Origin of the sequence: Streptomyces albus subsp. chlorinus (assembly GCF_013302895.1) — a bacterium.
GTDB lineage: Bacteria > Actinomycetota > Actinomycetes > Streptomycetales > Streptomycetaceae > Streptomyces > Streptomyces chlorinus.
Genome location: NZ_VJOK01000001.1, coordinates 4,287,097 through 4,329,260, shown reverse-complemented (window position 1 = coordinate 4,329,260; position 42,164 = coordinate 4,287,097). Strand labels below are relative to the sequence as shown.

The following is a 42,164-nucleotide window of genomic DNA, read 5'->3' as shown; positions in this document are numbered from 1 at the left end:
CCGCCCCAGCCGGGTCGCGGTCGAGACCGCGAGATTCCAGTCGACCATCTCCACACCACCGAGCCTCGTCATTCCTTCACCGTACGTGCAGCACGCGCCCCGCGGGAGGCGACCGGAGGACCACGCGTCCCCTAGGGGCACCCGCCCGGGTACCCCGGCCGGCCGTCGTGACCCGGCGGCCGGTCAGCCGGTGGAGGGCGAGTCCCGGCAGCCGCAGTTGGCCAGGGCTGAGGCGAGGTCGTCGAGCGACTCCTGCGCCGCGTCCCGGCCCGGTGCCCCGCTCGTCATGAACGCGAAGGCGAGCATCCGTCCGTCGGCGTCCACGACCGTGCCCGCCAGCGTGTTCACCCCGGTGAGGGTGCCGGTCTTCGCCCGGACGAGGCCCGCACCCGGCTCGCCGCGCTCCCCGCCGTAGCGGGCGCCGAGGGTGCCGGTGAAGCCGGCGACGGGCAGCCCGGTCAGTACGGGGCGCAGCGCCGGCCTGTCCGGGTCGGCCGCGAGGGTGAGCAGCCGGGTGAGCAGCGCGGGCGAGACGCGGTCGGTGCGGTCCAGGCCGCTGCCGTCGTGGAACCGGGCGCCCTCGACCGGCAGCCCCAGCCCCCGCAGTGTCCGCTTCACGGCGCGGCCGGCGCCCGCGAAGCCGGCGGGTTCGCCCTCGGCCAGCGCGGTCTGGCGGGCGAGTGCCTCGGCGATGTCGTTGTCGCTGTGGGTGAGCATCCGCTCCACGAGGGCGCCCAGCGGCGCCGACCTGTGGACAGCCAGCTTCCGGGCGTCCTTGCCCGCCTTCCGACGCTCGGGGGCGCCCTTGGGGGAGACGCCCGCCTCGCGCAGCTCGTCCGCGAACCGCCGGGAGGCGTCCCGGGCGGGGTCGGCGGTACGCGGCGCCGGGCCGTGGTCGCTCTTGTCGGTGCGGCCCTCGTTCACCATCAGCGGGGTGACCCGCGCGATGTTCTCGTTGGGCCCTATGGGGTGCTGGTCCGTGCCCCGGTAGCGGGAGGTGTCGTAGCCGAGGGTCACCGTGCGCACGCCGCGCTTCCTCAGGGCCCGCGCGGTCCGCTCGGCCAGTCCGTCGAGGTCCTTCGCGCGGAGGGTGGGGTCCCCGCCCCCGACGAGCGTGACCCGCTCGCCCTCCACGACCACGCGGGTGGCGATGCGGTAGGTCTCACCCCGCGCGGACAGCGCGGCCACCGCGGTGGCCAGCTTGATCGTGGAGGCGGGTGCCGAGACCTCGGCCGCGTCCTGGGAGAACAGCTGCCGCCCGGTGACGGCGTCCACGACGGAGGCGTGGCGTACGGAGCCGAGCGAGCCGTCCTTCAGGAGGGGCTCCAGGGTGTCGGCCAGCGCCGAGGTGGTGGGCGGCGGCACCTGCTGGGGCCGGGTGCCGCCCTGCCCGCCGGCGCCGTCCTGGGGGCCGCCCTCTCCCCCGCCCCGCCGCCGCGCGGGGCCCGTCTCGGCGAGCACCTGGGGGGCGGTGAGCGGTGCGCGGTCCTCGCCGGGCGTGTGGTCCCCGCCACTTCCCGGCCCCGGGCGGGCCGCCCGTACCCGCTCGGCCGTACGCTGACCCGAGTCCCACGGCCCCGCGGCGGCCACCGTCGCGAGTGCGATCACCAGTCCGAGCGTGGCGGAGGCGGCGGTCAGCCGTGCCGTCTGCCGCTGGTGCGGGGCTGCGGCCCGCCAGCGCCGTCGGGCCGCGGCGCGGACCCGCGCCGCCGCGCGGGCCGCCCGGTTCGCGGTGTCACGCATCCGGGATGCGGTGTCACGCACCCAGGATCTCGCGGTGTCACGCACCCGGGATGCGGCGTCACGCACCTCGACCAGCCCCTTTCGCGAGCACACATGTGCGTGGGGGACACTTAATCACCAGACTGGAGTTCTTCTGGGGGACGGCCCCCAGGGCACACGAGTGCTGATCTCATCATGATCTATACGGAGGAGCCTCCCTTGGAGTTCGACGTCACCATCGAGATCCCGAAGGGCTCGCGGAACAAGTACGAGGTGGACCACGAGACGGGCCGCATCCGCCTCGACCGTCACCTGTTCACCTCCACCGTGTACCCGGCGGACTACGGCTTCGTCGACGGCACCCTGGGCGAGGACGGCGACCCGCTCGACGCGCTGGTGCTGCTGGAGGAGCCCACCTTCCCGGGCTGCATCATCAAGTGCCGCGCCATCGGCATGTTCCGTATGACCGATGAGGCCGGCGGCGACGACAAGCTGCTGTGCGTGCCCGCCTCGGACCCGCGGATGGAGCACCTGCGCGACATCCACCACGTGAGCGAGTTCGACCGGCTGGAGATCCAGCACTTCTTCGAGGTCTACAAGGACCTGGAGCCCGGCAAGTCGGTCGAGGGTGCCAACTGGGTCGGCCGCGCCGAGGCGGAGGCCGAGGTCGAGGCCTCCATCAAGCGCCTCGCCGCCGAAGGTCACTGAGACCTCCCTCTCGTGGCTCCGGCCCCTCTCCACGCGGCCCCGCCGGGGGCGTGCGGAGAGGGGCCGGAGCCACGCGGGCCGGAAGTCGCGAGGGCCGGAGCCACGCGGGCCGGAAGTCGCGAGGGCCGGAGTCGCGAGGGGCACAGCCCGCGCGGGACGGAGCCGCGCGGGGGCTCGGGGCCGCGCGGGGCGGGGCCGTGAGCCGTCAGAAGCCGCGTGTGCGCTTGGCCGCGCGCCGCCCCGGCAGGGGGGTCTCCTGGCCGGGTGTCTTGATGAACAGCCGGGCCAGCTCGCCCCCGAGGTTGACCCCGATCGCGATGGCCAGCGCCACCGCCCCCGCGGTCGCCAGGTGCTCGAAGCCCCTGTTCACGTCCTCCTGGGCGATGTTCAGCAGCCCGAAGTAGGTGTTGCTGCCGGGCAGCAGCGGCCCGATCGCTGCGGTGATGTACGGCAGCGAGGACGAGAACTGGTACCGGGACATCAGCTGGCCGAAGAGGCCGACGAGCCCGGCCGCCATCACGGTGGCGGGCACCGGCTTGACGGCGGCCGTGGTCAGCGCCCCGTAGATCAGCCAGGCGACGCCCCCGTTCAGCGTGGCCAGCAGGATGGTGTGCCGTTCCTGCTGGAGCAGGACGCAGAAGGCGAGCGCCAGCAGCATCGAGGCGAACAGCTGGATGACGGGCCGCCCGTCGCCGTGGTGGACGACGTCCGGGGCGAGCTGGACGTGCAGCCTGTCGCCGACGTAGAGCACCAGCAGCACGCCGCACACGATGCCGACGATCAGGTAGACGACCTCCAGCAGCCGGGCCGCCGCGGTGATGTAGAAGCCGGTGAGGCCGTCCTGCACCGCCGCCACCAGCGCCCGCCCGGGGATCAGGGCGAAGAGGCCACCGGTGATGACCGCGGACGCCTGGATGCGCATGTCGGTGTGCTGGGAGAGCAGCGCGACGCTCACCCCTATCGCCGCGGGCGGCATCGCCGCGGCGGCGAACTGGTAGAACTCCGGCAGACCGCGCCCCGCGCACAGCCAGGCGAGGCGGTCGCCGAGGACGGCGCCGAGGGCTGCCAGGAAGAAGACCAGCGCGTCGCCGCCGACCAGCAGCGAGGCGGCACCGGAGAGGGCGCCGCTGGCCACGCTCAGCGCCCACTTGGAGTAGGGGTGCCGGTTGCGGCGCATCTCCGCGAGACGCCGGTATGCCTCCTCCAGGGTCACCTCGCCCTGGGTGATGTCGGCGACGAGGCCGAAGACGGAGGCGAGGCGCGTGTAGTCGGTGCCGCGCCGCCGCACCGTCCTGCTGAGCGTCACCGGGTCGTCCACCAGCGAGGGCTGGTGTGTGATGGACAGCAGGGTGAAGGTGACCTCGGGCTCGGTGCGGTCGAGCCCGTAGGCGTGGGCGACGCCGAACATGGCGGCCTCGACGTCCTCGGCACCCTCGCCGCCGGCCAGCAGCAGCTCCCCGATCCGGAGCGTCAGGTCGAGGACGCGGGGCACCGGCGGGGTGCTCTCGGACTCCTCGACGCGTGCCGGGCGCTCGGGCACCGGCCGTTCGGCGAGCGGCATCCGCACCAGGGAGCGCATCCGGTCCTGCCAGGGTGAACCGGGCCTGGCGAGGGGGCCGACGACGGGAATGCCCTCGGGCGGGGTGAAGGCGTTGCTGTAGTCGGTCTGCTGGGGGGCCTTGAGCCCCTCGGGCAGGGTGAACTCGGAGGTGGGGTGCTCCTCCTCCGGCACGGGGGGAAGCGGCACGCCGAGGGGAGGGGTGAACGCGCTGCGCGCGTCGTCGGAGGACGGCCTGGCGTCCTCCGGCTCACCGGCCTGTTCTGCGGCGTCGCCGCTTCCCTGGGGCTGCCCCACCACGTTCGTTCTGCTCCTTACCTTCTCGCGCTCTACGCGCGGTACGCCTCACGCCTCCAGCAGTGCCACACGACGGACGTGGTGTCCAAGTGTGCCGGTTGCATGTGCCGGAAGCGCGATACCTCACAGTGGAGCATGCGGTGTGACCCTCCCCCCAAAGGTCCCCCTGTCCAGGGGAATTAAAAGGAACGCGGCGGCCACGGCCGGTGTGACATGCGGGACCCGACCCGTCAGATGCAGCCGTGCGGCGCAACGGGGGGCACGGCGAGGCGGCGCGGAGGAAGGCGCGGACGGGGCCGGACGGGTCCCGGCGGCCCGGACAGCGGGGAAGCCGGACCGCCGGGAAAGGCATGGAAGGCAGGAAAGGCTGGGAATCGGAACAGCCGGAACGACCGGAACAGCCGGGGCGCCTGCGCCCCGGCTGTTCCGGTCGTTCCGCTCGGCCCGTCGTGCGGGCCGCCGCTCAGGCCTCGGCGCGGGCCGCGTTCGCGACGATCGCGTCGCGCAGGTAGGCCGCGAGGCCCGGGCGGATCGCCTCGTAGGTGGCGGTGAAGCGCTCGTCCTGGACGTACATCTCGCCGAGCCGTGTGTGCATCTGGTGGTCGCACTCGTAGCTGGTCCGGGAGAGGAAACGGCGGTGCTCCTCGGCGAGGTCGAGCACCTCGGGGGCGTCGGCCGGCTCGCCGGCCGCCAGCCGGTCGGCGAGCGCGCGGTGGATGCCGTCCATCTCCCGCATCAGCCCCTTCCACTCCTCCTTGGTGTACGACGCCGCGCGGCGCTGGGACTCCTGCCAGGCGGCCGTGCCGCCCCAGCGGCGTTCCGCCTCCTCCCTGTACTCGTCGGGGTCGAAGTCGCCGAAGACCTCGAACTTCTCTTCCGGGGTGAGATCGATGCCCATCTTGCGTGCCTCCATGGCGCGTTCCACGGCGGCGGCCATCTGCGTCAGCCGGTCGATCCGTGCCGTCAGCAGACCGTGCTGACGGCGCAGATGCCCGACCGGGTCGGCGTCGGGATCGTCCAGCAGCACGGCGATCTCCTCCAGCGGGAAGCCCAGCTCCCGGTAGAAGAGGATCTGCTGCAGCCGGTCCAGATCGGCGTCGGTGTAGCGCCGGTGTCCGGCCGCCGTGCGTTCGCCTGGTACCAGCAGTCCGATCTCGTCGTAGTGGTGCAGTGTGCGCACCGTGACACCGGCGAAGCCGGCGACCTGCCCGACGGCGTGGCCCACGTCCGCCTCCTTGCTCGCTTATGGGAGTCCACGGTGCGTCCTCACGCCGCGTGAGGTGCAAGCCCCGTCTCCGCGTCGGTGTCCCGTTTCCGCGTCGGTGTCCCGTTTCTGCGTCCGTGTCCCGGTGCGGAGGGCGCCTTGTTTCCTCCAGGTCTCACCGCCCCATGTTCACGTACCGGCGCACCGCCAGCGGGAAGAAGACGGCGAGCAGCAGCAGGGGCCAGGCCAGGGCCAGCAGCCAGGCGTGCTCGGCGGCCCAGGTGCCGCCGCCCCACACGGGGTTGCCGAACAGTTCGCGCACGGCCCGCGCGGTCGCCGACATCGGGTTCCAGTCGGCGATCGCGCCCATCCAGCCGGGCATGGTGGAGGGGGAGGTGAAGACGTTGGAGAAGAAGGCGACGGGCCACACCAGGATCTGCACCGCCTGCACCATCTCCGGCCGGCCCGCGACCAGTCCCAGGTAGACGCCCACCCACAGCATGGCCAGGCGCAGCCACAGCAGCAGTCCGAGCGCCGCGGCCACCTCCAGGGGGCTGCCGTGCCAGCGCCAGCCGACCAGCAGTCCGGACAGGACGAGCACCACGAGTCCGAGGGCCGACTGGAGCATGTCGTGCGCACTGCGTCCCACGAGCACCGCGGACCGCGCCATGGGGATGGAGCGGAAGCGGTCGATGACGCCCTTGTTCAGGTCCTGGGTGAGCGCCACCATCGTGGATTCGAGGCCGAACGCCATGGTCAGCGCGAACATGCCCGGCACCAGGTAGTCCTCGTAGCCGTCGATGCTCATCCCGCCGCCGATGAAGTAGACGAACATCACCAGCATCATCAGCGGGAACGTCAGATTCATGACGACCTGGACGGGGCGCCGCCGCCAGTGGACCAGTTCGCGGCGGGTCATCGTCCAGCAGTCGGCCAGAACGGTGCCCGGGTTCGGGAGCGGGGCGGGGGCCGGGACGGGAGCCGGGGGCCGGGTCCGGGTCGTGCTCATGCGGTGCCCTCCTTGGTGGCCGGTGCGGTGGCCGTCGCGGCGGTCGGTGCGGTGGTGGCTGTCGTGTGCAGGAAGACCTCGTCCAGGGTGGGGCGGCGCAGGGCGATGTCCTCCGCCTCGATCCCGGCCGCCTCCAGTGCCCGTACGGTCTCGGCGAGGGCCGCCATCCGGTCGGTGACCGGGGCGCTGAGCAGCCGCCGGTCCGTGTCACGGGACACCTCGGCGGCGCGCGCCGCCATGCCGACGAGCGAGGCCGCCGCCTCCAGCCGGGCGGGGTCGCGGACGACGACGTCGATCCGGTCGGCGCCCAGCCGCGTCTTCAGCGCGTCCGGACTGCCCTGGGCCACGACGCGGCCCGCGTCGAGGACGGCGATGTCGTCGGCCAGTTGGTCGGCCTCCTCCAGGTACTGCGTCGTCAGCAGCACCGTGGTGCCCCCCTCCACCAGGGAGCGCACGGCGCTCCACACCTCGCCCCGGCCGCGCGGGTCGAGGCCCGTGGTCGGCTCGTCGAGGAACAGCACCCTCGGGCCGCCCCTGTGTTCGCTGCCGATGAGGCACGCCGCCAGGTCGAGGCGGCGGCGCATGCCGCCGCTGTAGGCGCTCACCGGCTTGCGCCCGGCGGCGGCCAGGTCGAAGCGCTCCAGCAGGTCACCGGCGCGGGCCGCCGCCCGGCGGGCGCCCAGGTGGTAGAGGCGCCCGAACATCTCCAGGTTCTCCCTGCCGCTCAGCTCCTCGTCCAGGGCCGCGTGCTGGCCCAGCAGTCCGATCCGGTGGCGCACCTGGTCGGGCTCCGCCGCCACGTCGAACCCGGCCACCCGTGCCCGGCCCCCGCTGGGCCGCAGCAGCGTGGACAGGATGCGCACCGCTGTCGTCTTGCCCGCCCCGTTGGGGCCGAGCAGACCCTGGACGGTGCCGTTCGGCACGGTCAGGTCCAGTCCGGACAGTGCCTGCTTGGTCCCGTACTCCTTCCGCAGCCCCTCGACGAGGATCGCGTCGCCGTCGGTCATGCGTCTCCTCCCGCCCCTTCTGTGCGGCTAGTCAAAATTGACTAGCCGCACAGAAGGTAGCGCGGAAGAGCGAGGTGGTCAAACTTGATTAATGGCGCCTCAGAGCGGCGGCCGGTCCGTCAGGACGCTGAGGTCGCGCTCCCCCTCGCCGGCCATGACGAACGCGCCCTTCTCCAGGCGGGCGATCAGCTCCCGGGCCCAGGCCGCGTCGCTGTCGGCGGTGTGGACCCACAGCTTCATGATCTCGCCGATGTGGCCCCACTCCTCAGGCGTGCTGTCCTGGAGGCTCCAGCTCGCCGTCACCTCGTTGCGCCAGCCCTCCAGCGCGGCCACCCGCCGCCGCAGCAGCTCGACCGCCTCGTCACGCGACAGGTCCACCAGGAAGCCGACGGCCGAGGTCAGCAGCTCCTGCTTCTCATGGGTGGCGGTCAGGGCGTGCCGCAGGAGGCGGAAGAACTCCGCCTCGCCCGCCTCGGTGATCTCGTACTCGGTCCGGGGCGGGCCCCCCGCCGTGCTGGGGGCGATGTCGTGCGCGAGCAGCAGGCCCTGCTTGGCGAGTTGCTTGAGCGCGTGGTAGATCGATCCCGGCTTGGCCGTGGACCACTGGTGCGCACCCCAGAACTCCAGGTCGTTGCGGACCTGGTAGCCGTGCGCACGCCCCCGCAGGCGCACATCGCCCAGCACCAGCAGCCGGATCGCCGACATCGCTTCCCCTGCTCCGTTGAGTCGTCCGTCCTGTTCCCGGCTCTGGTCAAGTTTGACCAGAGCCGGGAACAGGAGGCTACTCCTGGCCGCCCCAGGCCGACCAGTCGGGCTCGGGCATCGCGCCGGTCTCGAAGACCAGGTCGAAGGCGCCCTTACCGTCGATCGCCTCCCGGATGATGTCCGCGTGCCCGGCGTGCCGCGCGACCTCCTCGATCAGGTGCAGCAGCCCCCAGCGCCAGGAGAAGTCGCCACCCTCGTGCCACGGGGCGGGCGGAATGACGAACGTGTCGTCGAGCGAGGGCACGGCACGGACCGCCTCCTCGGTCTCGGCCGCCACCCGCTCGCTGTCCGCGAGCAGCTTCTCGATCGTCTCCTTCGGGGCGGGGGAGAAGTGGGTCTCCCACTCCTTCTTCTTCTCCGCCTCGTCGATCTCGATGCCCTGGAAGGTGCGCAGCCAGCCCCGTTCCACGAGGGTGATGTGCTTGAGCAGGGCCAGCAGCGACAGTTCGCTGGTCGTCGGCGTGCTGCGCGCCTGCTCCTCGGTCAGCCCGTGCAGGGCGCGGCGGATTCCACCGCGCTGGGCCTCCAGATAGGCCAGAAGAGCACCGCGCTCGTCCCCGCGCGACTCGGCCTCCACCACTACCGGCATGCTGCTCGCCACCTCTCTGACGCACACCTTCGGGTCTCCCCGCTGCTGACCTCACGGTAGGCGGCCTTGCGGTCAGCTCCTGTCCTCGACCGTCGGCGTCCGGCGCCCGGCACCCGGCACCCGGCACCCGGCGAAACGGAAAGCCCCGGCCCCGCTCGGGGGCCGGGGCTTCCGGAAGAGCCGTTCCCGTCCTCAGAACGGGAACGCGCTGCGGCCTCGCTGGATGGAGAGCCAGCGGGTGGTGGTGAAGGCGTCCACGACCTGGGGTCCGTTGAGGCGGCCGAGACCGGAGAGCTTCTCACCCCCGTAGGGGACGGTCGGCTCGTCGGCGACGGTCGAGTCGTTGACGTGCACCATGCCGGCGTCGATCCGGCGGGCCACCGCGACACCCCGTTCGATGTCGGCGCTGTGCACGGCGCCGGCCAGGCCGTAGGGGGTGTCGTTGGCGACGTGGACGGCCTCCTCGTCCCCGTCCACCGGCAGCACCAGGGCGACGGGGCCGAAGATCTCCTCGTGCCGCAGCGGGGAGTCACCCGGCAGGTTCGTCAGCACGCTGGGCGAGACGAGGTTGCCCCGGGCGGAGCCGTGCAGCAGCGCGGTGGCGCCGTCGGTGAGGGCCTGCTCGACGATGGCGGTCACCCGCTCGGCCTGGCGGGAGTTGATGAGGGGGCCGATGTGCGTGGCCGGGTCCTCGGGGTCGCCGACGACGAGCCCGCGGACCCGCTCGACGAACTTGGCGGTGAACTCCGGCTCCACGCGGCGGTCCACGATCAGCCGGTTGGCCGCCATGCACAACTGCCCCTGGTTGACGAAGCGGCTGTAGACGGCGGCGTCCACCGCGTAGTCCACGTCCGCGTCGTCCAGCACGATCAGGCCGCTGTTGGAGCCGAGTTGGAGGATCACCCGCTTGAAGTTCCGCCCGGCGACGGTGGCCACGTGCCGGCCGACGCGGTCGGACCCCGTGAACGAGATCACCTTCGGCACCGGGTGCTCGATGAGGGCGTCGCCGATCTCCGCGCTGTCGGTGATGACGACGTTCACCAGTCCCGGCGGCAGCCCCGCGTCCTGGAGGACCTTGGCGACCAGGGTGCCGCCGCAGACCGGGGTGGACTGGTGCGGTTTGAGCACCACGGCGTTGCCCAGCGCGAGCGCGGGCGCCGCGGACTTCACGGCCAGCAGGAAGGGGTAGTTGAACGGGGAGATGATCCCCACGACCCCGACCGGGTCCCGGTAGACGCGGTTCTCCTTGCCCTGCACCGAGGAAGGCAGTATTTCGGCGAGCGGCGTGAGGGCGAGTTGCAGCGCTTCCCGGAAGAACTCCTTGACCATGTGGATCTCGAAGGCCGCCTTGAGCCGGGTGCCGCCCAGCTCCGCGATGATGGCCTCGGTGATCGCGGTCTCGTTCTCCTCTATGACCCGGATCGCCCGCTCGAAGACACGTCTGCGGGTGTAGGGGTTGGTGGCTGCCCATTCACGCTGGGCCCGTTCGGCGGCACGGTAGGCCTCGTCCACCTCGTCGCGGGTGGCGACGGTGATGGAGGCGAGCTTCTCCCCGTTGTACGGGTTGAAGTCGATGATGTCCCAAGAGCCGTTGCCGGGACGCCACTCACCGTTTATGCACTGGAGTGCCAGATCCGTGAAATAGGACATGCCATTCCTTCTGGGGGTTGAAGGAGATGCTGCTGGCTGGTCATCGTACCGGCCGGTCACAGGAGTTGGCGGATCCGAGACAGGTGATCCCGGGTGTGTTCCGGAGAAAGGCTGATATCCACCAGCCGCCGCAGCACATGGTCGTACTGTGCCACCTCGTCCCGCTTGTCCAGGTACAGCGCACTGGTGAGCTGTTCGAGGTAGACGATGTCGTTGAGGTCGGACTCGGGAAAACGCAAAAGAGTGAACGCACCGCTTTCCGCCGGGTGACCGCCCAGCTCGAACGGAACGAGGTGCAAAGACACGTTGGGCCGCTCGGAAATTTCCGCGAGATGCCTCAACTGGGCGTCCATGACCGCTCTTCCCCCGTAGGGGCGGTGGAGCGCGGCCTCGTCGAGCAGGCAGATCACCTCCGGGGCGCTCTCCCCCAGCAGCAGCTTCTGCCGCTCCAGGCGGAGGGCGACCCGGCGCTCGATCTCCTCCTCGGCCAGCGGGCGGTGGCCGGCCGTGACGACGGCGTGCGCGTACTCCTCGGTCTGCAGGAGTCCGTGCACGAACTGCACCTCGTAGGAGCTGATCTGCGAGGCCGCGCCTTCGAGCCCGACGTAGGTCTGGAACCAGGTGGGCAGCACATCGCTGTAGTTGTGCCACCATCCGGCGACGCTGGAGTCCCGGGCGAGGGAGAGCAGGGGCTCGCGCTCGGCGTCCTCGGTTACACCGTAAAGAGTGAGCAGGTCCTCCACGTCACGCGCCTTGAAGCTGACGCGTCCCAGTTCCATTCGGCTGATCTTGGACTCGGAGGCGCGGATCGAATAGCCCGCCGCCTCCCTGGTGATCCCGCGCGCCTCCCGCAGCCTTCTGAGCTGCGATCCGAGCAGGATCCGGCGGACCATGGACCCACTGGAGCCGCCCGCTCCCTTGGATCCCATGGTGCCGCTGTGTGCCGGTTCTGTTGCCATTCCGATCAGCCCTCCACCCCTGCTCGAGGGGAAGTGTGCCATCTCCGCGCTCCGTTGCGTGCCCACCCGATTACACACGATCGAAAGTCTCGCGTGCACGTGCATCTGCCCTTGCATCTGCCGTGGGCATTGGGAACCATGGGGAGGGCACAAGTGGACCCGCCGGCACGGTAGTTGGCCTCCGGGTGCACTGTGGCGCCCGCACCTGCGGGGAAGCACGGCCGACAGGATCCGCACAGGATCGACACTGCCGACTGACGCTGGGAGTGGCCCTTGTTGGGGACCGAAGGACCGATGGTGCTGGAGCCCTTATGGGAGGGGCTTCCCACCCCGGACGCCGCGTCGGTCTCCGGGTCCGCTTCCTGTGCGCTCCCACCGCACTACCGATCCGTCTCCAGCGCGCGGGACTTCACCCGCAGGACGCTCCGCCGCTGGGACCTGACCGAAGAGTTCGACGACGTGGCGCTGGTGGTCACCGAGTTGGTGACCAACGCCATGCGGCACGGCCTCACCCCCGGCGCCGATCACGGGGCGGCGTCGGGGGACGAGGGCGACCCGCCGGTCCGGCTGCATCTGATGCGCTGGTCGGGCCGGCTGGTCTGTGCCGTACGCGATCCCAGCGATCGGCCGCCCGACGTGACCGCCGTACGGCGCGCCACGACCGGGACGGCGCACGGGGGCTTCGGTGACCGGGGCGGACGCTTCGACCACGGGGGCCGTGAAGACCACGGGGAAAACGGGGGTCACGGGGGAAACGGGGGCATCGTGAACGCCGTTGACGCGTGGCACGCGTCAGGCGCCCTGGACCCTCTCGCGGGGACCGGGGCGCCCGGCTTCACGGTGGAGTCCGGCCGGGGGTTCGCGGTGGAGTCCGGCCGGGGGCTGTGCCTGGTCGACTCCTTCAGCGATTCCTGGGGCTGGCACCTGCTCGCCGGTCCGCTCGCCGGGAAGCTCGTATGGGCACTCTTCCGGGTGGATCGCCGGGGCAGGGACGCGGGCGTCAGTGACCCATCAGGTCGTCGAACTCGCCGTCCTTGACGCCGAGGATCATGGCCTCGATCTCCGCGGGCGTGTAGACCAGCACGGGCCCCTCCGGGAAGCGCGAGTTGCGCATCGCGACCTCGCCGCCGGGAAGCCTGGCGAACTCCACGCACGACCCCTGCGAGTTGCTGTACCGGCTTTTTCGCCAGACGGCCCCCTGGAGGTCCCTGGCGGCCATGCCGTTGTACGCGTGAGGCACTTGGATCTCCTGGAAGGTTTCCGGCGAGGGTAGGGCGGACTGGACAGTGGCGGCGTGGGGCCGACTTCCCGGGATCATAACTTCGTTCACGTACCGATGCATGTGCCGATGCACGTGCACGAACAGGTGTCGCGCGTTCACCCCTGCGGGTGGAGTATTGACTTGAACTTCGCTTCAAGTTCTAGCTTCGCTCCATGAGCATGGAGATGACGGCATGGAACGCCCTCTACACCTCGCGCCACGCCCACCAGGACCAGCATCCCTTCTCCGCGGCCACGGTCCGCCGCATCCTCCGCTTCGCCCACCGGCACCACCGCGCACTGGTCGCGTTCCTGCTGCTCAGCAGCGTGCTCGCGGGTCTCACCGTGGCCACCCCGCTGCTCGCCGGCCGGGTCATGAACGCCATCGACCGGCGCGAGGGCACGGGTCTCGTGGTCCTGCTGGCCACCCTCATCGCGGCCATCGCGCTGGCGGAGGCCGCGGTCGGCATTCTGACCCGCTGGCTGTCCGCGCGCATCGGTGAGGGCCTCATCCTCGATCTGCGTACCGCTGTCTACGACCACGTACAGCGTATGCCCGTGGCATTTTTCACCAGGACCCGCACCGGGGCGCTGGTGAGCCGGCTCAACAACGATGTGATCGGCGCCCAACGCGCCTTTTCCTCCACTCTTTCGGGGGTTTTCAGCAATCTCGTCACGCTGCTGCTGACGCTCGTGGTGATGCTCAACCTCTCCTGGCGGATCACCCTGCTCACGCTCGTCCTGCTGCCGCTGTTCGTCCTGCCCGCGCGGCGCATGGGGGCGCGGCTGGCGCGCCTGGAGCGGGAGCGTGCCGACCACAACGCGGCGATGAGCACGCAGATGACCGAACGCTTCTCCGCACCGGGTGCCACCCTCGTCAAACTGTTCGGGCGGCCGGAGGAGGAGTCGGCCGAGTTCGCCCGGCGCGCCGACCGCGTCCGCGACATCGGCGTGCGCACCGCGATGGTGCAGGAGATCTTCTTCACCGCGCTGACCCTGGTGGCGGCCCTCGCGCTGGCCCTCGTCTACGGGCTCGGCGGCTCCTACGCGCTGCGCGGCAGCCTGGACGCGGGTGCGGTCGTCTCCCTCGCCCTGCTGCTGACCCGCCTCTACGCGCCGCTGACCGCGCTGGCCGGCGCCCGCGTCGAGGTGATGAGCGCGCTCGTCAGCTTCCAGCGGGTTTTCGAGGTGCTGGACCTCAAGCCGCTGATCGAGGAGAAGCCGGACGCCGAGGAGGTTCCGCGGGGCCCGGTCTCCGTCGAGTTCGAGGACGTCCACTTCGCCTACCCCTCCGCCGAGAAGGTCTCCCTCGCCTCCCTGGAAGAGGTCGCCACGCTCGACACCCGGGGCGGCGAGGAGGTGCTGCACGGCGTCTCCTTCCGCGCCGAACCGGGGCAGATGGTGGCGCTCGTGGGCTCCTCGGGCGCCGGCAAGTCCACCCTCGCCTCGCTGGCCGCCCGCCTCTACGACGTGGACGGCGGCGCCGTGCGGCTCGGCGGGAAGGACGTGCGCGACCTGAGCGCGGCGGCGCTGCGCGCCACGCTGGGCATGGTCACCCAGGACGGCCACCTCTTCCACGACACCATCCGCGCCAACCTGCTGCTGGCCCGTCCCGAGGCCACCGACGAGGAACTGTGGTCCGCGCTGCGCCGCTCCCGCCTCGACGGGCTGGTCGCCGCCCTGCCGGACGGGCTCGACACGCTGGTCGGCGAGCGCGGCTACCGGCTCTCGGGCGGCGAACGGCAGCGGCTGACCATCGCCCGGCTGCTGCTGGCCCGCCCCCGCGTCGTGGTGCTGGACGAGGCGACCGCGCACCTGGACTCCACCTCGGAGGCCGCCGTGCAGGAGGCGCTCGGCGAGGCACTGACCGGGCGCACCTCGCTGGTCATCGCGCACCGGCTGTCCACCGTGCGGGCCGCCGACCAGATCCTCGTCCTGGAGGAGGGCCGGATCGTCGAGCGGGGCACCCACGAGGAACTGCTCGCCGCGGACGGACGGTACGCGCAGCTGCACCGCACCCAGTTCAGCCAGCACCCCGGCACCGGGCAGCACCCCGGCACCGGTCAGCACCCCGGCCCGGGGCAGGGCGCCGGCGCCGAGCAGGGGCCCGGCACCCAGCAGGGGCCCGGCGCCCAGCAGGGGCCCGGCACCGGTCGGGGCCCCGCGGCCGACGGGGAGGGAGCCCAGGTCGGGGCCGTCGTCTGAGGGGCTCACCCGGGCGGGCGCGCTCGGCGCGCGCCCGGTCGCGGACCGGCACAGGCTGAGCGGTGGGCCGTCCCCCGCGGACGGCCGGCCGGTCCCCGCGCGGTCCACGCCCGTCGCGCCGCCGACCACGCGCCACCGCACCGTCCCGGAAGGACACGACGCCATGAGCTGCTCCGATCTGGAGGCCCTGACCCGCTGCTCCGTCGCCGTCGACCTGGGAGCCGCCAGGACCCGCGTCCACGCCAAGGGAGCGGGGCTCGTCGTCGACCAGCCGTCCGTCGTCGCCGTGAACACCCGCTCCGGCGCGCTGATCGCGGTCGGTGACGCCGCCGAACGCATGGACGGGCGCACCCCGCAGCACATCCGGGTGGTGCGGCCCGTCTCCGGGGGCACGGTGCGGGACATCGACATGGCGCGGCGGATGGTGCGCGCCCTGATCGACGAGAGGCTGCGGCGCCTGCGGCGGCGCCGGGTGATGACGCACGCCGTGGCCACCGTCCCCCACGACGCCGACCCGCTGGCCTGCCGCGCCGCGGTGGAGACGCTGACGGGCGTGGGGGCGCGGCGGGTGGAGCTGGTGGAGGCCCCCATCGCGGCGGCGATCGGCGCGGACCTGCCGGTGGCGCGTCCCGAGGCGGCGATGGTGCTGGTGTGCGGGACGACCACCACGCAGGTCGCGGTGGTCTCCCTGGGGGCGGTCGTCGCGGGAGGGACGGTGAGCCTGGGCGGCGACACCATCCACCAGGCCGTGGTGCAGTTCCTGCGCAACCGGCACGAGCTGCTGCTGCCCAGCGGCGAGGTGCGCCAGCTCCATCTGCGGCTGCTCGGCGGCCAGGGCGTCGGCGGCGGCCCCACGGGCTCGCCCGACGTCCAGGGCCGGGACGTGGTGACGGGGCTGGCCCGTACCGTGACCATCGATCCGGAAGAGGTGCGCGGTGCCATCCGGACGCCGCTGACGGGCCTGCTGGACGCCATCCGCCAGGTCCTCAACCGCTGCCCTCCGGACCTGGTGGCGGATCTCGCCGAGCGGGGCATGGTGCTGGCGGGCGGCAGCGCGCAGCTGCCCGGCCTCGCGGAGCAGCTGCGGGAGCACACCGGCATGGCCGTGCGGGTGGCGGACGAACCCGCGCTGAGCGCGGTGCGGGGGCTGGCCGCGCTGATGACCGGCGAGTACCTCGCCGGGGCGGGGAGCGGTACGGACGCACGCGCGCCCGAGGCCGGACCCGCGTACGAGGGGCTGCCCTCGCGGGAGCCCCTGGCGGGGCCGGCCGCGGAAGCACTCCCCGTACCCGGACAGGACCTGGGCTGATCGCCGGCAGCCGAGGGGGACACCGGCCCCGGGCCGCTCCCCGCAGCGGTTCGGGCGGGCCTCGGCGTTCCCGTGCGGCACTCAGATGGCGCCGGCCGCGCGGTCCTTCGGGGCGTAGGGGCTGAACAGGTCGACCAGTCGGGAGCGGCAGCGGTGGAGGCGGTCCCCCATCACCGCGGCGATGGCGCGTGTCATCGCCAGTCCCAGCTCCTTGTCCTCCTCGCAGAGCACGCGCACCGAGTGGGCGTCGAACTCCAGCGCGCGCACGGGGCTGTCCGCCTGGGCGCCGAGGCTCCATATGTACGGTTGGAACATCCAGGACCAGCCGAGCAGTTCGCCGTGGCGGACATGGTCGATGGCCACGTCCCGGTGTCCTGGTATGTGCATGGCCAGCGTCGCCGAGCCGGTGTGCAGGATCCAGAAGCGGTCGGCCCTGGTGCCTTCCTCGAAGATCTGCTCCCCGGCGTCGAAGTGCACTTCGCGTCCGAGGCCCCGCACCCTCTCGCGCTGCTCAGGGGTCAGCTCGCCGAGCAGCCCCGTCGTGGTCTGCATGGTCCGCCCTCCCTTCCGGGAACAGAGCGACGTATACCCACGTCACGGCGTTTTCGAGCGTACCTCGCATCACCCGGACAGGCGAGTAAAAGGCAGACGGAACGTACCGTCGGAAGTATGTGCAGAAGCATCAGGACGCTGCGTCCGCCCTACGCCGAAACCGTCACCGAGGACGACATGCGGGCCGCCGCCCTCCAGTACGTCCGCAAAGTGTCCGGATTCCGGACGCCCGCCGCGCACAACCAGGCCGCGTTCGACGAGGCCGTCGAGCGCGTGACCTGGGCGACCAGGCAGCTGCTGGAGACCCTGGAGGTGAGGGGCGCCGGCGCCGCCCGCTGAGCCGCCGGGAGGCGCCGGCCGCCGAGCCGCTGGAGAGCGGGGGCACCGCCCGCTGAGTCGTCCGGCTCAGCGCCCCCGACGCGTGCCCTCCCTGCTCTCCAGCAGCCGCAGCAGCTCGCCCAGCACCTGGGCGAGCTGGTCGCGCTGCTCATCCGCCAGGCCCGAGAGCAGTGAGCGCTCGTAGGCGATCTGCTCGGGCATGATCCGGTCCACCAGCTCCCGGCCGCCCGCGGTGAGCGACAGGTGTGCCACACGGCGGTCCCGGTCGTCCGGACGGCGTGCGACCAGGCCCTTCTCCTCCAGCGTCCGCACCCGCTTGGTGACGGCCGTGCCGGAGGCGTAGGTCTCCCGAGCCAACTGGCCCGGCGTCAGCTCGCGGTCCTCCCTGCGCAGGGCGCTGAGGATGTCGAACTCGGCGCGGGAGAACCCCTCGTGCGCCAGCGGCGCGTCGGACGCCTGCCGCAGCAGGGCCGCGCACCTGGTGAGCCGGCCGATCACCCCGATGGGTCCGGTGTCGAGACCGGGCAGCACCCGCTGCCACTGGCCGAGCACCCTGGCGACCACGTCCCCGGCGTCCCCCGCGTCGCCGGGGCCTGTCCCGCCCCCCGTGCCCGTCCCCTCCACCGCGTCCACCGCGTCCGGCCGGTCCGGCCGCTCCGGCCGCTCCGGCCGGTCCGTCGCTCCCGGTTGTCGCGTGCGGCCTCCGTCCGTCTCGGCTCTCTCACCGGGTGGGGTCTCTCCCGGCACGTGCTGCCCCTCTCGCCCGACCTCTCGTCTCCCGTTCACCGCTCAATTCTGCCGTCGGGGGGCACGGCACGGCGGGAGCGGGCCCCGCCGGGTGCGGGAGGGGCGGCGCTCAGTAGAGCTTCGCGCCCGCGGGCTGCCGGGTGGGCACGTTGAACCGGTTGAACAGGTTGGTGAGGCCGATCATCAGGAGCAGGCCGGCGAGCTGCTTCTCGTCGTAGTGCCTGGCCGCCTCGTCCCAGATCTCGTCGGGGACCGGGTCCGTACGGTCGGCCAGCCGGGTCGCCGCCTCCGCCAGGGCGAGCGCCGCGCGCTCCTCCTCCGTGAAGTACGGGGTGTCGCGCCAGGCGGCCACCGCGTGCAGGCGCTCGTCGGTCTCCCCCGACTCGCGCGCGCTGCGCACGCCGTAGTCGACGCAGAAGCCGCAGCCGTTGATCTGGCTCGCGCGCAGGTGGACCAGCTCCAGCGTGGCCTTGGGCACCCCGGACCCGTGGGCGGCCTTCATCAGCTGCTGGATGGGCTGCACGCCGTCCGGCAGCAGGGACGCGGGGTTGGCGATCCGTGCGGTCATGGTGCGCTCCTCGTCTCGTTCAGGTGCCGCCAGGGGCGGCGGTGCGCTGTACCGCCAGGGGCGGCGGTGCGCTGTACCGCCAGGGGCGGCGGTGCGTTCTTCACCCGTACGACGGAGCGCGCGCGGCGGATGTGACATGCGGGCCGGGCCGGATCCGGATTTTTTTCATGGAGCCGCGCCCGGCCCGGGCAGGAGCAGGGCCCGGGGCGGGCGCGGAGCCGAGGGGTGGCGGGGTCAGACCCGGGTCCACAGGGAGGGGGCGTCCTCGGGGTTCCAGCCCGGCTGCGCGGTGTGGGCCTGGACGCAGCGGTAGGTGGCACCGTTGTAGGTCACCTGGTCCCCCACCGCGTACTGGGTGCCCACCGCCCAGCTGCCCTCGGCCGGCGGGTCGGTCGGCGGGTCCGTCGGGCCGCCGCCCCCGCCGGTGACGAGGGTGAGGCCGTACGCCTGGAGCGCGGGGTTGACCGGGTAGTAGTACGTGGTGCCGCCGCTGCCGCAGTTGCCGGAGCCGCCGGAGGTCATGCCCTGGGCCTGGTCGCCGGAGAGGAACGAGCCGCCGGAGTCGCCCGGTTCGGCGCACACGTTCGTGCGCGTCACCCCCGAGACGGTGCCCTGCGGGTAGGTGACGCTGGTGTTGTGCTGCTGGATGACGCCGCAGTGCCAGCCGGTCGTCGAGCCGGAGCGGCACACCGAGGCGCCCACCGGGGCCTGGGTGGAGCCGTTCACCGTCACATCGCCCCTGCCGTACCCGTTGACGAGGGGGCGCGGGGTCCAGTTGCCGTTGGTGGCGACCCAGGCGTGGTCGCGGCCGGGGAAGGTGGAGCCCTGGAAGGTGCCCTGCGCCTGCTGGTCGTAGCCGGAGGTGGTGGTGCCGGCGGTGCCGCAGTGCCCGGCCGTCACGAACCCGCCCTGGCCGCCCCGGGTGACGGAGAAGCCGAGGGAGCAGCGGCCGCTGCCGTTCATGTAGTACGCGTCGCCGCCGCGCAGGCCGGCGAAGGTGCGGGGCCTGGCGTCGGTGCGGCGGAGCGTGACCTGGTCGCGTTCGACGCCCGCGCGGCGCAGGAAGGCGCGGGCCGCCGGGGAGGAGGCGGCCTCCACGACCACGTCGTTGCCCCGGACATCGGCGTACCAGACGCGGACGCCCGCCGGGTCCGCGCGGTCGGCGGCACGGTCGAGGGCCTCGCGCACCCGGTCGAGGGCGCGCAGGTCCCGCTCGACGACGCGTGCGGTGGCACCTGCCTCGGTGATGCGGCGCGCTTGTGCCGGGTCGGTGGTCGCCACGGTGGTGCGGGCCGCGGTCTTCCCGGTCACGTACGCCCCGGCGAAGCTGTCACCGAGCGCGGAGCGCAGCTTCGCCGTGGTGGCGGCCGCCTCGGCCTCGTTGGCCAGCCGGGCGCGGGCCTGCCCGGTGGTCAGTCCCAGGTCGCGGCTCATGGCGCGGAGCAGGTCGGGGTCGGGTGCCTCGCCCCGGGATGCGGCGGCCGGGCGGGGTGCGTGGGTGCTGGACGCCTGGGCGGCGCCGGTGAGGGAGGGTAGGACGAGGCCGGCCGTCGCGACGGTGGCGGCCGCGGTCGCCGCGAGGCGGCGGCGGGTGGCGGCGGGTCTGCGGGGAGAGGGCGGCGGGCAGGAACTCGCGGGCGGTGCCATGGAGTTCTCCTCGGGGTGGGGCGCCCCCGGTGGGGTCAGGGGCGGGGTTGGCGACACCGTAGACCGGCGCCGTCGCGCCCCGGACCTCTCAGCCTGCCCCCTCCCACGGCGTTATGGCGCGCGTGCTCACGGGGTTATGGCGCGCGTGCTCACGGGGCCGGTGAGGCGGCCGGGGCGGGGTGGGCGCGGCGCCAGCGGACGTAGCTGGGGCTCAGCCCGGCGGCGCTCTCGTGGACCGCGCGGGCGTGCGCCAGGGTCTCCCGCGCGGTGTGCGCGGCGGGTGAGTCCGGGTGCCAGCCCAGCACGTGCCGCCACATCAGCGGGGAGCCGGCCAGCGGCCGGGTCACCAGGCCGGGGGTCGGCGGGAAGGTCGCCCGGCACAGGCCGACCGCGCGCCCGACCTGCACCAGGTGGACGCAGGAGGCGGTGTCCGCCTCGTAGACGGCCCGCGGGGTGAATCCGGCCCGGGCGCAGGCCGCGGCGAAGCACTCGGCGAAGCAGCCGTCGCCGGGCACGTTGGTCCAGCGGGCCTCGGCCAGGGCGCCGAGCGGCACCTCTTCCTCACCGGCGAGGGGATGCCCCTCGCGGAGCATGACGAACACCGGATCGACGGCCACATCCCGCCAGACGATCCGCTCCCCCGTGCCGGAGGACGGCGGCGGGCTCTGGCCGCACACCCCGGTGAGGGCGTAGTCGATCCGGCCCTCGGCCACCAGGCGGCCCAGTTCGACGGCCGACCAGGACGTCCAGGTGGTCACGGTCGCGCTCGGGTGCGCGGAGGCCAGCCGGTCGACGAGGCCGCCGAGGAGAGGGCCGTGGGTGCCGCCCAGCCGGAAGCGGACCGGCCCGCCGCGGCCCGTGTGCCGGGTGCGGCTCAGCCTGCGGGCCTCCTCCTGGAGTTCGGCCACCGCGGGAACCAGCACCCGGGCCCGCTCCAGCACCAGTTCCCCCAGCTCGGTGGGGCGCACCCCGTGCGGCCCCCGCACGAACAGGGCGCCGCCCAGCGCCCGTTCCATCCGCTTGAGCTGTGCGCTCAACGCGGGCTGCGCCAGCCCTAACCCGGTGGCCGCCCGCGTCAGACTCCCCGCCTCGGCGATGGCCGAAACGACCTTGAGGTGTCTGAGTTCCAGTTCCATGCCCATACGGTGGAGCGGCGGACCGGCACCCACAAGGGGTGTGGGAGGCCCGAGCTGCGGGGCCGTCCACCATGATGAGTACTGTTGTCGTGGTGCAAGTGTCCGCGCGGGGGAGGAAGAAGGGCTGAACATGGTCAGCACGGACGCCGAGCCCGGCGCCGTCCGGACGGAAGTGGTACGGCTTCCCGGCGGCACCGGCCTGTGGGTCGTACGGGCCGAGGGAGGCATACGGGACGCCGGTCACCCCGCGCTGAGCGCCGCCGCGAACCCCGCCCCCGGGTGCACGGCCGTGGTGCTCGACCTCGCACTGGTGCCGCTGGTCTCGGCAGCGGGCGTGCGCGCCCTGGTCTCCTGCGCCCACGACCTGGCCGAGCGCGGCAGCCGGCTGCTGACGGCCACCCCCGACGAGGTGGTGGGCCGCCTGCTGGCCGCCGACGGCGCCCTCAGCGTGGTGCGCGACGTCGGACAGGCCGCTGCCGCCTGCGTTCCCGCCCTCCACGGCGCCGGGGCCGGTGGTGGCGGCGGCGGTGGCAGCGGTGGCGGTGGCGGTATTGGTGCTGGTACTGGTCCCGGTGCCGGTGGCACTGCCGGTGCTGGTATCGGAACCGGAACCGGAAACGGCCGGGCCGGAGCCCCTGGGACCGCGGGCGCGGCCCCCGCCCGCCTCCCCGGCCCCCGCACCGGAACGGGTGACGGGTCCGGCGCCGGGGCCAGGGCCGACGCCGACGCCGGCTCCGAACTGGCGCGGCTGCGGCGGGAGGTGCGGGACCTGCGGGCCAAGGCCCGGACGCACCCGCTGGTCTCCCGCGCCCAGGGGATCCTGGAGGAGCGCTACCGCCTGCCGGACGACCGGGCGGCCTTCGCGCTCATGGAGGCCAGCTCGCAGCGGTTCAACGTCCGGCTGCGCACCCTGGCCACCGCCGTCGTCCTCGTGCCCCGCCCGCGCACGCCGGACGGCGAGTGGTTCCCGGGGCGCGAGCGCCGCTCGCCGCCCGCGCTGGCGTTCGCGCCCGGCCTGCGCGCCGCCTCGGCCAACACGGCGGAGGTGCTCTCCGCCGTCCTGCGCCGCAGCATGGAGGTCGCCGAGACGACGATGGGCAACGTGCAGCTCGTCGACCCGGTCACCGGGGACCTCCGGCTGGAGAAGCACGCCGGACTGGACGAGGACTTCGTGGAGTTCTTCGACCGCGTCGGCAAGGACAGCACCTCCTGCGCGCTGGCCGCCCAGCACGGCACCCGCGTCACCGTCACCGACGTGGCCACGGACGAGGTGTTCACCGAACCCGCCCGGCAAACCATCCTGGCGGCGGGCAGCCGCGGCTGCCACAGCACACCGCTGCTGGCGGCACCCGGACGGCTGGAGGGCATCGTCTCCACGCACCACCCGCGTCCCGTGCGGGCCCTGTCCCCGGCCCAGGCCCGGGAGCTGGACGTGATCGGCACGCAGGCGGGCCAGTGGCTCGACTGGTACCAGCGCACCGTGGTCCTCGACGCCCTGGAGGACCTGCACTTCGCGGGGAGCACCTGGAGTTAGGCGCCGCCCGGCGCGGCCGTCACCGGTCAGGCGCCGGGCGCGCGTTCTCCCCGCCGGGGCCGGGGCGCGCGGTCACCCCCGGACACCGGCGCCCGGCGGCGGTACGTCACCGCCACCCGGCGGCGGCCGTCGTGTCGTGTACGGCAAGGAGACCAGCTCCAGCGCGGTCGTCGCGGGCGCGCCCTCGGGGACGTAGACCGTCAGCGTCCGCGCGTGGGCAGCGCTCTGGGCCCGCAACCGGTGCAGCACCGTCACCCCCGCTCCGGCCAGACGCCGTACGCCGGTCAGGTCGACGGTGACCGACCGCGTGCCGTTGCGGCTGGCGCGGCGCAGGCCCGCGTCGAAGCGGTCGGCGGTGGTGGCGTCCACCGTGCCGCTGACCCGCACCCACCCCGGCGCGTCCGGCCGCTCCTCGACGGTGAGCCCGCCGTCCCCGCACACGCCGACTCGCCGACGGCGCCCGGAGGGAACCCGGCCGACCGGCCGCCGCACCCGCCGCCGCAGGGTCACCGTCGTGCCGCCGGGATCGGGGTGGCCGCGCTCGATGCGCAGGTCGTCGCTGAACATGCCCGCCATGGCCAGCCCGTGGCCCCGGTCCGTCCCGCCGCGCGGCTCCCGCCACCGGCCCCGGTCGGAGACGGACACCTCGGCACAGCCGTCGTCGGTGATCCGCGCCCGCAGCGTCACCTCGGGCGGCCCGGCCCCGGCGCCCTCGCCACCCCCGCCGCCTCCACCACTCCTGTCGCCTTCACCGCCTCCGTGGCCTCCCTTGCCTCCGCCGTGGCCTCCGTCGCCTTCGCCGTGGCGGCCGCGTCCGGCACCTCGACCGCTTTCGTCCCCTTCATCGTGTTCGCCGCCTTCTCCCTCTCCCCCGCGATCGCCGTCCTCCCCGTAGCCGTGCTTCCCGTAGCCATGCTCCGCGTAGCCGTGCTCGACCGCGTTGGTGAGCAGCTCTCCCACCGCGTGCTGGAGGGCGCTCTCGTCCTGGGGACGCACTCCCAGGCGCACCAGCCACTGCCCCAGTTCGAGGCCCGCGGCCCGGATGCCCGCCCGTTCGGCGGGCAGGACCACCTCCAGGCCGGGTACCGGCGGGGTGCGCTGGGCGGCCAGCAGGGTGACGTCGTCGGCGTGCCCGGTCGTACGGGTCAGCTGCTCGACGCTGCGCCCCACGACCCGTTCGGGCACATCAAGTGCCCCCTCATACACCCCGTCCCGCAGGCCCGCACAGGCCCCCAGCGACTCCCCCACCGCCGTCGCGAGTTCGGCGGTGCCCTGCGCGGGCGTCACACCGGGGCGGGCCACGAGGCCGTCGCTGTAGAGCACCAGTACCTCGCCCTCCGCGAGGGTGCCCTCGCCCGCGAGCCCGGTGGAGTCGGCCGCGCCGGTGCCGAGGGGGCCGTGCGGGGCGGCGGGGCGCAGAGTGCGGGCCGTGCCGTCCGCGGCGACCCGCAGCGGTGGCGGGTGTCCGGCGGTGGCGTGGGTGAAGTGACCGGTCACGGGATCGACGACCACGACACAGGCGGTCGCCGCCCGCGCCCCGCGCGCCTGGGCGGCGTACCGGCTCGCCGCACGCAGCACCTCCGCCGCCCCCGCACCGTCCCGCAGCCGCTCCCGCACGACCGTCCGCAACTGCCCCATCACCACGGACGCCACCGGCCCGTACGAGCCGGCGTCACCGACCACCAGGCCCACCGCCCCGCCCGGCAACGGCACCGCGTCGAACCAGTCCCCGCACCAACCGCCCGGTGACGCCCCACTGCCACCCTTGCCGCAGGCGCGCTCCCCACCGCCCGCCTCGCCGGCGCCCACCTCGCCGGCGACGACGGCTTCCGGCCCGTCCGCCGCCGCACTCCCCGGCACGGACCGTGCCGCCGTACGCAGCCTGGGCAGGACGGGCAGGTCGGCCGGCAGCAGCGCCTGCCGGAGAGAGTCCAGTTCCTCGGCGGCGCGCGCCCGTTCGCACTCCGCCTCGGCCAACCGCGCCCGCGCGGCCTCCCGTTCGCGTACGCGCGCGGTGGCGTCGACCCACAGGAGCGCGTGCCCCGTCACCGCGCCGTCGGGCGCCCTGCGCGGGGTGGCGGTGAGGTCGAAGAACGGTCCGCCGGGTCCCGCCGGCCACTCGTACCCCTCCTGCGGGGCCCCGGTGGCCGCGGCCCGGTCGAGGAGGTGGCGCAGCCGCTGCCCCAGCACCCCGCAGAACAGCTCACCGAGCGGGCGCCCCACCCAGTACGGTGCGCCGGAACCCGTGGAGCGGCCCAGCGCGTCGACCGCCACCACCCGGTGCTCCGGCCCCTCCACCCCGATCAGCCGGGCCGGCATCCCGTCGAAGACGTCCCGCACCGTCTCGGCGTCCCCGACCGCTCGTCGTCGCTCTTCCCCGTCGTCAGGACTGCGTGACATCCGCCTTTCACCAACAAACCACGACCGCTTCTGCTCGATGGGCCACTCTAGGGGCTCAGCGGTGCGCGCGGCTCCGGGCGATACGGTGCACATCCCGCAGCGCCTCCAGGAGCCGTGCGGCGACGTAGCGCAACTGGACGCTGGTGACCTTGCGGTCCGCGAGCATGCCCTCGGCGTAACCGATCAGCTCCCGCGCCATGTCCAACTGGACACTCTCCACCTCGTCCGCCAGCCGCGACACCGGCCCGCTTCCGTCCCCCTCGACGAAACAGGGCTTCCCTCCGGACGACTCCCATGGCAGCAACCGCGCCATCTCGCGCCTCCCTTCGCTGTGTAGTGATTCCCTCACACAGTGAGACGGCGATGGCTACGCTGACGAGGGGGATCGGGGTGACAGAGCACTCGTCGCGAAGGAGCTGACGATGAGTAGTGCCTATGGGCAGTGGTTGCGCGCGCGTCGCGAGGCAGCCGGGATGACACAGCAGGAGTTGGCGGACGCCGCCTTCATGACACGGTCGCACGTCGCACACATCGAGGCCGGACGCCGGATTCCTTCGGAGGACGACGCACGACGGCTGGACGCTGCGCTGGGCACGGGGGATGTTCTCACCAGTTTCCGGCCCCGCAAGGAGGAAGACGCCACCCTCGCCGACTATTTCGAGCCCGCACGGCACCTGGAACAGCAAGCCACGATGATCCGGGAGTTCGCGCTGACCTTCGTCCCCGGCATCCTCCAGACGGAGCGGTACGCCCGCGCGGTGCTCAGCATGACGTTCCCTCCCAAGAGGGAGGAAGAGTGTGACAGACACGTTGTCACGAGGCTGGAGCGATCGAAGATTCTCAGCGATCCCACCAACCCGGTTGTATGGGCGCTTCTGGACGAGATGGTGCTCCGCCGCCCGGTCGGTGGTCCGGACGTCATGACCGAGCAGCTCACGCACATCGCTGACCTGGTCGATCGCGGGCGAGTGCGTGTCCATGTCCTGCCGTTCGCTCTGGGCGGCCATCCCCTTATGCAGGGCATGCTGAGCCTGATGTGGTTCGAAGACCAACCGCCGGTCGCCTACTCGGAAGGCATCTCCATCGGCAAGGTGCACGATTCGCCTGACATGGTCCAGCAATTGCAGAGCCGCTACGATCTCGCGTTGAGCGATGCGCTGCCGTTGAGGGAATCGCTCGCACTGTTGAGGGCGGCCGCAAAGGACTACAGACACCATGACTAGCTGCACCATCCCGAACGCGTCCGCCCTGGTCGGCTGGCGCAAGTCCTCCTACAGTGGCAACGAATCCGGCAGCTGCCTCGAAGTCGCGGACGGGCACCGCACCACCGTCCCCGTCCGCGACAGCAAGAACCCGCAGGGGCCGGCCCTGGTGTTCCGTTCCACTGCCTGGTCGGCGTTCATCTCGGCGCTCAGCAACGGCCACCTCCCCTGACCCCCCTCCCCCACCCCTTCCGCATACCCACCGGTCGGTATCCGCAACAAGCACCCCCTCAACGAGGTTGCCCGGCGATGAAGTCGCGCCGGGGCAGCGCTTCACCCCTCGCGTCACACCCTCGCGTCACCCCCTCACGCCACAGATCTGTCGCAGCCAGGTGCCAGCTCGGCACTGCGTTCGCAGGGTGTCGGGACGGCTGTGCGACCATCTTGCGGGAGTTCGCCTGCTGTCGAATGCGGGCGGAATGGGGGACAACTCGTGTCATTGCGCGATCTCGTGCGCGCGGAGGCAGTCGCGCGGATGTCTCCGGCGGACCGCCTGGCCCGGCTCCGTACGGCTCGGTTGTACTTCCAGCGTCCCAAGGAGCCGGGTTTCCTGGTGTCCGAGACGGAGGGCGGCCCCGTGGTGCCGGTCTTCACTTCCTGGGAGCGGCTGGGGCTGTTCGCCGGGGCATGCGACTGGGCCTCGACCACAGCCGAGGACCTGGTGGAGCTGCTACCCGAGGGAGTGCGGGCACTGGTGGACCCGCTGGGACCCGCACCGGGGCCGTTCCTGCTCGACGCGGGCTCCTTCGAGGGCGCGGAGGAGGGCACGCGGTGAGCGGTGGCGACAAGGACGCGGGCAGCGGCGACGGTCCCAAGCCGGGTGACGGTTACACCATCGAGATTTTTTCCGTCCGCAGGATCCTCGGCCCCCTGGAGAAGTCCGTGGCGGCGGCTCGCACGATCAAGGACGACTGGGAGCCGTTGGCGGAGGGCACCCAGAACGCAACTGCCTTCGACATCGAGAGCGTCCACCAAGGACATGCTGTCCAAGTGGGGGTTCGGCGTGGGGCGGGTGGCCGAGCACACGGACACCCTCGTGGAGGCCCTGCGACAGGTCATCGCCGCGTACATGCCGGCCGACCTGCTGCGCACCAAGGACTTCGCGCCCGCGGAGGGCAACATCGCCAAGCTGCCGTTCGGGGAGCACGCGTTGCGCGAGTGGAAGGCGGGGTCCCGGCCGAAGTCCGACCCGCGAACTGGTCTCTGCGCGAACACGGAGTCGAGGTCGGCTTCCCCGCCACGGAAGCCTGACAGACCCGGCGGGCACTCCCTGCCGCTCCGGCCGGTCAGGAAGCCGGGCCGGTCCAGTAGTAGAGATGGACCGGGCGGCCGGTCTCGCCGTGGCGGAGGCGGCGGCGGACCAGGCCGGCGCCTTCCAGAAGTTTGAGGTAGCGCTGCGCGGTCTGGCGGCTGAGGCCACAGCGGGCGGCGACCTCCTGGGCGGAGAGGGCTGACCGCGCGGAGCACAGCACTTCCCGCACCAGGTCGGCGGTGAGAACGGAGTGACCCTTGGGGAGGGTTTCGGCGGCGGGAGGCGCGGCCGCGGCGCCGAAGATGCGGTCCACTGTCTCCTGGGTGGCCCCGGCGACAGGCGCGCGGGCCAGCGTGTGGCGGAGCGCCGCGTAGCCGTCGAGTTTGCCGCGCAGGTGGGCGAAGGTGAAGGGCTTCACGATGTACTGGAGGGCACCGTGGCGCTGGGCGGCGCGCACGGTGGCGGTGTCGCGTGCGGCCGTCACCATGATGACCTCGGCCTCGACACCGTGGCCGCGCAGCCGCTTGAGGAGGGAGAGCCCGGACTCGTCGGGCAGGTAGTGGTCGAGCAGCACCAGATCGACGGGGTGCGTACGCAGGAAGAGCAGCGCGTCCGCGGCGGTGCGGGCCGTGCCGGCCACCCGGAAGCCGGGCACCTTGGTCACGTAGGCCGCGTTGATGCGGGCCACATTGGGGTCGTCGTCCACGACGAGGACCTCGATGGGCAGGCCCGCGGGCACGTCGAAGGCTGTGTCGGTGGGTGCATCGCTCACCAGTTCGCCTCCTTGCCGGTCAGGTCCTCCGCCCCGCTCGGGCCTCCCGGCCCGGCCAAGCCCCCCACGACGGCCGCGTCGGCCGGCTCGCCCAGCGCTTCCGGCAGAACGACACGGAACTCGGCGCCGCTCCAGTGTGCGGCGGTGCCCAGCCGGACGGAGCCGCCCACGCGTTCCGCGAACCGCCGTACCAGAGCCAGACCGAGACCGTGGTGGCCGACGCCGGGGCTCCCGTCCGCCGCGTCCGACCGCTTCGTGGACCAGCCCTCCTCGAAGACCAGTTCCCGCCGTTCCGGGGGCACCCCGGGGCCCGAGTCGCGGACCAGCAGCACGACCGTACGGCCCTCGGCGCGCAGCGCGACCTCGACGGCGGGGTCCGTGCCGCCGGCCGCCGCGTCCAGGGCGTTGTCCACGAGGTTGCCGACGACCGTGACCAGGCCGCCCGGGTCCACCAGCCGGTCCGGGAGCCGGGAGTCGGGCGCGATCCGCAGGGCCACGCCCCGCTCGGCGGCCACCGCCGCCTTGCCGACGAGCAGCGCCGCCAGCAGTGGGTCCCCGACCCGCTCGGTGACCTCTTCCGCCGTCGCCCGGCGCACCCCGAGCGTGTCGGTGACGAACCGCGCGGCCTCGTCGTACAGCTCCAGCTCCAGCAGACCGAGAAGGGTGTGGAGGCGGTTGGCGTGCTCGTGGTCCTGGGCGCGGAGCGCGTCGAGGAGGCCACGGGTGCCCTCCAGTTCCCGGCCCAGCCGCTCCAGCTCCGTGCGGTCGCGCAGGGTGGCGACGGCCCCGCCGTCCGCGGTGGGCATGCGGTTGGCGACCAGGACCCGGCTCCCGCTGACGGTCACCAGGTCGCGGCCGCTCACCCGTCCCGCCAGCACGTCGGCGGTGCGGCCCGCGCCGCCGAGCGCCTCGGTCACCGGGCGGCCGATCGCGTCGGGGCCGAGGCCGAGCAGCCGCTGTGCCTCGTCGTTGACGAGGCGGACCCGCCCCGCGGCGTCCAGCGCCACGACGCCCTCGGCCAGTCCGTGCAGCATCGCCTCCCGCTCGGCCAGCAGCGCCGAGATGTCGGAGAAGGCCAGGGCGTGGGTGCGGCGGCGCAGCCAGCGGGCCAGTGCGTACGCGGCCACGGCACCGGCCGCCAGCGCGCCGCCCGCGTGGGTCAGCAGCCCGGGGACGGCGGCCAGCAGGCCGTCGCGGACGTTCGCGTAGTCGATGCCGACGGAGACCGCGCCGACGACCCGGCCGTCCGCGTCCCGCAGCGGCGCCTTGCCGCGGGCGGAGCGGCCGAGCGTGCCCTCGTCGATCTGCGTCACCTCCCGGCCCTCCAGCACCTCGCGCGGGTCGGTGGAGACATGGCGGCCGACCTGGGACGGGGACGGGTGGGACCAGCGGATGCCGCGCCGGTCCAGGAGGACGACGTACTCGGCCCCGGTGGCCCGGCGAACGCGTTCCGCCTCGGCCTGGAGGGGCCCGTGCGGGGAGGGTCGCCGCGCACCGGGACGGGACGCGGCGGCCAGTTCCTCGGCGAGACCGGGGCGGGCGGCGGTGGTCTGGGCGATGGCGAGGGCGCGGCGCATGGCCTGGCGGTCGAGCTGGTCGCTGAGCGGAGCCAGGAACAGTCCGCTGACCAGCGCCGTCACCCCGACGACGAGGGCCAGCTGCACGGTCAGTACGTGGGAGAAGACGCGGCGGGGCGGCCGGATGCGCAAGGCCCGTCTCCCTTCTCTCCGGATCTCTCCGTATCCGGATCTCTCCGTGTCCGAATCTCTCCGTGTCCGAATCTCTCCGTACGCCGGGCAGCGTTCGCCGTCGGTCGGACAGGTCGGCTGGAATCACCTGTTCCGGTTACGTGCTGCCAGGAAGAGTAGAGGACTTCTGTCCGGACGAGACCCCGCGGAATCCCGGCCGAAGGCCCGGGACGGGATCCCGGCCGAAGACCCGGACGGGATCCCGGATCCCGTATCCCGGACCGAGGTCCGGGACGGAAGCCGGACGAAGGCCGCGGACGCGGGGGCCGCCTACAGGATTCCGAACAGCAGGCCCGCCCCGAGCACCGCCAGCGAGGTGAGTACCGCCCACTTGATCGTGAACCTCGTGTGCTCGCCGAACTCGACCTTCGCCATTCCGACCAGGACGTAGACGGCGGGCACGAGCGGACTGGACATGTGCAGCGGCTGGCCGACGAGCGACGCGCGGGCTATCTCCAACGAACTGACCCCGTGCGCGGCACCGGCCTCGGAGAGGATCGGCACGATGCCGAAGTAGAAGCCGTCGTTCGACATCAGGTACGTGAACGGAATGCTGAGCAGGCCCGTGACCAGCGCCATGTGCGGCCCCAGTGCGTCGGGGACCGCGTTCACCACGGTGCGGGCCATCTCCTCGACCATGCCCGTGCCGGTGAGCACACCCGTGAAGACGGCCGCCGCGAAGACCATGCCCGAGACGTTGAGGACGTTCTCGGCGTGCGCGGCGATCCGGGCCTTCTGGTCGGCCATGTCCCGGAAGTTCACCGTCAGCGCGATCGCCGCGCCCAGCAGGAACAGCACGGGGATCGGCAGCAGCTGGGCGATCAGCAGGACGAGGAGGGCGACGGTGAGTGCGGCGTTGAACCAGTACAGCTTGGGGCGCAGGGTCGCGCGGTGGGGGTCCAGGACGGCGGACTCGGAGACCCCGGCGGGCCCGCCCGCAGCATCACCGGTGGGGGCGCCCATGGCGTCACCGGTACCCATGGCGTCACCGGTACCGATGCCGGAGCCGGAGCCGATGCCGGAGCCGGTGCCGCGCTTGGGGAGCTTGCGGAGGGAGAGGCGGCCCTTCCCGCCGCCACCCGCGCCGACCAGCACGGTCTCCTTCACCGTCGCCGCCCGGGCGTCCGTCTCCGCCCCGACGTCCGTCACCGTCCCCGGCCCCGCCTCCGCCTCGGTGTCCGCCCCGGTCGCGGCGTCCCCGGCGAGCGACAGGGCACCGAGGCGACGGCGCTCCCGCAGGCCCAGGGCGTAGGCGAGGGCGAGGACGCACAGCATGCCGACCGCGAGCGCGGGGATCATCGGGACGAAGATGTCGCCCGCGTCGAGCTTCAGCGCCGTCGCGGCGCGCGCGGTCGGACCGCCCCAGGGGAGAGTGTTCATGACACCATTGGCGGTGGCGGCGACACCCGTCATCACGACCACGCTCATCCCCAGCCGCCGGTACAGCGGCAGCAGCGCGGAGACGGTGATCATGAACGTCGTCGAGCCGTCGCCGTCCAGCGAGACGATGGCGGCCAGTACGGCCGTACCGACGACGATCCGCATCGGGTCGGCCTTGCAGAACCGCAGGATGCCCCGGACGATCGGGTCGAAGAGGCCCACGTCGATCATCACGCCGAAGTAGATGATCGCGAACATCAGCATCGCGGCCGTGGGCGCGAGGTCGCCGATCCCGTCGAGCACATAGGTGCCCAGGTCGGCGCCCTGACCGACCAGGACGCAGAACAGCGCGGGAATGAGCACGAGCGCGGCGATGGGGGACATCTTCTTGGTCATGATCAGCACGAGAAACGCGGCGATCATGACAAAGCCGAGGATCGTCAGCATGGAAACCCAATCTCTCGCCCGCCGCGACGCGGCGGGACCCGCCCCGGAGGCCGGAGACGACGGCCCCCTCGCGGCGGACCGGTGCCCGGCGACGGAGGCGACGGAAGCGACACGGCATGCGACGGCCCCGTGGCCGGGGCCCCGATGCCCTGCGGTCGCCCGACCGTAAGCAGCGGCCCACCCCCGTCACAAGACCGTCATCCACGAGCAATATGAGCGAAACCCCAGCTCAAGGTGGGTGTGGCAGGGAGCTGGGGGTACGCCGGCGCGCGGCACGGGCGCGGTGCGGGGCCGGTACGGGTCAGCGGCGCCGGTGCTGGTTGGGCCGCCCCGCACGGGGGCACCCGAGGGGCGGCGCGAACGGAACGGAAGTGCCGAGGTGCACGGAAGTGATCAAGCATGGCTGCGGAAACCACACAACCCGTGCGGATCGAGGCGGACGGCTCGACGTTCCTCACCGGTGACCTGACGGTGCCGGACCGGGCGAACGCCACCGTGCTCTTCGCCCACGGCAGCGGCAGCTCGCGGTTCAGCCCGCGCAACCGCGCGGTCGCCGCGGCACTGCGCCAGGAGGGCCTGGCCACGCTGCTGATCGACCTGCTGACGGAGGACGAGGAGCAGGTGGACACGGCGACCGCCCAGCACCGTTTCGACATTCCCCTGCTCGGCCGCCGCCTGGTCGCGGCGATCGACGCTCTGGGAGAGCACGAGACGACCGCCGGGCGCCCGGTCGGCCTCTTCGGGGCGAGCACCGGGGCGGCGGCGGCGCTGACGGCCGCCGCCGAACGGCCCGACAGCGTCTACGCCGTGGTCTCCCGGGGCGGCCGTCCCGACCTGGCAGGCGACGCGCTGCCGGACGTCCTGGCACCGGTGCTGCTGGTGGTCGGCGGCCACGACCACGAGGTGATACGGCTCAACGAGGCGGCGGCCGACCGGCTGCGGGCCCCGCACCGCCTCCACATCGTCCCGGGCGCCACGCACTTGTTCGAGGAGCCGGGAGCGCTGGAGGAGGTCGCACGGGAGGCCGCCGGCTGGTTCGCCCTGCCGCCCACGACGAACGGCGAATGACCCGGCGGGGATGCGTGGTGCGTGAAGTCCGCGCCCGGGTCTCCTCGTCGAGGCGTCATGGCCGAGGCGCCAAGGACGTGCGCGCACCCGGGCGTCGGCCCGGCGGCCCGGCCGCCCGGCCGCCGAGAATGCGCGGTTCCACGAGCCACGGCCTCACAACCGCCGCACTGACATACAGCCGCACGGCGGCACAGACCCACAGACCCACAGCTGCGCAGACAGACACACAGCCGCACAGACACACAGAGAGACAGAGAGACAGAGACACAGACACACAGCTTCAGACACTCCCAGGAGGAATCCCCGATGCGCTTCGCAGACCGCACCCAGGCGGGCCGCGAACTCGCCGCCTCGCTCGCCGAGATGCAGCGCGACGAACACCTGCCGGATCCCTTGGTCCTGGCCCTCCCCCGCGGAGGCGTACCCGTCGCGGTCGAGGTGGCCCGCGCGCTGCGTGCTCCGCTGGACGTCCTCGTCGCCCGCAAAATCGGACTGCCCGGCCGCCCCGAGTACGGGATCGGCGCCATCGCCGGCGAGGACCCGCCCGTGTGGGACCGTACCGCGCTCCACATGCTGGGCATGACCGAGGACCGGCTCTCCTCCACGGTGGCCCGCGAACGGACGGAACTCCACCGCCGCGAGGACCTCTACCGGGGAGGCCGGCCCGCGCCCCGCACCGAGGGCCGCGCCGTGATCGTCGTCGACGACGGCCTCGCCACCGGGGTCACGGCACGCGCCGCCCTGCGGCATCTGCGCCGCCAGGGGCCCGCCCGGTTGGTGCTGGCCGCGCCCGTCGGTGCGGGTGAGGCGGTCACTTCGCTCGGCCGGGAGGCCGACACCGTGCTCTGCCTCCACCAGCCGGAGGTGTTCGAGGCCGTCGGCCTCTGGTACCGGGACTTCCCCCAGACCACCGACGAGGAGGTCACGGCCGCGCTCGACGCCTTCGCTCGCAGCGGCGAACAGGCCCAGCGGACCTGAGCCCTTCCCTTCGGGGACGTCCCGCCGATCCCTTGGTGAGGTTCCGCCGATCCCCTGGGCCGTCCCGCCGTCGTGGCGGAAAAGGGACCACCGTGCCGCTGCGAGGTACGCCACAAGAGGCGGTCTCAGCCCCAAACGTCGCGGTTCGAGGGCGTATGGTCTGCGACTGGCCGCCCGTCGCGCTCGACGCGGGTGGCCGGTTCTGTGTCACCGCTCGAGAGGAGAACCGCACCATGCAGGCCGACAACGGTTCCGCTTCGCCGATCTACAACAGCCTCATCCAGGAGCACGGCGACGTACCCGCCGACGTCCGCCAGGCCGCGCAGGAGCTGCGTCAGGAAGCGGAACAGGCGCTGGACTTCTCCCCCGTGCACAGCCGGCACCCCGACACCGGAAGAGTCCCCGAGGCCGAGTCCGAACCGGAACCCGGGCCCGAGTCCCGGCCGGAGCCGGAACCGTCCTCGCGGCCCCAGCAGGCGGAGCACCCGCCGCAGTCACAGCCCCAGTCACGGCCTCAGCCCCAGTACCAGGCGTCGGCCCAGCCGCACATGGGACAGCCCCAGCAGCCTCAGCAGCCCGCGCCGCACCAGGCACCGCAGAGCCCCCAGCCCCTGCACACGCAGAACGCACAGCACGACCAGAGCACACAGCAGACACAGCAGCCCCAGCAGTCACAGCAGGCGCAGGCCGCACAGCAGGCACAGCATGCGGTCGCGGAGTCGGAACCGGGCGAGCAGCAGCCCTAGAGCCAGGCGGCCGGCCAGCGGCCAGTCCCTCACCGTCAGCCCCTCACCAACGCACAACAACCAACAACGGCAACCGGCAACCGGCAACCGGCAACCGGCAACCGACGAACGGCAACCGGGTGGCGGTCCGCACCCGGTGCAGCGCCTCGGCGGGCACCGGCGGCGGTGATGGCGAAGGCGAAAGTGAAGGTGAAGGATGACGGCGACGGTGACGGCACAAAGGCGTGGGCGTGGCCCGCAGTGGCACCGGACCGGGACGAAGCGGCACCGGGGGCTGTGTCCCCAACCCGCCGGTGCCTACGCGAGGCGAGCTCTGCCCCGCGCATTGAGGTGCGTAACCACCCAGAGGTCCGATCAAACGTCCCGTCTTCCTCAGTCGGGTCAGAAACCTCCGCCACCACCGAAGTCACCGCCGCCGCCGAAGCCGCCACCGCCGTCCCCGAAGCCGCCGCCACCGCCGAAGTCGCGGGAGTCGAAGTCACCGCCGGAGTAGTCACCGCCCGAGAAGTCGCCGCCCGCGTCGCCGTAACCGTCGGCGCCGTAGGCGTACGGCCCGAACAGGCTGCCGCCGAGGAGGGTGCCCATCAGCATGCCGGGCAGCAGGCCGCCGCCGAAGTAGCCGGCGGCCCAGGGGGCGTAGACGGGGCCGGCGTCCCAGTACGGGCGCGTTCCGCGCGGGGTGCCGACCTGGCGGGCGAGGGGCTCGTCGCCGTCGGCCAGGCGGGTCGCGTCGGCGGCGCACACCGGAACGGTGCGCTCGCCGCCGCCGTCCGGCGGCGTCCAGGCGACGTTCTCGACCGAGGGGCCGTGCCGTGGGTCGAAGAAGCACGGGGGCCTGCGCTCGGGCAGCGGCTCGCCCTTCAGCCGTGCGTCCAGCGTGGCGAGGGCGAAGCGCCCCCGCTCCAGGGCCTCGCTGACGCGCCGTACGTCGTCAGGACGGCGTGCCCGGTCCATGGCCGACTTGGCCTCTTCGTACGCGTCGAGGGCGCGCGCGTAGTCGTCCCGCGCCTCCTGACTCGCCCCCCCGCCGCCACCCGGGGACGAGGGGTCGAACCCGATACGGCTCAGTTCCTCGCCGAACGCGGTGATGTCCTCGTCCACCACCGGACGCAGCTGCTCCAGTCCGGCCCGCTCCCGCCGCTCCCGCTGGAGGCGGCCACGCCGCCGGACCAGGAGGGCGCCGGTCACGGCCAGCAGCAGGAGGACACCCAGCGTGGCGACGGCGCCCACACCGCCGCCGGTGCGGCTGTCCTGCGCGCCTGAGCCGTCCCAGGACGACGGCGCGCCGCCGTCCGCCTGCCGCACGGCCTGGCCGACGAAGGCGGTCACCATCGCCCGGGGATCGCCCTGGTGCCCGCGCTGCGCCGCATCCGCCAGGTGCCGGACGGCGTCGTGCGACATGACCTGGCTGTCCGCCGCCGCGTCGAACCGGTCACCGAGCACGACCGCGTACACCCCGGTGACACCGGTCTCGGTCCGCAGGTCCCGCAGCAGCGTGCGGCGGTCGAACTCCCCGGAGGCGGGCAGTACGGCGACGAAGACGGGCTTGTCCGCCCGTTCGATCTTGTCCGCCAGCGCACGGGCGTCCGCCCGGGGCAGCACATCCCGCGCCCGCGGGTCCACGTAGACGGGCCCGTCCCGCAGCGCCCGCCCCGCGTCGTCCACCCCGCCGGCCGCACCCAGCGCCGGCCCGGCCCCGAGGCCCAGCACCAACGCGGCCACCACCGCGACGACCAGGGGAACCAGCCGGAAGACACGCCGTACGGTCTCCATACGAATAAAACTAGCGCAAAACGGTCATCCTCGACTCCGCGGAGACCACCCCTCACCCCACCGGCGCGGAACCGCCCTGGGCAGCTCGGTAGATCGCCCAGGTCCTGGGCGTCTCGGAGACCCACACGGCCACCAGCTCCGGATAGGTTCCCGCCCACTCCTGGTGGATCCACCACGCGAGGTGCTCAGCCGAGGGCGACAGCTCCATGACCTCGTTGAGGTGACGGTGGTCGAGGGTCTCGTCGACCCATTTCCTGAACGCGTCGAGATCCCCGTAATCGCGGACGAACCCCGCGTCCGTCAGCGCCTCCGGGGCGGCGCACAGCTCCATGACGACGACGTAGTTGTGACCGTGCGGGCGAGCACACTTGTGCCAGGAGGGCAGCTTGTCGAGCACGTGGCTCGCCGAGAAGTGGAACTCCTTGGTGATGGTCAGCATCCCGGCAGCGCCCAGCCTCGGGTCCGCGAGCGGCGTTCCGTTCCCGTCGGGCACGAGGATCACTCACTCTCCAGGTCGCCGAGCGCGATGGCCCGGTTGAGCGGGACGTCTTCGAGGAAACCGCGACGCAGTTCCGCGTCCTCGAGACTGTCGGCCTTCTGGGCCACCTTGGCACGAGCCCGCTCCAGAAGGTCCCCCGCCTCCCCGCCGGCTCCCGCGGCACGCAGGGCGCGAGCGGCGTGGAAGAGCACTTCCTCACTGCGGAGCGCGGGCATGTCCCCTGTCCGGGTCAGGAGACCGACGGCCTGGCGGGCGTTCTCCTCGGCCGCCCGCACGTCCCCCTGCCGGAGCCGGACCTGACCGTTCAGGCACAGCGCGGCGATCTCACTGCGGACCATACCGGTACGGCGCGTCTCCGCGACGGTGTCGGCGGCGAGGCGATGGGCGGCCTCCAGGACCCGGGGGTTGCCGTCGGCGGTGTCGAGCAGGACCTGGGCATAGAGGTTGCGGACGATCGGTACGAGGTTGATCAGCCAGGTGCGCTCGGTCTCCAGCCATCCCTCCTCGATCAGCGTCAGACACTCGCCACGCCGCCGCGGGTCCCGGGCCAGGTAGTGGGCGAGCAGCGCGGAGTTGTAGGCGTGCCATCCGCTGTCGCCGCCGCGTTCGGCCTCGATCCGGAGTGCTTCCCGCAGTACGTCCTCGGCCTCGTCGAACCGGCCGAGACCGCCGCGCACCTGCGCCAGGTAGTTGAGCGCGATGGGGAGTTCGGCGTTCAGCACCTCGCCGCGAAGACGATCGGTGCAGCGCACCAGCCGTGCCAGGGCCTGCCCGAGCCGGCCGTGATCGAACAGGGTGATGCCCAGTTGCATCTCGTTGAGGTTGCGCGCGTGCTGGAGGACCGGGTCGCCGCCCCCGCCCAGCCGGGGCTCGGCGGCGTACAGCTCCTCCGCCTGCCGCAGTTGCTCCAGCCCGTCGGCGAGGCTGCGTTTGGAGGCCTGACGGCCGTACTCGACCTTCGCGACGAACAGCGCGACCGGGTCCTCCTGCTCCTCGGCGATCCTCATGGCGTCACGGAGCTTCTCCAGCCCCGGAACGAGACCCCGGGTCGCCATCAGCGTCTTACCGCGCAACAGGGTCGTCCTGGCCACCAGTTCCAGGGAACCGCTGCGCGACGCCGCCCGCTCGGCCTCCGCCGCCAGAGTGTCGATGTACGGACCGCCACCGGACTCGGACTCGCCACGCCACCGCACCTCGGTCAGGGAGAGCAGCAGCTCGATGGCCTCCGCCAGCTGTCTGTCCCGCCCCGGCTCCCCTTCCGAGAGGGCGCGGGCGGCATGGATGGCCTTCTCGCAGTGGCGCTCCGCCTCCGCGAACGACAGTCCCTCGATGGCGGCCGAACGGGCCAGGGCGTAATGCGCGGCTGCCGTCTCGGCCAGGCACTGGGGGCCGCCCTTCTCGTAGTGCCGGGCGATCTCCAAGCGGCGCTCCAGCGAATTCGCCGTGCCCCCGCCGCCCTCGGCCAGCGCCCGGGCGATCCGCGTGTGCCGGGTCCGGCACTGCTGTTCGCTCTGCTGCCGGTACAGCACGTCCCACAGGGCCTGGTGCTGGAAAACGTAACAGTCCGAGGCGTCGTAGCGGGCCCAGTCCGGGGGCGCGGCCCGGTTGATCAGCTTGTGGGTACGGGACAGCCGTCGCAGCCGCTCCATGACCTCGTCATGGGGCATCTCGGCCGCGGCCGCCACCACACCGGACAGGAACGTTGCCCCCTGCGTGGCAGCGGTGACCAGGAGCCGCTGATCCTCGGGGGACAGGCTCCGCATCCGGTCCTCCACGACCCGGGAGAGACTCTCCGGGAGCGCGATGTCGGCGCCGTGTTCGGGCCGCCACTCCTCCAGACACAGCTGAACGAAGACGGGGTGCCCGGCGGTCAGCCGGCTGAGGCTGACCGGGAGGGTCGGCGGCGCGTCCGGATGGCGGTGCCGGACGAGTTCGGCGACGGCGTCATCGGGGAGGCCGCTCAGCGCGTGCGAGCGGATCAACCCCTCGCTCTCCCAACGCCGCAGCAGTTCCTCCACACCGTCCGCCGCGTTCTCCGGCGTCTGACCGACCGCATGGCTGAGCACGACGGAGAGCGGGGAGCCGGGCAGCTCACGCAGCAACCGGTCGAGGACGAGCAGGCTGCTCTGGTCGATGTTCTGGACGTCGTCGATCACCAGGACGACGGGCGGCCCCGAACCCGCCAGCTCCAGCAGCGCGTTCACGATCTGGGTCGCGACCCCCTGCTGGAACGGCAGCAGCGAGTCGAACGGCATGGACCCCGAGCCGAGCGCGGCCTTGGTCGCCTCGCTCCCTATCGTCAGCACCGCACCGAGCCCCGGCACCAGGGCCGACAACAGCTCGGGCAGCGAGCGCACCGTGCCGCGTCCGGCCCCGCCAAGGAAACGCCGCAGCCGGCCCGGCTGCTCCGCCTGCGCGTCCAGCTTCATGAGGATGTCGATGACCGGCCCGTACCAGAGTCCCGGCCCGATGCCCGGATGGCAGTGCGCGGTGACGACCCGGCATGCTCCCGCCCCCGACCGGGCCTGCGACGTACGGCGGCAGAACTCGCCGAGCAGCGAGGTCTTGCCCATCCCGGAGACACCTTCGACGAGCAGTGCGCTGCCCCGGCCCTCGACCAGCGCCGCCACCAGGGAACAAAGCTCCTCCATGGACTCGTCCCGGTCCACAAACACAGTCTGCACGCCAGTCCCCGTCGGTTCGCTCGATGTTGCTCTGGGCGGGCGGCCGCACCGTCCCTCACTGTGGGCACACAGTCGACCACAAGAGAACGTAGTCCACCGGACAGCCAGGAAGAAAGGCCACCCGGCACCAACCCCCTGACGCCGCCGGGACGGTGGGGCGGAACCGGCCGGTGTGCGTCCCACGCGTATCCCTCGGAGCACGGCTGCGAGGGTCGGAGAAACCACAGAACCCCGGGTCAGAATCCATCTGACCCGGGGTCCCGGTGGAGCCGCCTAAGGGAATCGAACCCTTGACCTACGCATTACGAGTGCGTCGCTCTGGCCGACTGAGCTAAGGCGGCGGGTGCGTGCGACCAGTGTGGGGGCCGCTGCGGCGACAAGTCTACAGGGTTTGCGGGGGTGCTCCGGACGGGGGTGGGGTCACCGGCAGGTGGTGCCGTCCTTGGGGGGCTTGCCCTGGACGAGGTAGCCGCTGACGGCCCGGTCGACGCAGTCGCTGCCGCGCAGGTACGCGGTGTGACCGTCGCCCTTGTAGGTCAGCAGGCGGCCCGAGGACAGCTGGCCGGCCAGGCCCTGTGCCCAGCGGTAGGGGGTGGCCGGGTCGCGGGTGGTGCCGACGACCAGGATCGGGTCGGCGCCCTTCGCGGCGATGCGGTGCGGCTCGCCCGTGGGGTCCACCGGCCACGAGGCGCAGTTCAGCGCGGCCCACGCGAAGCCCCGGCCGAAGACGGGGCTGGCCTTCTCGAAGGAGGGCACGGCCTCGCGGGCCTCGGCCTCGTCGTCGAAGGCCGGGGGCGCGTCGAGACAGTTCACGGCCGGGTTGGCGAACATGGTGTTGCTGTAGGAGCCGTCCGGCCCGCGCTCGTAGTAGTCGTCGGACAGCTCCAGCAGCGGCGTGCCGTCGCCCTTCCTGCCCGCCGCCAGCGCCTGGCGCAGGGCGGGCCAGGAGCCCTCGTCGTACATGGCCCGGATCACGCCCGTGGTGGCCAGGGACTCGGTGAGGGTGCGCGAGGAGTCGGTCTTGAGGGGCTCGCGGTCCACCTTCGCGAAGAAGGCGTTCAGCCGCCTGCCCGCCTCGCGCACGCTGCCGGTGCCCAGAGGGCAGTCCGACTGACCGACGCAGTCGCGCGCGAACGCCTTGAACGCCGTCTCGAAGCCCGCCGTCTGCTCCCGGTTGACGCGGCGCGCGTCCAGCGAGGGGTCCATGGCGCCGTCCAGGACGAGGCGGCCGGAGCGGTGCGGGAACAGTCCCGCGTAGGTGGCGCCCAGGTAGGTGCCGTAGGAGGCGCCCACGTAGTTGAGCTTCTTGTCGCCGAGCGCGGCGCGCAGCACGTCCATGTCGCGGGCCGCCTCGGCCGTGGAGACATGACCGAGCAGCTTGCCGGACCGCTTCCGGCAGCCCTCGGCGAACCGCCCGTACGCGGCGGAGAGGGCGCCGGCCTCCTTCTTGTCGTCCGGCGTCTGGTCCACACGCGTGTAGGCGTCCATCTGCCGGTCGCCCAGACACTCGACGGGCTCGCTGCGGCCGACACCGCGCGGGTCCATGCCGACGAGCGAGTAGTGCTCGCGCACCCGCGGCGGATAGGCGAGGGCCGCCTGCTGCTGCAGGTACGCGATCGCCGAGCCGCCGGGGCCGCCCGGGTTGACGTGCAGCGAGCCGCCCTCGGGCCTGCCCTGCCCGGCCTGCGGCTTCGTACGGGCGAGGGCCAGCTTCACGTTGTGCGCCGTGTCCCGGGGGCCCTTCCCCGGCTTGCCGTAGTCCAGCGGGACCCGCAGCGTCGCGCACTCGAAGCCCTCCATGCCGCAGGAGCGCCACGAGAGCTTCTGGTCGTAGTACGGGCGCAGAGCGGCCGGCGTCCGCTCGGACAGCGGCTGGAGCGGCGGGGCGTCCGCGCCGGCCTGCGTGCCGCCCTTCGAGGAGTCGCCGCTCGGCTTCCCGGACCCGTCACCGCCCGAACAGCCGGCGAGCAGCAGTGCCGCGGCGGCGAGGACCGCCGCGCCCGCGCGACGGGCGCGGCGAGCGTGTGTCTGACTCATCGGGCATCCCTCCACCGGCGGCACGTGCTGGGGAGCGTACCCACTGCGGCGCCCGCCCGTCGTCCGCCGCCCCGGCCTGGCGCGTCAGCCCGCGCGCAGTGCCATCGTCATCGCCTCCACCGCCAGCAGCGGGGCCACATTGCGGTCCAGCGCCCGCCGGCACTCCAGCACCGCCTCGATACGGCGCAGCGTCTGCTCGGGCCGCGAGGTCGCGGCCAGCTGGGCGATCGGCGCGGACGACTCGTCGTGCGAGAGCGCCACGGCGGAGCCGAGCTGGCGGGCCAGCACATCGCGGTAGAAGGCCGTCAGGTCCGAGAGCGCCAGATCGAGGGAGTCGCGCTGGGTACGCGTGG

Annotated in this window: 38 protein-coding genes and 1 tRNA gene (1 of these 39 running past the window's edge); 12 read left to right on the top strand and 27 right to left on the bottom strand. The window is 72.9% G+C overall.

The window, feature by feature from the left end:
* Positions 1-183: 183 nt before the first annotated feature.
* Positions 184-1,743, bottom strand: coding sequence for a D-alanyl-D-alanine carboxypeptidase/D-alanyl-D-alanine endopeptidase (dacB, locus tag FM076_RS18855; RefSeq protein WP_173872190.1), 1,560 nt, complete (start codon positions 1,741-1,743; stop codon positions 184-186).
* A 198-nt stretch (positions 1,744-1,941) separates the two neighbouring features.
* Here dacB and FM076_RS18850 point away from each other — a divergent pair, with 198 nt between their 5' ends.
* On the top strand, positions 1,942-2,430 hold the full coding sequence (locus tag FM076_RS18850; protein WP_173874852.1) for an inorganic diphosphatase: 489 nt from the start codon (positions 1,942-1,944) through the stop codon (positions 2,428-2,430).
* A 205-nt stretch (positions 2,431-2,635) separates the two neighbouring features.
* On the opposite strand, the gene FM076_RS18845 is transcribed toward FM076_RS18850, so the two are convergent.
* The 8 genes from FM076_RS18845 to FM076_RS18810 all read right to left on the bottom strand — a co-directional run bounded on the left by FM076_RS18845 (position 2,636) and on the right by FM076_RS18810 (position 11,438).
* Positions 2,636-4,288, bottom strand: coding sequence for a threonine/serine exporter family protein (locus tag FM076_RS18845; protein WP_173872189.1), 1,653 nt, complete (start codon positions 4,286-4,288; stop codon positions 2,636-2,638).
* A gap of 460 nt (positions 4,289-4,748) precedes the next feature.
* Positions 4,749-5,510 (bottom strand): TipAS antibiotic-recognition domain-containing protein, encoded by a 762-nt coding sequence (locus FM076_RS18840; protein ID WP_173872188.1) that lies wholly within the window; start codon positions 5,508-5,510, stop codon positions 4,749-4,751.
* A gap of 154 nt (positions 5,511-5,664) precedes the next feature.
* Positions 5,665-6,498: an ABC transporter permease gene (locus FM076_RS18835; RefSeq protein WP_173872187.1), complete on the bottom strand. Its 834-nt coding sequence runs from the start codon at positions 6,496-6,498 to the stop codon at positions 5,665-5,667.
* Positions 6,495-7,505, bottom strand: coding sequence for an ATP-binding cassette domain-containing protein (locus FM076_RS18830; RefSeq protein ID WP_173872186.1), 1,011 nt, complete (start codon positions 7,503-7,505; stop codon positions 6,495-6,497). Before FM076_RS18830 ends, FM076_RS18835 begins: the two co-directional genes overlap by 4 nt.
* 99 nt (positions 7,506-7,604) lie before the next feature.
* On the bottom strand, positions 7,605-8,210 hold the full coding sequence (locus FM076_RS18825) for a PadR family transcriptional regulator (protein ID WP_173872185.1): 606 nt from the start codon (positions 8,208-8,210) through the stop codon (positions 7,605-7,607).
* A gap of 76 nt (positions 8,211-8,286) precedes the next feature.
* Positions 8,287-8,859, bottom strand: a complete 573-nt coding sequence (locus tag FM076_RS18820; protein WP_173872184.1) for a DinB family protein — start codon at positions 8,857-8,859, stop codon at positions 8,287-8,289.
* 192 nt (positions 8,860-9,051) lie between these two features.
* A complete protein-coding gene (locus tag FM076_RS18815; protein ID WP_173872183.1) occupies positions 9,052-10,509 on the bottom strand; it encodes an aldehyde dehydrogenase family protein in 1,458 nt (485 codons plus the stop codon).
* Positions 10,510-10,565: 56 nt separating this feature from the next.
* Positions 10,566-11,438, bottom strand: a complete 873-nt coding sequence (locus tag FM076_RS18810) for a helix-turn-helix domain-containing protein (protein WP_243274567.1) — start codon at positions 11,436-11,438, stop codon at positions 10,566-10,568.
* 303 nt (positions 11,439-11,741) lie between these two features.
* On the opposite strand from FM076_RS18810, the gene FM076_RS35335 reads away from it, so the two are divergent.
* Positions 11,742-12,506, top strand: coding sequence for an ATP-binding protein (locus FM076_RS35335; protein WP_428814919.1), 765 nt, complete (start codon positions 11,742-11,744; stop codon positions 12,504-12,506).
* On the opposite strand, the gene FM076_RS18800 is transcribed toward FM076_RS35335, so the two are convergent.
* The gene (locus tag FM076_RS18800) at positions 12,469-12,708 is read right to left on the bottom strand and encodes a DUF397 domain-containing protein (protein WP_173872181.1); all 240 of its coding nucleotides are present in this window, start codon (positions 12,706-12,708) and stop codon (positions 12,469-12,471) included. The genes FM076_RS35335 and FM076_RS18800 overlap by 38 nt on opposite strands.
* 194 nt (positions 12,709-12,902) lie before the next feature.
* Between FM076_RS18800 and FM076_RS18795 the strand changes: the two genes are divergently transcribed.
* Together FM076_RS18795 and FM076_RS18790 are read left to right on the top strand one after the other, a co-directional pair.
* Entirely contained in the window at positions 12,903-14,933 is a 2,031-nt protein-coding gene (locus tag FM076_RS18795; protein WP_243274566.1) for an ABC transporter ATP-binding protein, read from the top strand.
* A 163-nt stretch (positions 14,934-15,096) separates the two neighbouring features.
* Positions 15,097-16,242: a rod shape-determining protein gene (locus FM076_RS18790; protein WP_173872180.1), complete on the top strand. Its 1,146-nt coding sequence runs from the start codon at positions 15,097-15,099 to the stop codon at positions 16,240-16,242.
* A gap of 81 nt (positions 16,243-16,323) precedes the next feature.
* Here the strand turns inward: FM076_RS18790 and FM076_RS18785 are convergent, their stop codons facing one another.
* On the bottom strand, positions 16,324-16,794 hold the full coding sequence (locus FM076_RS18785) for a Crp/Fnr family transcriptional regulator (protein WP_173872179.1): 471 nt from the start codon (positions 16,792-16,794) through the stop codon (positions 16,324-16,326).
* Between the two features lie 117 nt (positions 16,795-16,911).
* Here FM076_RS18785 and FM076_RS18780 point away from each other — a divergent pair, with 117 nt between their 5' ends.
* Positions 16,912-17,133: a DUF2277 domain-containing protein gene (locus tag FM076_RS18780; protein WP_173872178.1), complete on the top strand. Its 222-nt coding sequence runs from the start codon at positions 16,912-16,914 to the stop codon at positions 17,131-17,133.
* A gap of 66 nt (positions 17,134-17,199) precedes the next feature.
* Here the strand turns inward: FM076_RS18780 and FM076_RS18775 are convergent, their stop codons facing one another.
* The 4 genes from FM076_RS18775 to FM076_RS18760 form a co-directional block, all read right to left on the bottom strand.
* The gene (locus FM076_RS18775; RefSeq protein ID WP_345945436.1) at positions 17,200-17,757 is read right to left on the bottom strand and encodes a MarR family winged helix-turn-helix transcriptional regulator; all 558 of its coding nucleotides are present in this window, start codon (positions 17,755-17,757) and stop codon (positions 17,200-17,202) included.
* A 232-nt stretch (positions 17,758-17,989) separates the two neighbouring features.
* Positions 17,990-18,448, bottom strand: coding sequence for a carboxymuconolactone decarboxylase family protein (locus FM076_RS18770; RefSeq protein WP_173872177.1), 459 nt, complete (start codon positions 18,446-18,448; stop codon positions 17,990-17,992).
* A gap of 234 nt (positions 18,449-18,682) precedes the next feature.
* Positions 18,683-20,095 carry a carbohydrate-binding protein gene (locus tag FM076_RS18765; protein ID WP_173872176.1) on the bottom strand — a complete coding sequence of 471 codons (1,413 nt, stop codon included), beginning with the start codon at positions 20,093-20,095 and terminating at the stop codon, positions 18,683-18,685.
* Between the two features lie 149 nt (positions 20,096-20,244).
* Entirely contained in the window at positions 20,245-21,231 is a 987-nt protein-coding gene (locus FM076_RS18760; protein ID WP_173872175.1) for a LysR family transcriptional regulator, read from the bottom strand.
* A gap of 130 nt (positions 21,232-21,361) precedes the next feature.
* On the opposite strand from FM076_RS18760, the gene FM076_RS34690 reads away from it, so the two are divergent.
* The gene (locus FM076_RS34690) at positions 21,362-22,765 is read left to right on the top strand and encodes an ANTAR domain-containing protein (RefSeq protein WP_173872174.1); all 1,404 of its coding nucleotides are present in this window, start codon (positions 21,362-21,364) and stop codon (positions 22,763-22,765) included.
* Positions 22,766-22,837: 72 nt separating this feature from the next.
* On the opposite strand, the gene FM076_RS18750 is transcribed toward FM076_RS34690, so the two are convergent.
* A complete protein-coding gene (locus FM076_RS18750) occupies positions 22,838-25,165 on the bottom strand; it encodes a SpoIIE family protein phosphatase (protein ID WP_173872173.1) in 2,328 nt (775 codons plus the stop codon).
* Between the two features lie 55 nt (positions 25,166-25,220).
* The gene (locus FM076_RS18745) at positions 25,221-25,478 is read right to left on the bottom strand and encodes a hypothetical protein (RefSeq protein ID WP_173872172.1); all 258 of its coding nucleotides are present in this window, start codon (positions 25,476-25,478) and stop codon (positions 25,221-25,223) included.
* A 109-nt stretch (positions 25,479-25,587) separates the two neighbouring features.
* Between FM076_RS18745 and FM076_RS18740 the strand changes: the two genes are divergently transcribed.
* From FM076_RS18740 to FM076_RS18730, 3 genes are all read left to right on the top strand, one after another.
* Positions 25,588-26,388, top strand: coding sequence for a helix-turn-helix domain-containing protein (locus FM076_RS18740; RefSeq protein ID WP_173872171.1), 801 nt, complete (start codon positions 25,588-25,590; stop codon positions 26,386-26,388).
* Positions 26,381-26,599: a DUF397 domain-containing protein gene (locus FM076_RS18735; RefSeq protein ID WP_173872170.1), complete on the top strand. Its 219-nt coding sequence runs from the start codon at positions 26,381-26,383 to the stop codon at positions 26,597-26,599. The genes FM076_RS18740 and FM076_RS18735 overlap by 8 nt, the downstream gene beginning before the upstream one ends.
* A 381-nt stretch (positions 26,600-26,980) precedes the next feature.
* Entirely contained in the window at positions 26,981-27,202 is a 222-nt protein-coding gene (locus FM076_RS18730; protein ID WP_243274565.1) for an SseB family protein, read from the top strand.
* 52 nt (positions 27,203-27,254) lie between these two features.
* On the opposite strand, the gene FM076_RS34685 is transcribed toward FM076_RS18730, so the two are convergent.
* From FM076_RS34685 to FM076_RS18715, 4 genes are all read right to left on the bottom strand, one after another.
* The gene (locus tag FM076_RS34685) at positions 27,255-27,386 is read right to left on the bottom strand and encodes a hypothetical protein (protein ID WP_274598814.1); all 132 of its coding nucleotides are present in this window, start codon (positions 27,384-27,386) and stop codon (positions 27,255-27,257) included.
* Positions 27,387-27,713: 327 nt separating this feature from the next.
* The gene (locus FM076_RS18725; RefSeq protein ID WP_345945093.1) at positions 27,714-28,451 is read right to left on the bottom strand and encodes a response regulator; all 738 of its coding nucleotides are present in this window, start codon (positions 28,449-28,451) and stop codon (positions 27,714-27,716) included.
* A complete protein-coding gene (locus FM076_RS18720; protein ID WP_173872168.1) occupies positions 28,448-30,160 on the bottom strand; it encodes a sensor histidine kinase in 1,713 nt (570 codons plus the stop codon). Before FM076_RS18720 ends, FM076_RS18725 begins: the two co-directional genes overlap by 4 nt.
* 309 nt (positions 30,161-30,469) lie before the next feature.
* Positions 30,470-32,026: a CitMHS family transporter gene (locus FM076_RS18715; protein ID WP_173872167.1), complete on the bottom strand. Its 1,557-nt coding sequence runs from the start codon at positions 32,024-32,026 to the stop codon at positions 30,470-30,472.
* A gap of 399 nt (positions 32,027-32,425) precedes the next feature.
* Between FM076_RS18715 and FM076_RS18710 the strand changes: the two genes are divergently transcribed.
* The 3 genes from FM076_RS18710 (at position 32,426) to FM076_RS18700 (ending at position 34,818) form a co-directional block, all read left to right on the top strand.
* Positions 32,426-33,094, top strand: coding sequence for a dienelactone hydrolase family protein (locus tag FM076_RS18710; RefSeq protein ID WP_173872166.1), 669 nt, complete (start codon positions 32,426-32,428; stop codon positions 33,092-33,094).
* A gap of 306 nt (positions 33,095-33,400) precedes the next feature.
* Positions 33,401-34,072, top strand: a complete 672-nt coding sequence (locus tag FM076_RS18705) for a phosphoribosyltransferase (RefSeq protein ID WP_173872165.1) — start codon at positions 33,401-33,403, stop codon at positions 34,070-34,072.
* Positions 34,073-34,305: 233 nt separating this feature from the next.
* Complete coding sequence (locus FM076_RS18700; RefSeq protein WP_173872164.1) at positions 34,306-34,818, top strand: hypothetical protein; 513 nt, start codon at positions 34,306-34,308, stop codon at positions 34,816-34,818.
* 381 nt (positions 34,819-35,199) lie between these two features.
* Here FM076_RS18700 and FM076_RS18695 read toward each other — a convergent pair whose 3' ends face one another.
* The 6 genes from FM076_RS18695 to FM076_RS18670 all read right to left on the bottom strand — a co-directional run.
* Positions 35,200-36,591 (bottom strand): hypothetical protein, encoded by a 1,392-nt coding sequence (locus FM076_RS18695; protein WP_173872163.1) that lies wholly within the window; start codon positions 36,589-36,591, stop codon positions 35,200-35,202.
* Positions 36,592-36,643: 52 nt separating this feature from the next.
* Complete coding sequence (locus FM076_RS18690) at positions 36,644-37,030, bottom strand: 6-pyruvoyl trahydropterin synthase family protein (RefSeq protein WP_173874848.1); 387 nt, start codon at positions 37,028-37,030, stop codon at positions 36,644-36,646.
* Between the two features lie 59 nt (positions 37,031-37,089).
* Positions 37,090-39,774, bottom strand: a complete 2,685-nt coding sequence (locus FM076_RS18685) for an AAA family ATPase (protein WP_173872162.1) — start codon at positions 39,772-39,774, stop codon at positions 37,090-37,092.
* Positions 39,775-40,038: 264 nt separating this feature from the next.
* Positions 40,039-40,115, bottom strand: a tRNA-Thr gene (locus FM076_RS18680).
* Positions 40,116-40,194: 79 nt separating this feature from the next.
* Positions 40,195-41,811 carry an alpha/beta hydrolase gene (locus tag FM076_RS18675; protein ID WP_173872161.1) on the bottom strand — a complete coding sequence of 539 codons (1,617 nt, stop codon included), beginning with the start codon at positions 41,809-41,811 and terminating at the stop codon, positions 40,195-40,197.
* A gap of 84 nt (positions 41,812-41,895) precedes the next feature.
* Positions 41,896-42,164, bottom strand: the end of a protein-coding gene (locus FM076_RS18670) for a DNA polymerase III subunit delta' (protein WP_173872160.1). 958 nt of this gene lie beyond the right edge of the window; the window shows 269 of its 1,227 coding nt (coding positions 959-1,227); the start codon falls outside the window, past its right edge; it ends in the stop codon at positions 41,896-41,898.

What these genes read in the sequence shown, in the direction of transcription:
- FM076_RS34690 (WP_173872174.1), top strand. Translation starts at nt 21,362, where the DNA reads ATGGTCAGCACGGACGCCGAGCCCGGCGCCGTCCGGACGGAAGTGGTA.
- FM076_RS18830 (WP_173872186.1), bottom strand. Translation starts at nt 7,505, where the DNA reads ATGACCGACGGCGACGCGATCCTCGTCGAGGGGCTGCGGAAGGAGTAC.
- FM076_RS18810 (WP_243274567.1), bottom strand. Translation starts at nt 11,438, where the DNA reads ATGGGATCCAAGGGAGCGGGCGGCTCCAGTGGGTCCATGGTCCGCCGG.
- FM076_RS18760 (WP_173872175.1), bottom strand. Translation starts at nt 21,231, where the DNA reads ATGGAACTGGAACTCAGACACCTCAAGGTCGTTTCGGCCATCGCCGAG.
- FM076_RS18825 (WP_173872185.1), bottom strand. Translation starts at nt 8,210, where the DNA reads ATGTCGGCGATCCGGCTGCTGGTGCTGGGCGATGTGCGCCTGCGGGGG.
- FM076_RS18795 (WP_243274566.1), top strand. Translation starts at nt 12,903, where the DNA reads ATGAGCATGGAGATGACGGCATGGAACGCCCTCTACACCTCGCGCCAC.
- FM076_RS18715 (WP_173872167.1), bottom strand. Translation starts at nt 32,026, where the DNA reads ATGCTGACGATCCTCGGCTTTGTCATGATCGCCGCGTTTCTCGTGCTG.
- FM076_RS18770 (WP_173872177.1), bottom strand. Translation starts at nt 18,448, where the DNA reads ATGACCGCACGGATCGCCAACCCCGCGTCCCTGCTGCCGGACGGCGTG.
- FM076_RS18765 (WP_173872176.1), bottom strand. Translation starts at nt 20,095, where the DNA reads ATGGCACCGCCCGCGAGTTCCTGCCCGCCGCCCTCTCCCCGCAGACCC.
- FM076_RS18835 (WP_173872187.1), bottom strand. Translation starts at nt 6,498, where the DNA reads ATGAGCACGACCCGGACCCGGCCCCCGGCTCCCGTCCCGGCCCCCGCC.
- FM076_RS18695 (WP_173872163.1), bottom strand. Translation starts at nt 36,591, where the DNA reads ATGGAGACCGTACGGCGTGTCTTCCGGCTGGTTCCCCTGGTCGTCGCG.
- FM076_RS18705 (WP_173872165.1), top strand. Translation starts at nt 33,401, where the DNA reads ATGCGCTTCGCAGACCGCACCCAGGCGGGCCGCGAACTCGCCGCCTCG.
- FM076_RS18690 (WP_173874848.1), bottom strand. Translation starts at nt 37,030, where the DNA reads ATGCTGACCATCACCAAGGAGTTCCACTTCTCGGCGAGCCACGTGCTC.
- FM076_RS18740 (WP_173872171.1), top strand. Translation starts at nt 25,588, where the DNA reads ATGAGTAGTGCCTATGGGCAGTGGTTGCGCGCGCGTCGCGAGGCAGCC.
- FM076_RS18785 (WP_173872179.1), bottom strand. Translation starts at nt 16,794, where the DNA reads ATGCAGACCACGACGGGGCTGCTCGGCGAGCTGACCCCTGAGCAGCGC.
- FM076_RS18675 (WP_173872161.1), bottom strand. Translation starts at nt 41,811, where the DNA reads ATGAGTCAGACACACGCTCGCCGCGCCCGTCGCGCGGGCGCGGCGGTC.
- FM076_RS18710 (WP_173872166.1), top strand. Translation starts at nt 32,426, where the DNA reads ATGGCTGCGGAAACCACACAACCCGTGCGGATCGAGGCGGACGGCTCG.
- FM076_RS18820 (WP_173872184.1), bottom strand. Translation starts at nt 8,859, where the DNA reads ATGCCGGTAGTGGTGGAGGCCGAGTCGCGCGGGGACGAGCGCGGTGCT.
- FM076_RS18750 (WP_173872173.1), bottom strand. Translation starts at nt 25,165, where the DNA reads ATGTCACGCAGTCCTGACGACGGGGAAGAGCGACGACGAGCGGTCGGG.
- FM076_RS18700 (WP_173872164.1), top strand. Translation starts at nt 34,306, where the DNA reads ATGCAGGCCGACAACGGTTCCGCTTCGCCGATCTACAACAGCCTCATC.
- FM076_RS18780 (WP_173872178.1), top strand. Translation starts at nt 16,912, where the DNA reads ATGTGCAGAAGCATCAGGACGCTGCGTCCGCCCTACGCCGAAACCGTC.
- FM076_RS34685 (WP_274598814.1), bottom strand. Translation starts at nt 27,386, where the DNA reads ATGTCGAAGGCAGTTGCGTTCTGGGTGCCCTCCGCCAACGGCTCCCAG.
- FM076_RS18745 (WP_173872172.1), bottom strand. Translation starts at nt 25,478, where the DNA reads ATGGCGCGGTTGCTGCCATGGGAGTCGTCCGGAGGGAAGCCCTGTTTC.
- FM076_RS18735 (WP_173872170.1), top strand. Translation starts at nt 26,381, where the DNA reads ATGACTAGCTGCACCATCCCGAACGCGTCCGCCCTGGTCGGCTGGCGC.
- dacB (WP_173872190.1), bottom strand. Translation starts at nt 1,743, where the DNA reads ATGCGTGACACCGCGAACCGGGCGGCCCGCGCGGCGGCGCGGGTCCGC.
- FM076_RS18790 (WP_173872180.1), top strand. Translation starts at nt 15,097, where the DNA reads ATGAGCTGCTCCGATCTGGAGGCCCTGACCCGCTGCTCCGTCGCCGTC.
- FM076_RS18815 (WP_173872183.1), bottom strand. Translation starts at nt 10,509, where the DNA reads ATGTCCTATTTCACGGATCTGGCACTCCAGTGCATAAACGGTGAGTGG.